Raw genomic sequence first — 51161 nt, 5'->3', positions numbered from 1 at the left:
ATCAATCATAAAAAATAAATATTCGAATCATGCAAAGGGTCGGAAAACAGAATTAGTACGTTTTTTTTGTAAATTTTTTTCTACTTTTTTTAAAAAATTTTAAAGCATTATAACAGTTTGTCTTACCTGTGTATTTATTACAATAAAATTACGGAATAATCTTACTGTAATAAAAAATCTTCGGGCATTGCCAAAATCTTGACCACTTATTTTATTGAAAATTAACATGATAAATGTTTTTTTACTAAGTATTGTGATAAGTTATAGGATTACAAAGATTTTATAGTTTCTTTGAAACCTCTAACTTCCAACCTCTAGCTTCTAACCTCTAGCTTCTAGCTTCTAACTTCTAACCTCTAACTTCTAGCATTTATTTAATCTTTGTCAAAGGTATAAACTTTGACAAAGATTATAGAGACAAATCAATGCTTAACTAAACGACATGTACGTGTCTATTGGCTAAAAGTTGCTTTATTGCATTAATCCTGAAGTAAAACCTCCAAAATACTGATGGCTGCAGCACTAATTTTGGTACCAGGACCAAAAACGGCAGCTGCACCAGAGTCGAACAAAAACTGATAATCTTGAGCAGGAATAACCCCACCCACGATGACCATAATATCTTCTCGGCCATATTTTTGAAGTTCTGCAATTACTTGAGGTACAAGGGTTTTGTGTCCAGCGGCCAACGACGAAACACCAAGTATGTGCACATCGTTTTCTACGGCTTGTTTGGCAGCTTCGGCAGGCGTTTGAAACAGAGGCCCCATATCTACATCAAATCCAACATCGGCATAACCCGTTGCTACCACTTTTGCCCCTCTGTCGTGTCCGTCTTGTCCCATTTTGGCAATCATAATCCTTGGTCTGCGGCCTTCTTTTTCGGCAAATTGATTGGCCAATTCTTTGGCTTTTTCAAAACTTTTATCGTCTTTTATTTCTTTACTATACACACCACTAAATGATTTAATTTGTGCTTTATGTCTTCCAAAAACCACTTCCAAAGCATCGCTGATTTCGCCAAGTGTAGCTCTTTCTCGGGCAGCATCTACGGCCAATACCAATAAATTTCCCGATCCAGTTTGTGCCGTTTGGGTTAGTTTTGCTAATGCAGCTGCTACCTTTTCTGGGTTTCTTGTGGCTTTGATGTGCTCTAATTGTTCCATTTGTTGTTTTCTAACCAATTGATTATCAACATCCAAAATTTGCAACGGATCTTCTTGTTCCAATCGGTATTGGTTTACCCCAACAATCACATCTTGGTTACTATCAATACGGGCTTGTTTGCGAGCCGCAGCCTCTTCAATACGAAGTTTTGGAATGCCAGATTCTACGGCTTTGGTCATCCCGCCAAGGGCTTCAACCTCTTCAATCAATTGCCAAGCACTTTGAGCAATGTCGTTGGTTAAATTTTCTATATAATAACTACCTGCCCACGGATCGACGGTTTTGCAAATTTTGGTTTCTTCTTGCAAATAAATCTGTGTGTTTCTAGCAATTCTGGCAGAAAAATCGGTAGGCAAAGCAATGGCCTCGTCAAGAGCATTGGTATGCAACGATTGTGTGCCACCAAAGGCTGCTGCAGCGGCTTCAATACAAGTTCGGGCCACGTTATTAAAGGGGTCTTGCTCGGTCAAACTCCACCCCGATGTTTGACAATGGGTTCTCAAGGCCAATGATTTTTCATCTTTGGGTTCAAATTGTTTAACCAGTTTGGCCCATATCATTCTACCGGCTCTCATCTTGGCAATTTCCATAAAATGGTTCATTCCAATGGCCCAAAAGAAAGATAATCGAGGAGCAAATTCGTCAATTTTCATGCCAGTTGCCAGCCCTGTTCGGATGTATTCCAATCCATCGGCTAGGGTATAGGCGAGTTCAATATCGGCGGTAGCTCCTGCCTCTTGCATGTGGTAGCCCGATATAGAAATAGAATTGAATTTGGGCATGTATTTGCTGGTATATTCAAATATATCGGCAATGATTTTCATAGAAGGCGTTGGTGGGTATATGTAAGTATTTCTTACCATAAATTCTTTCAAAATGTCATTTTGAATCGTACCCGAAAGTTGTACTGGCTTAACACCTTGTTCCTCTGCCGCTACAATATAAAAGGCCATAATGGGCAAAACGGCACCATTCATAGTCATAGAAACGGACATTTCGTGGAGCGGAATTTGATCAAAAAGCACTTTCATATCTTCCACAGAATCAATGGCTACACCTGCTTTTCCTACATCGCCCACCACTCTTTCGTGGTCAGAATCGTAGCCTCTGTGTGTGGCCAAATCAAATGCTACAGAAAGTCCTTTTTGTCCAGCAGCCAAGTTGCGTCTGTAAAACGCATTACTTTCAGTAGCCGTAGAAAAACCTGCATATTGACGAATAGTCCATGGACGACGGACATACATAGAGGCATAAGGGCCTCGCAAATGGGGTGCAAAACCCGCAGCAAAATCCAAATGCTCCAAGCCTTCTATGGACGAGGCATCATATTGAGGTTGAATCAAAATGTCTTCGGCTGTTCTAAAAGCCGTTGTTGGTTGGGTATTTATTTCAGGTGTAACAGCCTGATCTAAACTTATATTTTGTATATTTTTTCTCATTTTTTTAAAAGGTAAAATCAAATGTATTCCGTTTATTCTAATGCCAATCGGTCTTGTTCTAATTTTTCAGACAATCTTTTTTCAATAATTGGGGCAATCAACGTTTTGCGAGGATTATTTTTTACAAATGGATACAACTCCAAATCGTGTTTCATTTGGTCTTTTGGATTTGGATATTTGTTGGTACCCAATAAAATTTCTTTTCCAGAGTCAAATAAAGCTTGCTCCTTATCGGCACTTTCTTGGATTTTTCTTTTGATAGTTCCATCGTTCAATTGTTTCAAAAAACCACCATTTGCTTCAATGTCTTTAAATAATGCCAAGGATTTTTCAGCCAATTGTTGGGTGATATTTTCTATATAATAGCTGCCATCTGCAGGATTGTTTACTTTGTCAAAATAACTTTCATTTTTCATAATCAACAACTGATTTCTGGAAATTCTATCGCCAAATTCGTTGTTTTTGTGGTACAAAGCATCGTAGGGCAAGTTGATAACGGTATTGGCCCCACCCAAAATGGCACTCATACATTCAGTTGTAGTTCGCAACATATTGACGTTATAGTCATAAATGGTTTTGTTGCGATGGCTTGGTGTGGCCACAATATGGCATGTGATGTTCGAGTGGTATTCTTTTGCTAATAAGTTGAATAACAGTCGTAAAGCTCTCAATTTGGCTATTTCAAAAAAGTAATTGGTACCAACAGCCACATGCAATACTATGGTGTTTTTATAGGTTTCTACAACATTCAAATACTCGTTGGCATGGGCCAGCGTATAGGCAATTTGTTGCACCATATTGGCACCCGCATTTTGATACAATCCTGCATGAACCCCCAAAAGTATTACTTTTTGCGTTTGGCTCACAAGCTTGTTGAGCGTTTCAAAATTGTCTTGCTCAGCGGTTTCAAACCAATTGCCTTCTTTGGCCAATTGCCCAATTGGATCGATATTACAATAAATCGTTAGGTTGTTTTGTACCGCTATACGGTCTATTTGCAATACGAAATCGATTGAGAGAAAAGATAAATCAAAGAAAACGGGAACGTGTGCTACCGAAAGACTTATAAGCAGTTTTTCGATGTCTGTTTGGTCGTTTTCAATTACAAAATGCAAACTTTCTGCGCCTCTATTAAGGCTGTCTGCTGCTTTTTGAATGCTCTTCAAAACGTCTTGAACAAAAATAGCTTGACCTATTTTAAATTCGGTAACGGTGGTTCCAATAGGATAAGGTTTTTCAAACTCGTCTTGATGGTAAAATGGTTTTACCTTAATATCTTCGGGCGAATTCCAAACTAAAGTGTCGTTATAATCGGCACCCTTTAGTTCATACTGCAATTGATTTTTCCACTGCTTGCTGGAAACAGCCTCAAAATCAGAGAATAATTGTTGTGGCATTGTACTTGATTTTTATTTTTGTTTAATTTATTTTCGAAACTAGCGTATCATCTTTAAATTCGACGATATAGACATCTTCACTGTCTTTTTTCATAAAATATTTCTCACGAGCATATTTTTCAATTTGTCCTTCATTTTTCAACAATTTGATGCTGTGTTTGTCTTTGGCAATTTCTTGCTGGTAATACCATTTGTTTTCGTTTAATTCATCAATTTGATTGTCTAAAAACCGATGGTCAAAAAACGAATAGTTATCTAAAAACATCATCCAAATAAAAAAACCTATTGAAATGACAATATATTTATTTTTCCAAAAAGGTAATTTTTCTTTATTTGCGTCTTTTTTTTTCATATTTTTTTTATAAATGTTAATTTTAAATTCAATTGTTTGTTAATAAAAAAATTAGCATTAAAATTATTGAATTTTCTGATTGATTACGGCTCTAACTACATCAATAGCTACATTGTTGTGTTTGTCGTTTGGAATAATGATGTCTGCAAAAGCTTTTGTGGGTTCAATAAATTGTTGGTGCATCGGTTTTAGCGTTGTTTGATAACGGTTCAACACCTCTTCCATGTCTCTACCTCTTTCGGCTATATCTCGTTTCAAACGACGAATCAATCGCTCGTCTGAATCGGCATGAACAAAAACTTTAATATCAAATAATTCTCTTAATTCTGGATTGGCCAAAATCAAAATACCTTCTACAATCAACACTTTTCGAGGGTGGGTAGTTATGGTGTCTTCGGTTCTGTTATGGGTAACAAAAGAATATACAGGTTGATGTATAATCTTACCTGATTTTAAGTCTTTTAAGTGTTGTACTAATAAATCAAAATCGATGGCCCGAGGATGATCAAAATTGATCAAAGCCCGCTCGTCAAACGACAAATGGCTGTTGTCTTTATAATAGGAATCCTGCGAAATAATATCTACCTCGGTTTGAGGCAACTTTTTCATAATTTGATGCACTACGGTTGTTTTTCCCGATCCTGTACCACCTGCAATTCCAATAATTAACATAATTTGTATGAATTTAATTTTGTTTACAAAAATAAGACATTTTATGTTAGCATATATTTGATTTTTTGAAATTGTGAAATAAAAAATATAGGCAATTTTTTTTAACGAAAACGTTGTAATTGATTTTGTTTTTTATATAAAATATAAATTTTCTGATTACAAATACACGAAACCTACTCAACAGCATTTAATTTAAAATAGGCATAAAACACTGAAATACGATAGGGTACAGAAAAAAAATGCGTTGCAAAATCAAATATAGCACAACAATAACGACATAATTATTTAAAAATTAGGAAAAATGAACAACCGTTTGAGATAGCAAATAGGATTAAATGAAGTTTCATAGCTGTTTGCAAGTCAAAAAAATTTAAGTTTGTCGAAAACTTTTTATAATTTTGCACAGCTTTTTAAAAACGGTAACAAAAATGCTTTTGATTGACAATGAAAGATTTTGTAACTGGTTTTTTATTGCCTCAAAATAATTTTATATGAAACAGCTGGCCATCATCATCCCTTATTACAACAAAAAATATTTTGGCGAAACGTTGCAATCGCTTGCTAATCAAACAGATAAACGTTTTGTGGTGTATATTGGAAATGACAACAGCCCAAACGACCCTTTGGATGTATTACAACAATATGAAGGGCAATTTGACATGGTGTATCAAAAATTTGAAACCAATCTTGGGGGTACTTCCTTAACACAACAATGGGATAGGTGTATAGCCTTGAGTCAAAACGAGCCTTGGCTCATGATTTTGGGCGACGATGATGTGTTGGGACACAATGTAGTAGCGGCTTTTTATGCACATGTAAACGAAATTGTATCGCAAAAATTACATGTGATTAGATTTGCAAGTGTTTTATTTAATGAAAAAGACCAATCAGAAAGCAAACCCTATACACATCAAAAGCAAGACAATACCCGAGCATTGTATTTTAAAAAAATCAAGCACCAATCTCGGTCGTCGTTGAGCGAACATATTTTTAGCAACAAAGCCTATCAACAATTTGGATTCAAAAACTACCCATTGGCTTGGCATTCAGATGATATGGCTTGGCTCGAATTTAGCAATTTTGCCGATTTATATGGCATCAACGAAGCTATGGTTCGGGTACGCATGTCGCACGACAATATAAGCGGGCAACGCAGCAATTTGCATCAAAAAGAACTGGCAAGTTTTGAATTTTATCAAGATTTAACTGAAAAATATTGGTCTAAATTTAATGAAAACGAAAAAAAAATGTTATTACAGCAATTTGAGTTTAAAACAATGGCTGTACATCAAAAAAAAATTAATACATTTGTTAAAATTTCCAAATTATACCTGTCAAAAGGCTATTTTGAACAATTAATACGATTTTTAATACGATTTATAATTAAATATTAAATAAAAGGTATAATTATATTTGCTCCAAACACAATAAATTTAATATACTATCAATGAAAAAACTGATTAAACGCATCATCGATTGTTTTCCACACGTCAAAAATCTCAAAGCCCGAAGCGGAAATACCTACTTTCCAAACGGACATTTTTATTCGCCCGTAATAGATATTGAAGCCATAAAAAAACGAGAACACGAAATTTGGAAACACGAAAAAACGGAAGGAATAAAAGGCATCAGCCTGAACACCGAATCTCAAAAAGCCTTACTTGGTGCATTTGAAAATTACTATGCTGATTTACCATTTGCTGCCGAAAAACAAGAAGGACTTCGATATTATTATCAAAATATCTATTATGGTTATACAGATGCCATTATGCTATATAGCATGATGAGGCATTTTCAGCCCAAACGCATTATCGAAATAGGTTCAGGTTTTTCGTCTGCCGTTATGCTCGATACCAACGACTTGCATTTTGACGGCTCGTTAAACATCACGTTTATAGACCCTTATGCAGATAGATTGTTTTCGTTGATGACGGCAAAAGACAAACAAAACATCAAAGTAATAGAGCAAGATGCCCAGCAAATTCCATTAGAAACTTTTGAAGTTTTAGAGGCTGGCGATATTTTGTTTATAGATAGTACCCATATTTCAAAAACAGGAAGCGATGTCAATTATATTTTATTTGAAATACTACCCGTATTGCAAAAAGGGGTGCTGATTCATTTTCATGATGTATTTTATCCGTTTGAATATCCAAAAAAATGGGTTTTTGATGGCTTCAATTGGAATGAAGATTATATTTTGAAAGCTTTTTTGATGTACAATTCTGAATTTGAAATAAAAATATTTCCTGATTATTTACATAAATTACATCCAAATTGTTTTATAAATATGCCGTTGTGTTATCAAAATACAGGAGGCAATATTTGGATACAAAAAATATAAATTTATTATAAATGAATCCACCTTTAGTATCCGTTATCGTTCCAGTATATAACGTAGAAAAATACTTAGCCCGATGTTTAGACAGCATTATCCATCAAACGTATTCTCATGTAGAAATTATTTTGATAAATGATGGGTCGCCAGACAGCAGTGGTACCATTTGCGATGCTTATGCCAAAAAAGATAGTCGCATACAAGTTTTTCATCAAGAAAACAAAGGACAAAGTGCGGCCAGAAATCTAGGGGTTAGTAAGGCAAATGGAACTTATATTTCATTTATAGACAGTGATGATTGGATAGAATTGGAATTAATAGCCGAAAGTATGGCGCTTATGCTAAAGAATGATTTGAAAATTGTAGAATTTAGATTGAAATTTTCAACAGAAGTGCAGTTTTTTTCAAATACTTTTCAAATTCAAACGGCAAACCAAGCGTTAGTACGGATTATGAACGAAGAAACCTATGGAGTACCCATAAGAATTTATCACAAAAGTTTGGTAAAACCACTTCAATTTATAGATGGTAAAATATTTGAAGATATTTTATATACATTTCAAATTGTAAGCGCTGTAGATGCAATTGGTTTGTACGATAAAAATTTGTATCATTATTTTAATGAAAATATAAGTACAATTAGAAGTAGTTTTACATTAAAAAAACTCAACCATGTTGAAATATTTTTAGAAACCAAACAATTTGCAATTAACAAAGGATTGAATACCCTTTTAATAGAAAAAATAAAAAAAGAAATTGTTCAAAAATCCATGAATTGTTATTTGGCCCTAACAGGATTACCTCATTTGGATCCTGATAAAAAAAACAGGATAAAATTAAAAAATTGGATTAAAGATAATTATTCATCAAATGCAAAATTTAATGTTTATACCCGATTATTGCGGTATTTGCCCATGAATATTTTTGATACTATATTTAAAATAAGAAATAAATTAATAAAATAAACAACACCAATGAAAAAATTATTTGTATTCAGTTCTTGGGATAGCTCTTTTTTTAGGGAGCAAGCCCGATTAGTAACACAAGAATTTGAAGTAGAAATGTTGGTTTTTATGCCAAAAAGTATCAGAGAATTTTTTAAATATAAAAACCTAATACAATTTCAGCACCGCATTTCGGAAGAAGGGATGTCTGTAACTTCGGTAAGTTATTTGAGTTTTTGGTTTTTGCCCTATTTCATTCAGGAAATGATAGAAAATTATTATTTTAAAAAATTAAATGCAAGACTTCATGTGGATAAAAATGCCATAATACACGTCAATACGATATATGAAGCGGGTTTTTGGGCCAATCAGTTTCACAAAAAAACGGGAGTTCCATACATTATTCACGAACAACAAAAATTTATCCTTTCGTATAGAACCAAACGCAGCATGAATTTGATTCACGAAGTGATAAGAAATGCACACAAAATGTTGGTTTCTAGCCACGATCAGGCCAGACAATTGCTCACACACGGATACCAATTTGAGTTTGAAATATTAGGAAATTATGTAGATGAAAGACTTTTTTTTCCAATTGATAAACCAGAGTCAGACGTGTTTAAAATTATTACCATTGGAGCATTTACCTATTTTAAGGACCAAAAAACAATTTTCAAAACACTCAAAGTTTTAGATGGCATTGCATTTGACAAAAAAATAGAGTTTCATTATTTTGGCATCAATGGGTGGGGAGTCAATCATACCGAAACAGTAAAAAAATTGGTACAAGAGTTTGATTATCAAAATGTTGAGGTGTTTTTGTATCCAGAAAATCATTCCAGAGCTTCCATTGCACAAAAATTTCAGGAGGCAGATATGTTTATTTTATCCTCGCTCATGGAGGGCATGTGTGTATCTTTAATGGAAGCACTTGGCAGCGGATTGCCTGTTTGTACAACGCAATGTGGTGGCGTAGATGAACTCATAGACGAAGAAAATGGTAAGGTTTTTCAAATTAGAGATTTCCAATCGATGGCAGCGTTTATCGAAAAAATTATAAAAAAAGACATCGTTTACGACCGAAAACGAATTGCCGAAAAATTGATTGATGGTTTTGGCAACGTGGCATATAAAGCCAAATTGTTGCACTATTATTTAGACATGATCAAATAAGTTATGGGACACCTTTGATGTTAAAAACGATTTGCTTTATAGGTACATTTCATCACTACAACAAACAAAATTCTGTATATTTGCAAAAAAATAATATAAAAAATAATATAAAAATAAATGATTAACGTAACCAAGACATTCTTTCCGCCCCTAGAAGAATATAAGGAACATTTAGCTCGTGTTTGGCAAAACCAGTGGCTAACCAATAGAGGTGCGTTATTGCTGGAACTGGAATCCAAAATCAAGCAAAGATTAGGTGTTTCAAACATTATTATAATGAATAATGGCACCATACCCATTCAAATAGCACTTAAAATATTAGGTAATCAAGGCGAAATAATTACAACCCCTTTTAGTTATGTTGCTACAACATCGGCCATTGTTTGGGAACAATGTAAGCCTGTATTTGTAGATATTCATCCAGAGTATTTAACCATAGACGAAACTAAAATCGAAGCAGCCATTACCCCAAAAACCACAGCTATTTTGGCTACACACGTTTTTGGAAATCCTTGTCATATCGAAGCGATACAAGCCATTGCTCAAAAACACAACCTCAAAGTAATTTATGATGCAGCACATTGTTTTGAAGTAACCTATCATGGACAATCTATTTTTGAGTATGGCGATGTAAGTACATGTAGTTTTCATGCCACAAAATTGTTTCATACTGGCGAAGGCGGAGCTGTTTTTTGTGCCAATGAAGTGTTACAACATCAAATGTTTTACAGTCATAACTTTGGTCATAACGGGCCTTTAGATTTTCATGGATTGGGTATCAATGGCAAAATTTCTGAATTGCAAGCGGCTATGGGATTGTCAGTTTTACCCTATATGGACGAAATATTGCGGGGTAGAAAAAAAGTAGTAACCATTTATTTGGAAAACCTGAATTTTGAAGTATTACAAACCATCAAAATCAGAGCCAACACCAACTGGAATTACAGTTATTTCCCTGTAATTTTCCAAACAGAAAGTCAATTGTTACACGTACAAAAGGCTTTAAACGACCAAAATATTTTTCCTAGACGTTATTTTTATCCATCTTTAAATACAATAGATTATGTAAAAGGTGGTCAAATGCCTGTTTCAGAGTCTGTTGCTGCTCGGATATTGTGCTTGCCATTATATAAAGAACTTTCTGAAGAGGATTCTTATTTAATTTGTAAAATTATAAATGATAATTTGTAGTTTGCTGTCTAAAAAAGTGAGGTGTTTTCAATACAACATTTATTAAAAAATGTCTTTCAAATAAATAAAAATAAATCAATTTCAATTATAAAAAAAACTTTGATATGAAATTAGGCATCATGCAGCCCTATTTTTTTCCGTATATTGGATATTTTCAATTGATCAATTCAGTTGATATTTTTGTAATATATGACGATGTCAATTATATAAAACAAGGTTGGGTAAACCGCAATAATTTGTTAATCAATAAACAAAAGCATTTGTTTACTTTGCCGCTGGACAATCCAAGTTCTTTTTCAAAAATAAATGAAATCGATGTCAATCCAAAATTTTTTGACAAATGGCGCTCAAAATTCTTGCAATCGATAGAACAATCATATAAAAAAGCCCCGTATTTTGAACCTGTTTTTGCTATAATAAAAGACACCCTTTTTTCTGGCAAAACAAAAATAGCAGAATTATCTACTGTTTCTATAACATTGATTGCGAAATATTTAGAAATGGATACCCAAATTCGACCCTCATCAACGATGTATCAAAACAACAATCTAAAAGCACAGGATAGGGTGATTGATATTTGCAAAAGAGAAAATGCCTCTAGGTATTCGAATCCAATTGGAGGTAAAGATTTGTATTCCAAAACCAAGTTTAACGAACATGGAATAGATTTGAAAATTATTACTTCAAATCCAATTACTTACAAACAATTTGGAAATGAATTTGTTCCAGGTTTGTCTATTATTGATGTTTTGATGTTTAATTCTGTCGAGGATACTAAAAAGCTTTTGAAAGAATTTGAACTACACGAAAAAGTAGATGTGTTAGAAACCATTGATGTGGATTTGCAAGCCAAAAACCAGCACATTTTGATAGCAGGTGCAAAAGGATTGGCAAAAGAGGTGCTGGAAGTTGTTTATAAGCAAAATCCTGAATGCAACATCACTTTTTTTGATAATATCAGTAATGATTTACCTAGGAAATTGTTTGGTAGGTTTTCTATATTAAGAGATGTGAAAGAAGTGGAACATTATTTTAAAACGGTTGATAAGAAATTTACAATTGGAATAGGAAATCCATTGTTAAGGAAATCCATTCATGATATGTTTGTTGAAATAGGTGGCGAATATGTTTCGACTATAAGTAATGCTTCTGAAATTGGTAGTTTTGATGTAGAAATTGGCAAAGGAACCAATGTATTGTCCCATGCGATTTTTTCAAATAGTGTTCGGCTTGGTATAGGGTGCTTAGTATATTATCGTACTACTATAACCCATGATTGTATAGTGGGCGATTTTGTAGAAATGTCGCCAGGAGTAACCCTTTTAGGGCGTTGCAAAGTGGGTTCTTATAGCCAAATAGGGTCTAATGCCACTATATTGCCAAAAGTAAAAATAGGCAGAAATGTTATTGTTGGTGCGGGAGCTGTAGTAACAAAAGATGTGCCAGATAATTCGATGGTAGTGGGGGTTCCTGCAAAAATTATCCGAAAATTAGAACCATTAGTGGATGAAATAAAATCAAAAAAAAAAGTTATAATTTATAAATAAATTTACAATGTCATACTGGGAAGATTTTTGGAAAGATTATAGAAAAAAAGACATAAAAAATGAGGATGATTTGTTTTATCAAGTAGGTAAAACATTTCAAAAAATGCCCATTTCGGCTCATGCATTTGATAAAATAATTAACGATATTATCGTATCTTTGCAACTTGAAAAAGAGGATGTATTGATGGAAATTTGTTGTGGCAATGGCTTAATAACCAAAAAATTATCAGAAAAATGTAAAAATATATATGCATTTGATTTTACAGAACATTTAATTGCAACTGCCCAAGAATTTAAATCGGCAGACAATATTGTTTATAAAACGGGTAATGCTAAAGAAAATTTTTTCAATTTGTTTGATTTCAAAAACAAACCTAACAAATTTTTATTAAATGATTCGTTGGCCTATTTTGAGCCCTTTGAATTACATGCCATGATCGATTGCATTCAAAAACAAAATAGTGATTTTGTGTTTTATGTTACCAACATCCCTTCGGACGAACGTAAATATCATTTTTATAACACGCCAGAAAGGGTACAATTTTATGAAGAAAAACAAAGACAAGGCGATATTTCAAATAACGGAATGGGAAGATGGTGGACAGAACAAGAGTTAATAACAATAGCAAATGATTTGAATATTTCGTATAAAATACAAATACCAGATACAGAAATAACTAATTTTAGAATTAATATTTTATTTTATTCTGATAAATAAATAGCCCAAATGAAATTAAGCGTCAGCATGATAACCTACGGTCAAGAAGCTTTTATAGCCCAAGCTATAAATAGTGTTTTGATGCAAAAATGTAATTTTGACTTTGAACTCATTATTTCCAATGATTGTTCTCCAGATAATACCGATGCAATAATTAATGAAATTATTGCAACACACCCTCAAGGACATAAAATACAATACCACCAACATCAAAATAATATAGGTGCCATACCCAATTTTATATTTTCTATAGAAGCCGCAAAAGGACAATATGTAGCCATTTGCGAAGGCGATGATTACTGGACTGATCCATTAAAATTACAAAAACAAGTCGATTTTTTAGATCAAAATCCAGATTATGCTTTGTGTTTTCATCAAGGAACATCTTATTATCAAAATTCCAAAAAAACCGAAGATTTTATATCTAACAAAAATGTTTTAAACGACAAGGTTACACCTATAGAAATTATCAAAACAGGTGGTAATCTTTGTCCAACAGATGCTATAGTTTACCGCAATTATTTTGAAAAATTTCCCAAATTTTTTTACGAAACCCAATCAGGAGATCGGGCATTAGCGCTTTTATTGATGCTTAAAGGAAAATTCAAATTCATCAACGAAAACATGTCGGTTTACAGAATACACGATGGTGGAATTTCACGAAATTTAAGTACCGAAAAGCTGATTGGATTTAAAGAATCTAATATTCAATTGTTAGAAAATTTTGATGTTTACTCCAATTTTAAATTCCATACTATTATTCAAGATGAAATTTCAAGTCAGGTTCGAAATATCATAATATACAATTCCTCCTATTTATGGAACCCCCAATATCTTAAAAAAATAAAAATCAAACATTTGATTTTGGCAATAGGACGATTGTTTATCAATATTTTCAAATCATAATTCAGAGGGTTACAAAAGGATTTTAACAACTTCAAAAGCTACAACAATGATGAAATTTGCCCAAAATTACACTGATGTTCTGACAAGAAAACCTAAAAATTTTAGAGATATTGCTCGAGATATTGCGTTGGATTCTTTATATCTTTTAGAAAACCTCAAAGGATACGAACATAATTTGAATAAGCCAAGGGTACAAATGTTGTATTTTCATCATATTTTTAATGATGAAGAAAAAAAATTTGATAATATTTTGAAAAAATTATCCAAAAACCATACTTTTATTTCTTATTCCGAAGCCGTAAATAGAATTTTAACAAACAATATCGACAAGCCTTATATAGCTTTTAGTTCAGACGATGGGTTGAAAAACAATTTGAAAGCTGCCGAAATTTTGAATGAATACGATGCGTCCTGTTGTTTTTTTATTAATACCGATTTGATTGAAGAGTCTAATTTTGATATCCTCAAACACTATTGTCATACTCGAATAGATTTTCCACCAGCCGAAATGCTAACTTGGAAAGAAGTAGCAATATTACAAAATCAAGGGCACGAAATTGGATCGCACACCCTAAATCATATAAATATTGCTCAAACAGCTGCAGCTCAAATTCAAGAAGACATGCACAAAACATTTGAAATTTTAAAAAATAAATGTGGTAATGTCAAACATTTTGCTTATCCTTATGGGCGGTTCTTTCATTTTTCGGAAATAGGCCGACAAGCTGTTTTTGAGGCAGGGTTTCAATCTTGTGCTACTGCCGAAAGAGGGTGTCACATCAATGGGCAAACACCAATAGAAAAAAATAATTTGGCTATCAGGCGAGATCAATTGATTGCACATTGGAAATGGGAGCATATTTATTATTTTTTAATAAACAATAGTAAAAAAGCGGGTTTATTGGATCCTTATTTTCCATATTCTGTTCAAAGTTAATGTAACAGGTACAGGCAGAGCTAAATATATTTTTAATTTGAAAAGTATAAAAAAATGAAAATCATTATATTAACAAGTAGTACTACAGGTGTGGCAGCACATCATCTTCCGTATTTGCTAGAACATCAAGAAATTGATGTGGCTATGGTTGTTGTTAGTAAAGGGATTTTACAAAAAAAACAATCTTTTTTTAAAAATAAATTAAAAAAGATTTTCAAAATAGGTATTTTGGGTAGCATTAATGGATTACGTATGCGAAAATGGTATAGCTCAAATACTCAAAAATACCATAAAATCATACCATTAGATGTGTTTTGTAAAGCTAAAAACATCCCGTTTTTTGAAGTAGAGGTAACCAATTCTGAACAAACCATGCAATTGTTTCGCAATTCTGGAGCTGATTTAGGCATTAGCTTAGGTAATGGATTTATTAGCAAAAGGGTTTTTTCGATACCTCGATTTGGCATGATCAATATCCATCATGAAATACTGCCCGATTATCAAAATGCTCAAAGTGTGATTTGGCAAATTTATAATCGTTCCAAAAATTCTGGTTTTACGATTCATCAAATCGATTCCAAAATAGATACAGGGGCCATTATTTATCAAGAAAAAGTACCTATAATATTCAAGTCAAGTCTAAAAGATACAGTAACCAATACATTGTGCGAAATCGAAAATAAATCGGCCTTAGGATTGTTGAAAGTACTGAAAAATTTTGACTATTATTTCAATAACAAAACCCCACAAGGTGCTGGAAATCATTATACAACACCATCTATTAGGCAATATTTTGTTATTTATAAAAATTATTTACAATTGAAAAAATCAGAATGAAGAAAAAAATATTTTTAATCTTACTCTCAATAGTCCTTTTATTCACGGATATTAACAAAATTGCCATCCCATATTTAGGATTGGTTATGGTATATATGTATTATAAGTTTTACAACAAACAATATAATGAAATCGTATTGGCTCTGACTTTTTTTGGATATTCTTTTTTTATATTGTTGAATAAAGTTACAGGGTTACCAAATATCGGATTAATTTTTGCCATGTTGTTAGCTGTTTTTTTAATCAGATTGATGACGGGGTGGGAACCAGCCAAGAAATTAAAATTAGCTATTTTTCCTTATAATTTGATGTTGTATGCCTTTTTCGGACTGATATTATTTGCCATGACCAAAACCGAATTAGGTGATTATCAGGTGTTTAAAATACAATTATGTATAACTTGGGCCGCTATTTTATTTGCTTCCTTACATTGTTATGACGACCACATCAACCATTTTAATTTTGAAGAATTTTTAATTATTTCTTTTTATCTTTTTGTACCACAATTTACTTTGGCCGCAGATGATGGTGGCGTCAGTTTATCACCAATACAAACATGGCGAACCTATTCTGTATTAGATGATGGTATTCGAGGGCATGAATATGATATTATTACAGCAACACGAATTGCAGGAATTGGGATGTTGGCTTTTTTATGTCATTTGTTAGATTTTTCTGTAAAAAAAATATATTTATTTTTCTTAATGTCCTTTTTTGTTATTGTAATGATTATTTGTCAAACCCGACAATCTTTGGCTGCAATCATTATTCCGATATTGATTTTGTTGTATTTTAATTTTTTCAAACAGCAAAAATCCAATTTCAATACCTTTATAGGAATAGTGTTGGTATTGGCTTCCGTTACTTATTATTTGAATTATTTGAATGCCAATAATGTAGAATCCAGATTGGTTGAAAACGCTGATGGAGATAGCGAAGAAGGTACGGGACGTGAAGAAATTTATGCCGCAGCAAAAGCCTATATTGCAGAAAACCCTACTAATATTGGTTTTGGAAACTATGTAAGTGTAGTTGGCGGGGCAGATTATCCACATAACATATTTCTGGAAATCATGCTTGAAGAAGGGTATGTGGCGGTTTTAGTTTTGATTTGTATAGTTGGTTTTATTTTTATAGAAGTATTTAAGCTTATTATATCCCCGCAAAGCCCAGGAAAACTAGAACTATTTGCCATTTTGGCCACACTATATTTTCTTGGTCTAGCACAATTTAGTGTTGATATTGCTCGAAATCAAACATTCTTTTATACTTTTGCTTTATTTTTATCATTGAAAAACAAGAGATTAAAAGAATTAGCCTTAAACTAAAAAGCTCCAATTTTTTAAATTTAAATTAATATCATAATGAAACCTACGATTTATGTATATGGATTATGCGATGTGTTCTACGATGCTTATTACATCAAAGGATTGACCGATTATTTTGGTAATATTAAAATTATTTTCAATGTAGATAAATTTCCTGATTTTAATCAAGAAGTTTTTGCTGCCATCATTTTAGATCATGGAAAAGAGACAAAGTTTATTATTGATTCAAGAGATCAAAATGATATTTTGGATCAAGAACTCCAATGGTGTGATGTATATGGAAAAGTGAATTACAATGTTGAAGCATTACCTAAAGTAAACACACACAAAATTCTTCCTATTGGCCCAAGTTTTGGTATAAAAATATGGAATATACCCCAAACTATATTTTATGCTGTAATGAATTTTGTTAAATTTTACCCCAAAATTACTAAAAAAAGAAAGTTTTTAGCTAATTATAAGGCTCAAACAACCCGATTCAAACTAGAAGATTACACTAATGATTTTGAAGTAAAACCAAAATATATTTATTTTACTGGTTCTACTTGGAAATTTGATTATGAAACCAATGCCAATAGAGCAAAGTTTGTAGAAGTTTGCAAATCTTTACCCGAAATTGAATTTGAAGGCGGTTTAGCACCTCGAAACGATAATTTTGACACGGGATTTAAACATTTGGAAATAAAAAAAAGAGTGCCACTTGAGGTGTATATGCAAAAAATCAAACAAACTACCCTTACATTTAATACACCAGCTGTACTAAAATGTCATGGTTGGAAATTAGGTGAGTTTTTAGCTCTAGGCGAAGTCATCCTCTCAACGCCACATGTCAATGTGTTGCCTGCTCCTTTGATTGATCATGTACATATTTTATATGTTCATGACGAAAATGACATGAAAAACACCATTTTGAAAATCATCAACGATGAGCATTTACGAAAAAAAATTCAGGCCAATGCCAAAGCTTATTTTGATGAATATTTAGCCCCACATCAAGTAATTAAACGAATGTATGCTTTAAATAATAAATAATCGATTGTGGAAAAAAGTATTAAAACTCCCGTTTTCTGCCCCATGATAACCCAAAAAGATATTGGTGGCGGTATCAAATCTACTATTGCTTTGATGAATGGATTGGCACATCAAAATCATGTTGTTACGGTGTTAGTACCCCAAAATTGTGAGTATTTATCAAAATTTGATCCTTCAATTCAGGTGCTTTATTTTAACGAAGACCCTCATATTTCATTGGCAAAACCCTTAAAGTACCTTCGATTGTGTAGGTTTACCAAAAAAACATTTAAAACCTTACCTTATAACACTTTGTATCTTTGTTCTGATAGACCAGCTTTGATGTTGGCGTTATTTTTACAAAATACAGACTATATTATGTATATTTCAAGAGGTTGGTTTTATACCAATTGGTCTGCTCGTTTTTTACGATTTTTCTTGTTTTCAAAAGTTTCAAAATTTGTAGGTATATCAGACAAGCAAGCCAATCTCATGAAACAATACAACCAACAAAAAGAAAGGGTTTTTTTGATTCAAAATGGCATCCAAATTCCTAATCACCAATTTAATACTTTCGACAAAGCCGAAATCAATCTGACAACGATTGGTGGAATTTGTAACCGCAAAAATCAAATGCAATGTTTAGAGTTGATGATTTTGCTCATAAAAGCACAATTTAAAGTCAAGTTGCATATTTTTGGCACTACTTTTACTCCTATAGACGAAGCCTATTTACAAACGTTACAACATTTTATAGCTCAAAATCAATTGCAGGAATATGTGTTTTTTAAGGGGCATGAAACCAATTTTGATGTTATTTATAGTAATTCAGATATAGTTATATCGGCAGCTACCGAAGAAGGTTTTGGTAGAACTATCATAGAATCAATGAGTTATGGTGTGCCTGTAGTTGCAAACGCATTAGCTGGTGGCCCCTCAACCATTATTACCCATGAAGTTAATGGTTTGCTTTTTGACAGTTCCACTTCTGATTTGTTTGATAAAGTTACTTGGTTAATTCAAAAGGGTTCATTAAGAAAAACAATGATTCAAAATGCTTTAACGCATGTACAAAACCATTATACAGAAGACATTATGGCTCAAAATTATTCTAATTTAATTGAAAATGGAACACGCTAAAATCAAAATTTTATACCTTTACGCCGAAGTTATGAGTTATAATGTTTCGGTTTTTAGAGAGTATGTTCAAAACAACAACGCCGAAGTTCATGTTGTTCAATGGGATAAACAAAAAAAAACTCCTTATAAAGCACCTGAAATGCAAGGTGTTACTTATTATAATAAATCAAATTTTACTGAAAAATCTTTATTTGATTTGGCACAAAATTTAAAGCCCCATATTGTTGTTACTTCAGGTTGGATGGATAAAATGTATGTTAGAACTTGCATAAAAATCAGAAAATTAAACATTCCTGTGGTAGCAGTGTCTGATACTCAATACTATAACTCTTTGAGACAAAATTTGGGACGCATTTATTTTAAATTTTTTTATAAAAAAGCTTTCTCTCATTTATGGGTAGCGGGTGCTTATCAATATGAATATGCAAAAAAATTAGGTTATCAAAACAATCAAATTATATTCAATTTTTTGTCTGGCGATTTGTCTATTTTTAATCCCATTTTTAAAAATACCATAAACGATAAAACCAAAAAATACCCGCACCAGTTTTTTTATGCTGGCCGATTTGCTTCGGAAAAAGGCTTGGATACCTTGCTACAAGCATGGCAAAATATAACCCATAAAAAGGATTGGACTTTGTGCTTAGTTGGTAATGGCCCCTTACAAAACCAGTTGAATATGATTCCAAATGTCAAGGTATTAGACTTTGTTCAAACCCACGAGTTTCAAGATTTGGTTGCCAATTCGGGTTGCTTTGTGTTGCCCTCCAAAATGGAACCTTGGGCATTAGTGCTTCATGAGTTTACTGCTGCAGGATTGCCTATAATTTGTTCAGACGCTTGTGGTGCAGCTCCTACTTTTGTTGTATCGGGTTACAATGGATATGTGTTTGAGGCTGGAAATGCTTTGGATTTGCAACATAAAATGCAAAAAATAATAGCGGCTTCTGATGATACTTTATTAGAAATGTCAAAAATTTCACATAAATTAGGTCAACGCATCGACCCAGAAACCATTGCCAAAAACTCTTTATCTATTTTAATTCAATAACATCATGATTTTAGGTATAGACGCTTCAAACATTAGGGCTGGTGGTGGTTTAACACATTTGAAAGCCATTCTTGAAAACGGAAATCCTATCAATCAAGGGTTTACGAAGGTAATTGTTTGGTCCAATAATCAAACTTTACAACAACTTCCAACTGTTGATTGGTTGGAAAAACAATCGCATCCACACTTGAATAAATCATCAATTTGGTGTTTTTTCTTTCAAATATTTTATTTAAAAACCATTGCTGCACAAAATAAATGTAGCGTTATTTTTGCTCCAGGTGGCACTTTTGTTAGTACTTTTTCGCCTTTCGTAACCATGTCTCAAAACATGTTACCGTTTGAATATCAGGAATCTAAACATTATAATTTTGCCATGCGAGTGCGTTTGTTTATTTTGTTTTTTACCCAATCTTTTAGCTTCAAACGGGCAAGTGGTATGATTTTCTTAACTCAATATGCTCAAAATTTTATCTCTCAAAAAATTAAAATTCAATCAAATAAAACCATAAAAATACCTCATGGTGTAAGTGCTCAATTTCAATTGGCTCCACGTATTCAAAGACCTGCTTCCGATTTCAATTCGCATCATTTGTTTGAATTTTTATACGTTTCTTATGTAACGATCTACAAACATCATTGGAATATTGCACAAGCTGTTTGCGAGTTGCACCAAGAGGGATACCCCATCAAAGTAACACTAATTGGTAGCACACTGGATAGTTTTGAAAAAGTACAAAACGTATTGAATAATTTTTCAAATGCTTCAGAATGTGTAACTTACATTCCAGGATTGCCCCATCAGCAACTTATTCAACATTACCATCAGGCCAATGCTTTTGTATTTGGTTCCAGTTGCGAAAACATGCCCATTATTTTGATAGAAGCCATGAGTGCTGGTTTGCCCATTATTTCGTCTAATGCTGGGCCAATGCCAGAAGTATTGGGCGATGCTGGCTTGTATTTTAATCCAAGACAAGTATCAGAAATCAAAGAAGCGATGGTACAAATATTTGAAAATCAAAATCTTAGAATACAATTGAGTCAAAAATCATTTGCCAAAACATTAGATTATACTTGGCAAAATTGTGCCAACAATACATTTCAATTTTTGTATCAAGTGGCTCAAAAAAATGAAACAAAAAAACAGTAAAAAATAAAAATTAATTCAATATTGATATGCTAATGGCCGTTTCAGATCAATCACTTTGGACCAATATTTTACGTTTCAAAATGGATAACCCACCTGGAAAATATGATTTTTCTATTCGATTAGCTGCGGAAAACCATTGGACTGCTCATTTTACCGAACAGGCTATTTTAGAATATAAAAAATTCATGTATTTGGCCGCTACGTCAAACGAAATGGTTTCACCATCGCCCATTGTAGATTTGGTTTGGCACCAACATTTAATTTTTACCAATTCATACACAGCTTTGTGTTCTATTTTAGGAAAAAACATACAGCATTTACCTTCAACCCATAACGATTTAGAATTTGAAAAATTCAAAGTAGCTAAAGAACACACACAAATTGTCTACGAACAAAATTTTGGCATACAACCCAAAGCCATTTGGCATTACGGAAGCATGTTCGACAGTTTAGCACTCAACAAAGCAGCTACCCATCTTCGATCACTTATAATCATTGGTTTTGTGGTGTTTACAGTCTTAATTTACGCTGCTTATGTACTTCTAAAACCACTTTATACCCAGTGCAACAACCCTTATTTCCTTCTTGTTTTAGTACTATTGAGTTTTTTTTGTTTATGGTTTTTGGAAATCTACAACGAAAAAAAAGGTAAAGCACTGTTACAAAATATTGATACATCTAGCTTTATATTTAATTTAAGCCCAGCCGAATTGATTTATTTAAAATACCAAAACATCCAAGAGGTCATTCAATCCACGGTTGGCGAAATGATTCATGAGCAAATGATTGTAATCAAAGACAAACTAGTTTTTGAAAATAACGATAGTATTAAAGTAAAAAATAAAACACAGCGGCAAGTTCGACAAGAATTAAAAGATTTAAAATCAGCCTATTACCCGCTTTTTCTTAAAAAACTTACCTCCTTAAACATATTTATAAACACGGCTACAACAATCGACGCACTGAATAAATATATACTAAAATCCAAAAAATTTCATCAAACATTCAAAGTCAATTTTATAGTTTTAATGCTATTATTCCTGTTTGGTTTCATACGATTGTGTATGGGTATTAATTTAGACAAACCCATTTTATGGATATTAATTTATAATATTGTACTCATAGTCGTAATTTATTTATATTTAAAAAGATTAACTTTATTTTTTACAAAAAAAGTACTACCAGAATATTATAGACAAGATATTTTATCCAGTCAAAATTTAAAAAACAACTGGGGTTATATGTATTTTATTTCAGGATTAGTAGCAATGCCCGTAGCATTTGGTTCAATTGTCAAGTACAATCAGAACATCGCTCAAAACCAAAATAGCTCATCATGTGGTAGCAGTTGTGGCTCATCGTGCGGCAGTAGTTGCGGTTCGTCCTGTGGCAGCAGTTGTGGTGGTTGTGGCGGCGGCGATTAATTGGGTAGTTCAAGTTTGTTTAATTGTTTGTGTATTAAATAGTTACTTCTGCATTTTGTTTAAATTTTTTTCATATTATTTGTATGTAACAATTTATTATAATAACTTACTAATTGTATTTCAATTTATGGATTAGTTTTTATATTGTATAAAATTTTTTATTTTATAAAAACCTAAAAGTTGCTTTTACTAATTGAATCTAGCGTATAATATTTCTCAAATTGCATAAATTATATATCACAATTATGGAAAATACAATTATCATAAACGAGGAGCTAATGGCTTCAAAATCAAGAAGGTTTTTAGCATTTGCTATAGACTATTTATTCATTCAATCACTTTATTTTTCCTACGTTTATTTTATTGAAAATACAACTTTTTGGGATTATTTAGATAAAGATTTCGATATTTTCGACGTTTTAACGGGTTGTGTCATTGTATTAGTATATGCTGCTGTTGTTTACCCCATTTTTTCTGGAAATTTAGGGCATCGTATTATGGGAATAAAAGTAGTAAACTTTGATGGAAAATCTAATTTTAACAAGTTCTATGAAGGCGCTTTTCGAGAGTTTATTAAAGATATTTGTATTGTGCTCATTTTTCCAAATTTATGGATTTTATTCGACAAAAATAATCAAAATAGCTATGACAAACTTTTCAAGACAATTGTAATAAAAAGAATTTAATGGCTATCCATTTTTTTCTTTTGGAGCCATTTCCAGCTTTACGTTTCAAGCAAAACAGCAGCAAAGGGTTTTTTGTAAACCACAAAAGGAGCTTCCGCTGGTCGCTCTTTTGTGGCAACAAAAAAATCCCTTTGCTGCCGTTTTGCTTTCCACTTCAATCTGGGCTATTACACCTCGTTTTCAATTGGTCAAACGAATGGAGGTTTATTTATTATGATCTATTACATATTGCAACACTTTAGTCATCAAATGCACCCTATCTTTGCCCATAACATTGTGTTTGTGCATGGGGTAAGCAAAAAAATCAACTTGTTTTTGGGCTTCAATACATTTTTTTAGCAATCCAAAATTATGTTGCATCACTACAACATCATCACTCGTGCCATGAATCAGCAACAGTTTGCCTTTCAAATTGTTTACGGCATTCAAAGTGTTCGATTGGTCATATCCTGTTGGGTTTTCAGTTGGTGTGTCCATATACCGCTCGCCATACATGGCTTCGTACCATTTCCAGTCGGTAACTGGGCCACCCGCAACTCCCACATTAAACACCCCCGATTTTTTAAGCATGAGCGAGGTAGTCATAAAACCCCCAAAACTCCAACCATGAACCGCCAATCGACGAGCATCTACATAAGGCAACGATTTTAAATATGTAACTCCTTGCATTTGATCGGCAATTTCGTTGTTGCCCAACTGGCGATGGATCACACTTTCAAATGCCAATCCTCTGTTGTCAGACCCTCTATTGTCAATAGTAAAAACCAAATATCCTTGCTCTGCCATCCAATACATCCACAAACTGGCACCATCTAAATAAGAGTTGGTAATCATTTGAGCATGTGGCCCTCCATAAACATATACCAAAACAGGATATTTTTTTTCAGGATCAAAAAAACTTGGCTTGATCAATCGGGTGTACAAATCGGTGGTGCCATCGGCCGCCTTGATGGTTTTTATTTCGGCCGAACCCATAACATAATCGGCATATTTATTGGGACTTACTAACAGCGTAGTTGCTTGGTTCTTACTGTCATATAACACAGATTTTGAAGGGGTATTGTGGTTTGAATACTCATCAAATATCCAATGCCCATCATCTGCTATTGCTACTTGATGCTGGCCTTCATCTTTCGTAATTAACTTTTGATGGCCTTTCAAATCAACACTATACAAAAGCATATTGGTAGGGTTTGGCCCCGTAGCATAAAAATAAATCATATCGCCTTTTGCATTGTTTCCAACGATAGACTTGGCAACAAAAGCATTCTGTGTAAGTTGCTTGATCAATTGCCCATTGATACTGTAATAATACAAATTCTGATAACCATCTTGCTCGCTCATCCATACAAAATGTTCCGCATCTTGATTGATAAAATAAGCCTCATGTTCGGGTTCTACCCATGTGTTTCGGGTTTCTTGAACAATAGTTCTTACAAAACGGCCTGTTGCAGCTTCATACAAATTCAAGTTCATATTGTTTTGTTCTCGATTCAGTTCGGCTATCAAAATCCATTTATCGTCTGGACTCCATGACACATTGGTCAAATAATCGTCGGCTTTGCCTCGAGGTGCTATAAATACGGTTTTTTGAGTAGCAAAATGATATATACCTACTTTAGGTTTTTCAGAGGCTTGTCCTGCCATTGGATATTTGATAGACTTTAATTGACCTGGCGTTTCATTAATATCCAACAAAGGATAATCGGCTACTTGAGATTCATCTTTTTGATAAAATGCCAAATACTGCGATTTTGGAGACCAAAAAATACCCCCCGAAATCCCAAATTCATTACGGGCTATGCTTTGTCCAGATACAATTGCAGGATTATTTTCGGATGTAATGCTAATTTTTTCATTTGCCTGATTCATGACATATACATTGTTGTTTTCCGTAAAAGCCAACATACTTTTACCAATATTCCATGTAGCATTTTCGGCTTTTTCGCTCAATTCTAATCGTTTTTTACCCGTTTGATTTTGTAGCGAATATTCGTAATATTGATTGTTATCGGCTATTAAAACCGTTTGAGCATCTACCCATTGCAGGTTGTTGAGCATTTTCAAACTTGTACCCAATGCCGCATTAATTGTAGTAACATTTGTCCATTCTGTAGCCGTTTTGTTTCCAGCTATTGCCCAGTGCATTTTACTGTAATTGTCTGTAAAATACACATACTTGTTGCTGCCTGGCACCCATTGAAATCCAGCTAATTTTTCGGCTCTAAAGGCTCTGTTTTGCTGCATTACAGCTTCGTCCAAACTTATTGTTTTTTTTTGAGCCAATAACATAATTGGCGTCAAAAAAATGATACAAAAAAATTGTTTTAAATTCATACTTCTCTTTTTTTGAGTTTACGAACAAATATAAACATTTTTGAATAAACAGGATGATATTTTTTTTAAACTTTATACCTATAATATATTAAGTAGGTATAAATTATAAATAACAATCAATGTCGTTGAGTTTAACATTAATTCGTATCAATCATCTTTTTGAAAGTTTTAAACTTTGCCAAAGCGAAGTGCAATAATTATTATATCACGGTGAACTAAACGACAATGAAATGACGATATAAAATACAAATTAAATATAAAATGTACTTTATATCTTATTTAAAAATGAAATGTTTTGTTGAAAAATAGAGTGTTAATAATTTTTATTAAAACCTATTTTTATAATAGCTGCCTTAGTTCATAGTAATTCAATTGAAAGTTTTGAGTATAAGAGTAGCACGAGTACATATTAATTATTTCTTAAAATGGTTTACTAATTTAAAATAAAGTACGATATTGCAACAAAATTGTATTGTAAAACACATTCATCCTAATATTTTAAATTATCCCATGATGCGTCAAAACCTAGAAGCCTTTGAAAAATACTTGTTATTGGAAAAAAAATATTCACTACATACGGTAAAAGCCTATATAGATGATATCAAAACATTTCAAAACTTTGTATTGACGACATTTGAAGAGGCAACATTAGAGCAAATCAATTACAATCAAATCCGAACTTGGATTGTAACTTTGGTCGATAAAGGGCTTTCAAGTAGGTCTGTAAACCGAAAAATGAGCTCTTTGAAGGCGTTTTATAGATTTTTAATGAAAATTGGGCAGATTTTAGAAGACCCATTTATAAAACACAGGGCTTTAAAAACACCAAAAAAAATACAAATACCTTTTTCAGAACAGGAAATGACAAAAGTATTAAGTGAAAACATTTACACTATTGATTTTGAAGGAGTTAGAAATCAATTAATTATAGATTTGTTGTACACAACTGGAATGAGAAGGTCGGAATTAATAAGTTTAGAATTACAAAATGTTAATTTGCATCAAGAAATATTAAAAGTAAAAGGAAAAAGAAATAAAGAAAGGCTCATACCAATATTGCCAATAATTAAAAAAGAAATAGAAAAATATTTAGCGGAAAGGTCTAATTTAGAGGTAATTAAGGATAAAGACTATTTTTTTTTATTAAAAAATGGAAATAAATTGAATGAAACATTTGTATATCGATTAATAAATGATTACTTTAGTCTTGTCTCTGCGAAGGTAAAAAAGAGTCCGCACATGATACGGCATACATTTGCAACACATTTACTCAACAATGGGGCAACACTCAATTCGGTCAAAGAATTATTAGGACATTCAAGTTTGGCTTCAACACAAGTTTATACACATAATAGTGTAGCAACTCTAAAAAAAGTATATGCAAAAGCCCATCCACGAAGTTTGAAATAATTCAATAAAAAAAGTTTAACAATAAATAATTTAATTATGAAAGTAAATGTTCATGCGGTTAATTTTACGGTTGATAGTAAACTAGTAAGTTTTATTCAGGAAAAAATGAATAAATTAGAGAAGTATTATGATAAAGTTACTACATCTGATGTTTTTTTGAAAGTAGAAAAAACGAGCGAAAAAGAGAATAAAGTAGTTGATATTAAGGTTTTGGTACCAGGTGATGAGTTTTTGGTAAAAAAACAATGTAAAACCTTTGAAGAAGCCGTAGATTTAGCGACAGAATCATTGGAACGATTATTAATCAAAAGGAAAGAAAAAGTTAAATAGTTTTTTTAATCAAAAAAAAGTCAAAAAAAGTTTTGTTTAAAAGACAAAAAGCTATACATTTGCAGTCCGTTAGAAATAGCGGACTTTTTTGTATGTAAATGCCGGTGTAGCTCAGTTGGCTAGAGCAGCTGATTTGTAATCAGCAGGTCGTGGGTTCGAGTCCCTCCATCGGCTCATAAATTTATTGAAAGGTTAGGGGAGATACTCAAGCGGCCAACGAGGGCAGACTGTAAATCTGCTGTGAAAACTTCGCAGGTTCGAATCCTGCTCTCCCCACAAAAAAGGTTAAAAGTTTCAATTTTTAAGTTGTTTATAAACAAGAAATTAAAATAAGAAACAAAAAAACTGTACCGCCGGTGTAGCTCAGGGGTAGAGTGCTTCCTTGGTAAGGAAGAGGTCACGGGTTCAATTCCCGTCATTGGCTCAAGAAAGAAAATTTGAACACTAATAAATAACTAAGATTAAAAATTAAGTAAAATGGCAAAGGAAAATTTTAACCGTAGCAAGCCCCACTTAAACATAGGAACAATTGGGCACGTAGATCACGGAAAAACTACATTAACAGCAGCAATTACAAAAGTATTGTCTGATGCAGGTTATTGTCAAGCAAAATCGTTCGATCAAATTGATAACGCTCCAGAAGAAAAAGAAAGAGGTATTACGATCAACACTTCACACGTTGAGTACGAAACAGCAAACCGTCACTACGCACACGTGGACTGTCCAGGTCACGCGGATTACGTAAAAAACATGGTAACTGGTGCTGCTCAAATGGATGGTGCTATTTTGGTGGTAGCTGCAACAGACGGACCAATGCCACAAACACGTGAGCACATCTTGTTGGGTCGTCAGGTAGGTATTCCAAGAATCGTTGTTTTCATGAACAAAGTGGATATGGTTGATGATGCAGAGTTGTTAGAACTTGTTGAAATGGAAATCAGAGACTTATTGTCTTTCTACGAATATGATGGAGATAATGGACCAGTTGTTCAAGGATCTGCATTAGGAGGATTGAATAATGATCCAGCTTGGGTACCAAAAATTATTGAATTGATGGAAGCTGTTGATGCTTGGATTGAAGAGCCAGAAAGAGATGTTGCAAAACCTTTCTTGATGCCTGTTGAAGACGTATTCTCTATTACTGGTCGTGGAACTGTAGCAACAGGTCGTATCGAAACTGGTGTAGCTAATACTGGAGATCCAGTAGAAATTATTGGTATGGGAGCAGAAAAATTGACTTCTACAATTACAGGAGTTGAAATGTTCCGTAAAATCCTTGATAGAGGTGAAGCAGGAGATAACGTAGGTATTCTTTTGAGAGGTATTCAAAAAGAAGACATCAAAAGAGGTATGGTAATCTGTAAACCAGGTTCTGTAAAACCACACGATCACTTCAAAGCGGAGGTGTATATCTTGAAAAAAGAAGAAGGTGGTCGTCATACACCATTCCACAACAACTACCGTCCACAATTCTATGTACGTACAACAGACGTAACAGGTATCATTACTTTACCTGCAGGTGTAGAGATGGTAATGCCAGGAGATAACTTAACTATCGAAGTTAAATTATTAAGCGAAATTGCATTAAATGTTGGTTTACGTTTTGCAATCCGTGAAGGTGGTAGAACTGTAGGTGCTGGTCAAGTAACAGAAATCCTATAATTAAAATAAATAAACAACCAGTAGCTTTAAAAACTACTGGTTTATTCTACGGGCGTAGTTCAAGGGTAGAATAGCGGTCTCCAAAACCGTTGATGGGGGTTCGAATCCCTCCGCCCGTGCAAATCAAAAGTATTATGGCAAAAGTTGTAAATTATATATCTGAAGCGTTTGAAGAACTTAAAACAAACGTTACCTGGCCATCTTGGTCAGAAGTACAACGACTAACAATTATAGTTGCTGTTTTTTCAGTTACTTTCTCATTAGCTACATGGGGAGTTGATGAAGTATTTGCAAAAACAATAGGTATGTTCTTTAATTGGTTAAAAGCTTAATTTTGTGATGACAGATAATAATGTAAGAAAATGGTATGTAGTTAGAGCTGTTAGCGGACAAGAAAATAAAGTTAAAGCTTATATAGATACCGAAGTAACTCGTCTTGGTATTCAAGATTACGTATCGCAAGTATTGGTACCCTCTGAAAAAGTAGTATCTGTAAAAGATGGTAAAAAAACCACAAAAGAAAAAGTTTATTTCCCTGGATACATTATGATCGAAGCCAATTTAACAGGCGAAATTCCTCATATCATCAAATCTATTACAAGTGTTATTGGGTTTTTAGGTGAAACTAAAAACGGCGATCCTGTACCTTTAAGGTTGTCTGAAGTAAATAGAATGTTAGGCAAAGTGGACGAACTGTCTGTTAGTACAGAGTCTCAACACATTCCATTTACATTTGGTGAAACAGTAAAAGTAATTGATGGACCATTTAATGGTTTTAATGGAACCGTGGAACACATCAATGATGAAAAGCGTAAATTAGAAGTAATGGTAAAAATATTCGGAAGAAAAACACCATTGGAATTGAGTTTTACGCAAGTAGAAAAAGTATAATATTTGTTACACATAATGTCTTCAATAATCGCTTCCATTGATTATTGTTTTTAAATTTTAAAAAAATGGCTAAAGAAATTAGTAAAGTAGTTAAACTACAAGTTAAGGGAGGTGCTGCGAATCCGTCGCCACCGGTTGGACCTGCTTTAGGAGCTGCTGGGGTAAACATCATGGAGTTTTGTAAGCAATTTAATGCTAGAACTCAAGATAAACCTGGCAAAGTATGCCCAGTACAAATTACTGTGTATAAAGACAAATCATTTGATTTTGTTGTAAAAACTCCTCCTGCAGCCGTTCAATTAATGGAAGCTGCAAAGCTTAAATCTGGTTCTGGAGAACCAAATAGAAGAAAAGTAGCTAGTGTTACTTGGGAACAAATTAGAGCAATCGCTGAAGATAAAATGCCAGACTTAAACGCTTTTACAATAGAAAAAGCAATGAGTATGGTTGCTGGAACGGCTAGATCTATGGGTATAACTGTATCAGGAGATGCTCCTTTTTAATTAAAAGAAAGACATGGCAAAATTGACAAAAAAGCAAAAAGAGGCTGCTTCAAAAATTGAAAAGAACAAATTATACACTTTGAAAGATGCAGCAGCATTAATAAAAGTGGTTGCTTCAGCAAAATTTGATGAGTCTGTTGATATCGCAGTACGTTTGGGTGTAGATCCAAGAAAAGCGAATCAAATGGTTAGAGGTGTAGTAGCATTACCACATGGTACTGGAAAAGATGTAAGGGTTTTAGCTCTTGTAACTCCAGATAAAGAAGCTGAAGCAAAAGCTGCTGGGGCGGATTTTGTAGGTTTAGATGACTATTTACAAAAAATAAAAGATGGTTGGACAGATGTTGATGTTATTATCACTATGCCAGCTGTAATGGGTAAATTAGGTCCTTTGGGTCGTATTTTAGGACCAAGAGGTTTGATGCCAAACCCAAAAACAGGTACAGTAACCATGGAAATTGGTAAAGCTGTTCAAGAAGTGAAAGCGGGTAAAATCGACTTTAAAGTTGATAAAACGGGTATCGTACATGCTGGTATTGGAAGAATTTCTTTTGATGCAGACAAAATTGTAGATAACGCTCACGAAATTATTCAAACATTAATCAAACTTAAACCAACTGCCGCTAAAGGAACTTATATCAAAAGTATCCATTTAACTAGCACCATGAGTCCAGCAATTGCTTTGGATCCAAAAGCAGTATAATTTGTAGTTAAAAACTTTTAGTATGACTAGAGAAGAAAAATCAATCGCGATTGAAAATTTAACTGCACAGTTAGCCGGTTCAAATATTGTGTATCTAGCAGATATTTCTGGACTAAATGCAGAAACTACTTCTAATTTAAGAAGAGCTTGTTATAAAGCAGGTATTAAACTTGAAGTTGTTAAAAACACTTTGCTTGCAAAAGCAATGGAGGCTTCTGAAAATGATTACGGACAATTACCTGAAACATTATCTGGTAATACTTCAATTTTTCTTGCAGAGGTAGCTAATGCACCTGCAAAAATTATTAAAGATTTTCGTAAAAAATCTGAAAAGCCTATTTTAAAAGGGGCTTATATCAATTCTGAGGTTTATATTGGAGACAATTTGTTAGACACATTAGCTTCGCTTAAATCTAAAGAAGAGGTTATTGGAGAAATCATCGGATTGCTTCAATCGCCAGCACAAAGAGTTATTTCGGCTCTTCAAAACCAATTCAAAGACGAAGAGGTTGCTTAATTCAACTGTATTTAGTTGGAATTAAGTGCAATAAATTTTGCGCACAATAATAAATTATATTTTACAAATCATTTTAAAACGATAGAAAAAATGGCAGATTTGAAACAATTCGCAGAACAATTAGTTAATCTTACTGTAAAAGAAGTTAACGAATTAGCAACAATATTAAAAGACGATTACGGAATTGAGCCTGCTGCAGCAGCAGTAGTGGTAGCTGCTGGTGGAGATGCAGTTGCTGAAGAAGCTCAAACTGAATTTACTGTAGTATTAAAAGAAGCTGGTGCTTCTAAATTAGCTGTTGTTAAATTGGTAAAAGAACTTACTGGTTTAGGATTGAAAGAAGCTAAAGATGTTGTAGATAGCGCACCAAGCAACGTAAAAGAAGGTGTTTCTAAAGAAGAAGCTGAAGGGCTTAAGAAAGCTTTAGAAGAAGCTGGAGCTTCTGTAGAGCTTAAATAAGCTTTTCTTTAATTGAAGAACTAGGTTTAGGCCTTGGGTATAGACACTCAATGGCCTAAACCATTTTTCGTATAATAAATTTATACGTTTTATTTTTACTTTTTTTTAATCAAAATTTTGTCCATTGATGATAACAAATCAGACTGAAAGATTGAATTTTGCCTCTACCAAAAATATTCCTGACTATCCAGATTTTCTTGATGTTCAGGTTAAGTCGTTTAAAGATTTTTTTCAATTAGAAACTAAATCAGACGAAAGAGGCAACGAAGGCCTTTATAATACCTTCATGGAAAATTTTCCAATAACAGATACTAGAAATAACTTTGTATTGGAATTCCTTGATTATTTTGTAGATCCACCTCGTTATACCATTCAAGAATGTATTGAAAGAGGGCTTACTTATAGTGTGCCTTTGAAAGCTAGATTGAAATTATATTGTACGGATCCTGAACATGAGGATTTTGAAACTATTGTTCAAGATGTATATCTGGGAACTATTCCTTATATGACACCTAGCGGTACTTTTGTTATTAATGGTGCTGAACGTGTGGTGGTTTCTCAATTACATAGATCGCCAGGGGTGTTCTTTGGACAATCTTTCCATGCTAATGGAACCAAACTATATTCTGCCAGAGTGATTCCTTTTAAAGGTTCTTGGATAGAATTTTCTACCGATATCAATAGTGTAATGTATGCTTATATTGATAGAAAGAAAAAATTACCTGTTACTACGCTTTTTAGAGCGATTGGTTTTGAAAGAGATAAAGATATTCTCGAAATTTTTGACCTTGCTGAAGAAATCAAAGTTTCTAAAACAAGTTTAAAGAAATACATTGGAAGAAAATTAGCGGCTCGTGTTTTGAACACTTGGCACGAAGATTTTGTTGATGAAGATACTGGTGAAGTTGTTTCTATCGAGCGTAATGAAATTATTTTGGATAGAGATACCATTATCGATAAAGATAATGTAGAGGAAATCATCGATTCTAATGTTAAATCTATTTTGTTACATAAAGAAGATAATAATTTAGTAGATTATTCTATCATTCATAATACGTTACAAAAAGATCCTACAAATTCAGAAAAAGAGGCTGTAGAGCACATTTACCGTCAGTTGCGTAATGCAGAACCACCTGATGAAGAAACGGCTCGTGGCATTATAGATAAATTATTCTTTTCGGAACAACGGTACAATTTAGGTGAAGTTGGTCGTTATAGAATAAACAAAAAATTAGGTCTTGATACTCCTATGGAAAAGCAAGTGCTTACAAAGGAGGATATCATTACTATTGTAAAATATTTGATTGAATTGATCAACTCTAAAGCAGAGATTGATGATATAGATCACTTATCAAACCGACGTGTGAGAACGGTTGGTGAACAATTGTCTCAACAGTTTGGGGTAGGTTTAGCTAGAATGGCTAGAACGATTAGAGAAAGAATGAACGTTAGAGATAACGAGGTATTTACACCTATCGACTTGATTAATGCTAAAACATTATCATCTGTAATTAACTCTTTCTTTGGAACTAACCAGTTGTCTCAATTTATGGATCAAACGAATCCGTTAGCCGAAATTACGCACAAAAGAAGGTTATCTGCTCTTGGGCCTGGTGGACTTTCTAGAGAAAGAGCTGGTTTTGAGGTTCGTGACGTTCATTATACCCATTATGGTCGTTTATGTCCTATAGAAACTCCTGAAGGGCCAAATATTGGTTTGATTTCTTCTTTGGGTGTTTATGCAAAAGTAAACGGTATGGGTTTCATTGAAACACCATATAGAAAAGTAACTCATGGTGTAGTAGATTTAGAGGCCACACCTGTGTATTTGAGTGCTGAAGAGGAGGAAGGAATGCTTATTGCTCAAGCAAATATTGCTATGGACGATAACGGAACCATTACAGCCGATAATGTTATTGCACGTCAAGAGGGAGATTTTCCTGTTATTGAGCCATCTGCGGTACATTATACGGATGTAGCTCCAAATCAAATTGCGTCGATTTCTGCATCTTTAATTCCTTTCTTGGAACATGATGATGCGAACCGTGCCTTGATGGGATCTAACATGATGCGTCAAGCTGTTCCTTTGTTGCGACCAGAAGCGCCAATTGTGGGTACTGGATTAGAGCGTCAAGTGGCTTCAGATTCTAGAGTTTTAATTAATGCAGAAGGTCATGGAACAGTAGAGTATGTTGATGCCAATATTATTACTATAAAATACGATCGTACGGACGAAGAGCGAATGGTTAGCTTTGATGCAGACGAGAAAACGTATAACTTAATTAAATTTAGAAAAACAAATCAAGGTACAAGTATTAACTTGAAACCTATTGTTAGAAAAGGCGATAGGGTTATTCCTGGGCAAGTACTATCTGAAGGATATGCTACTCAAAATGGCGAGTTAGCTTTAGGTAGAAACCTTAAAGTAGCCTTTATGCCTTGGAAAGGGTACAACTTTGAGGATGCGATTGTAATTTCTGAAAAGGTAGTTCGTGATGATATTTTTACTTCTATACATGTGGATGATTATTCATTAGAGGTTAGAGATACTAAATTAGGTAATGAAGAATTAACTAATGATATTCCAAACGTTTCTGAAGAAGCTACTAAAGATTTGGACGAAAATGGAATGATTAGAATTGGAGCTGAAGTAAAACCTGGCGACATTCTAATCGGAAAAATTACTCCAAAAGGAGAGTCAGACCCTACGCCAGAAGAGAAATTGCTTCGTGCCATTTTTGGTGATAAAGCAGGAGACGTAAAAGATGCTTCGTTAAAAGCCTCACCATCGTTGCACGGTGTAGTTTTGGATAAAAAATTATTTGCAAAAGCTGTAAAAGACAAACGCAAACGGTCTCAAGACAAAGATGCTTTGGGTGCTTTAGAAATGGAGTTTGAAACTAAATTTGTGGAATTGAAAGACAAATTAATTGAAAAACTTTTCAACATAGTCAATGGAAGAACTTCGCAAGGGGTAATGAATGATTTGGGTGAAGAAGTATTGCCAAAAGGAAAAAAATATACTCAAAAAATGCTGTATGCAGTGGAAGATTTTGCTCATTTAAGTAAAGGACAATGGGTTGCAGATGAGGCTACAAACAAAATGGTTAATGATTTGATTCATAACTATAAAATAAAATTAAACGACTTACAAGGTGCTTTAAGAAGAGAAAAATTTACAATTACTGTTGGAGATGAATTACCAGCTGGAATTTTGAAATTGGCCAAAGTTTATATTGCTAAAAAACGTAAGTTGAAAGTGGGGGATAAAATGGCTGGACGTCACGGAAACAAAGGTATTGTAGCTAGAATTGTTCGACATGAAGATATGCCTTTCTTAGAAGACGGAACTCCTGTTGATATTGTTTTGAATCCACTTGGGGTACCTTCTCGTATGAACATTGGTCAAATTTATGAAACCGTTTTGGGTTGGGCTGGTATGAATTTGGGAAGAAAATTTGCTACACCAATTTTTGATGGAGCTTCATTGGATCAAATTAATGCTTTGACAGACGAAGCTGGAATACCACGTTTTGGGCATACTTATTTGTATGACGGTGGTACTGGTGAACGATTTAATCAACGTGCTACAGTTGGAGTGATTTATATGTTGAAACTCGGACACATGGTTGATGATAAAATGCACGCCAGATCTATTGGGCCATATTCTTTAATCACACAGCAACCATTGGGTGGTAAAGCACAGTTTGGTGGTCAGCGTTTTGGAGAGATGGAGGTTTGGGCACTTGAGGCTTACGGTGCTTCGAGTACTTTAAGAGAAATCTTAACTGTAAAATCTGATGACGTTATTGGTAGAGCCAAAACTTATGAAGCGATAGTGAAAGGAGAAACCATGCCAGAACCTGGTTTGCCTGAATCCTTCAACGTATTGATGCACGAATTAAAAGGTCTCGGTTTAGATATTAGATTAGAAGAATAGTTTTTTGTTTTCAAGTTTCAGGTTTCAAATCGTAGCCTGAAACTTGAAACTTAAAACAAATTATGAATAAGTTTTTAAGGATTTTTACCCGTAAACCGTTCCGATTTTTTATAAAAAACTATAGTTTTTATAACTAGCACTTCAAAAAAACCTTTTGAAGTTTAGAGAAGTAACTCGAGGTATATTAATGTTATCAGTTGTGAGGGTTGGTGGCCATCAATACAATTGGGTTTTTGATTATAAGCCAACTAACTTTTAGCATGAATAAAAATCAATTTTTTAATTGCAAATAAATCAATAGTAAAAACTATGATGAATAATAGAAATAATAAAGACAAAAATCAAGTAAAAAGGTTTAATAAGATTTCGATAGGTTTAGCTTCTCCAGAGTCTATTTTGGCCGAATCAAGAGGCGAGGTTTTAAAGCCTGAAACCATCAATTACAGAACTCATAAACCAGAGCGTGATGGACTTTTTTGCGAAAGAATATTTGGACCTGTAAAAGATTTTGAATGTGCTTGCGGAAAATATAAAAGAATTAGATATAAAGGGATCATTTGCGACCGATGTGGAGTAGAAGTTACCGAGAAAAAAGTGCGAAGAGATAGGGTAGGGCACATCAATTTAGTGGTGCCTATTGCTCATATTTGGTATTTCCGATCTTTGCCAAATAAAATAGGTTATATCCTTGGATTGCCATCTAAGAAATTAGATATGATTATTTACTACGAAAGATATGTAGTAATCCAAGCTGGAATTGCTAAAAATCCAGAAGGAGAATCTGTTCAACGTTTGGATTTTTTAACAGAAGAAGAGTATTTGAATATTTTAGATACCTTACCTGCTGATAATCAGTATTTAGACGATTTTGATCCTAATAAATTCATCGCCAAAATGGGTGCAGAATGTATTATGGATTTATTGGCTCGTATAGACCTTGACGAATTATCGTATAGTTTAAGACATAGTGCCAATAACGAAACGTCTAAACAACGTAAAACAGAGGCTTTGAAAAGATTACAAGTAGTGGAATCTTTCCGTGAATCTAACTTGAACCGTGAAAATCGTCCTGAATGGATGATTATGAGAGTTGTTCCAGTTATTCCGCCAGAATTACGTCCGCTTGTACCTTTAGATGGTGGTCGTTTTGCTACTTCAGATTTGAATGATTTATACCGTCGTGTGATTATACGTAACAACCGTTTGAAAAGACTGATGGAGATTAAAGCTCCTGAAGTTATCTTGAGAAACGAAAAACGTATGTTGCAAGAATCTGTAGATTCCCTTTTCGATAATACTCGTAAAGCGTCTGCAGTAAAAACGGAGTCCAACAGACCATTAAAATCATTATCGGATTCCTTAAAAGGAAAACAAGGGCGTTTCCGTCAAAACTTACTTGGAAAACGTGTGGATTATTCTGCTCGTTCGGTAATTGTTGTGGGACCTGAGTTAAAATTATTTGAATGTGGTATCCCAAAAGATATGGCATCTGAATTATACAAACCTTTTGTAATTCGTAAATTGATTGAAAGAGGTATTGTAAAAACCGTAAAATCGGCCAAAAAAATAATTGACAAAAAAGAGCCTGTAGTTTGGGACATTCTTGAAAATGTAATCAAAGGACACCCCGTATTACTGAATCGTGCTCCTACTTTGCACCGTTTAGGTATTCAAGCGTTTCAACCCAAATTAATCGAAGGAAAAGCCATCCAGCTACACCCTTTAGTGTGTACGGCTTTCAACGCAGATTTTGATGGTGACCAAATGGCGGTTCATTTACCATTAGGACCAGAGGCAATATTGGAGGCTCAATTGTTATTATTAGCTTCACACAATATATTGAATCCAGCTAATGGAGCTCCAATTACTGTACCTTCTCAAGACATGGTATTGGGTCTGTATTATATGACCAAAGAACGTTTATCTACTCCAGATCATATCATTTTAGGACAAGATTTAACTTTTTATTCTGCCGAAGAAGTCAATATTGCTTTAAACGAAGGCAAATTGGAATTGAATGCTCGAATCAAAATTAGAGCCAAAGATTTTAATGAAAACGGAGAGTTGGTTTACAAAATCATTCAAACTACTGCGGGTCGTGTATTATTTAATGAAGTAGTGCCACAAGCAGCAGGATATATAAATGATGTATTAACCAAAAAGAATTTAAGAGATATTATCGGACACATTTTAAGTGTTACGGATGTTCCTACAACGGCTGCTTTCTTGGATAACATGAAAGATATGGGATACAAATTTGCTTTCAAAGGAGGTTTGTCTTTCTCTCTTGGGGATATTAGAATTCCTGAGCAAAAAACAAAATTAATTGCAGATGCTAGAGAGCAAGTGGAAGGTATTTCTGCAAATTATAATATGGGTTTAATTACCAACAACGAACGTTACAATCAAGTTATTGACATTTGGACATCTGCCAATGCTCAATTGACAGAATTGGCCATGAAAAACATTAGAGAGGATCAACAAGGATTTAACTCGGTGTACATGATGCTTGATTCTGGAGCGAGGGGTTCCAAAGAACAAATTCGACAATTGACAGGTATGCGTGGTTTGATGGCAAAACCAAAAAAATCAACAGCTGGAGGTGGAGAAATTATCGAAAACCCGATTCTTTCTAACTTTAAAGAAGGGCTTTCTATCTTGGAATATTTCATTTCTACACACGGTGCTCGTAAAGGTCTTGCCGATACGGCACTTAAAACTGCCGATGCAGGTTACTTGACAAGAAGATTACATGATGTATCTCAAGACGTCATTGTTAATTTGGTAGATTGTGGCACTTTGAGAGGGATAGAAGTTTCAGCTTTGAAGAAAAACGAAGAAATTGTTGAATCTTTAGGAGAAAGAATCCTTGGACGTGTGGCATTGCAAGATGTTATCAATCCATTAACGTCTGAAATTTTAGTACATGCGGGTGAACAAATTACCGAATCTATTGTAAAAGCTATTGATGCTTCGCCAATTGAAAAAGTGGAAGTGCGTTCGCCATTAACTTGTGAAGCCACAAAAGGTATTTGTGCTAAATGCTATGGTCGAAACTTGGCTACGGGCAAAATGACACAAAGAGGAGAAGCTGTTGGTGTAATTGCCGCACAATCTATTGGTGAACCTGGTACACAGTTAACACTCCGTACTTTCCACGTAGGTGGGGTTGCTGGAGGTATTTCTGAAGAGTCAAGTATTGTGGCTAAATTCCCTGGTCGATTGGAAATTGAAGATTTGAAAACCGTAAAAGGCGAGGATTTAGAAGGTAATGAAGTAGATATTGTGGTATCTCGTTCAACAGAATTGAAATTAATAGACGAAAGAACGGGTATTTTATTGAGTACTCATAACATTCCTTACGGATCGAGTATCAATGTTATTGATGGTCAGATTGTGTCAAAAGGAGAGTTGATTTGTAAATGGGATCCATATAATGGGGTAATTATTTCTGAATTTACAGGAAAAATTGCTTACGAAGATTTAGAACAAGGACAAACTTTCCAAGTTGAAATAGATGAGCAAACTGGTTTCCAAGAAAAAGTAATTTCTGAGGCTAGAAATAAAAAATTAATCCCAACTTTATTGGTTTATGGAAAAGATGGCGAATTAATACGTTCGTACAACTTGCCTGTTGGAGCCCACTTGATGGTAGAAGATGGAGAAAAAATCAAATCGGGCAAGATTTTAGTAAAAATCCCTCGTCGTTCTTCAAAATCAGGCGATATTACAGGAGGTTTACCAAGAATTACCGAGTTGTTAGAAGCTCGTAATCCTTCAAACCCTGCCGTAGTTTCTGAAATTGATGGAGTGGTTACATTTGGTAAAATCAAACGTGGTAATCGTGAAATTATTATAGAGTCTAAATTCGGCGATGTCCGTAAATATTTGGTTAAATTGTCTAGTCAAATATTAGTTCAAGAAAATGACTTCGTTCGTGCAGGGGTTCCTTTGTCCGACGGCGCTATTACTCCAGAAGATATTTTAAGAATTCAAGGGCCAGCTGCTGTTCAACAGTATTTGGTAAACGAAATTCAAGAAGTGTACCGTTTGCAAGGGGTAAAAATCAACGACAAACACTTTGAAGTTGTGATACGTCAAATGATGCGAAAAGTAAGAGTACAAGATCCAGGCGATACTTTGTTCCTTGAAGATCAATTGATTCATACTAAAGATTTTATATACGAAAATGACAAGTTGTATGGTATGAAAGTGGTGGAAGACGCTGGACATTCTTCTCAATTAAAACCAGGACAGATTATTACTTCTCGACAATTGAGAGATGAAAACTCACTCTTGAAACGTAATGATCAAAACCTCGTGGTGGCTCGTGATGTGATTACGGCTACTGCAACACCTGTTTTGCAAGGTATTACAAGAGCCTCTCTTCAAACCAAGTCATTTATTTCTGCTGCATCTTTCCAAGAAACGACTAAAGTTTTGAATGAAGCTGCTGTGGCTGGAAAAGTAGATTTACTTGAAGGTTTGAAAGAAAACGTGATTGTTGGACACAGAATCCCTGCTGGTACTGGTATGAGAGAATATGATAATATTATTGTAGGTTCTAGGGATGATTACAATGATATGATGATAAAAAAAGATGAATTTAGTTTTATAAGATAAATCAATGAACGAAAATCAAGAAGGTCAAATTAACATAGAACTCGACGAAAAAATTGCCGAAGGAGTTTATTCAAATTTAGCAATTATCAATCATTCATCGTCTGAATTTGTTGTGGATTTTGTTTGTATTATGCCTGGTGCACCTAAAGCAAAGGTAAAATCAAGAGTAGTATTAACACCACAACATGCTAAACGCCTCATCAAAGCATTAGCAGAAAACGTACACCGATATGAAGCCCTACATGGCGAAATTAAAGATGCCGATGTAGCTGTACCAATGAATTTTGGAACTAAAGGTCAGGCTTAAATTTTCAAAAAAACCCTCAATTTTGAGGGTTTTTTTATTTTAATAAATTCAAATCAATATATTTGGTATTAGTATAACTTATTCAGAAAAATGCGACATAGATTTTGGAAATAATGCAAATCATGATATATAGCAAAAAAAATCCTTTTAATAAATGCTAAAAGGATTTTATGTTTTTATAAACGAAATTTACTTGATTATTGTTTGTTTTCTATCAGGCCCAACAGAAACTACTTTTATTGGAACTTCTAAATAGTTTTCGATAAATGCTATATAGGATTTTAATTCTGATGGCAATTCGTTGTAAGTTGTCATACTTGTCAAATCGGCTTTCCAACCACTCAAATGGGTGTAAATAGGTGTAACATTTTCAGGCTCAATATTATATGGCAAATGACTGATTTCCTGACCTTTATAACTATAAGACGTGGCTACTTTTAAGGTTTCAAAACCCGAAAGCACATCGCCTTTCATCATCATCAGTTGTGTAACACCATTAACTTGAATGGCATATTTTAGAGCCACCAAGTCAAGCCATCCACATCGGCGTTTGCGACCCGTAACAGAGCCAAATTCATTTCCAATTTTTGCCATAATATCTCCCGCTTCTTCAAAATCTTCGGTAGGAAAAGGGCCACTACCCACTCGAGTAGTATAGGCTTTAAAAATACCAAAAACTTCTTTGATTTTATTAGGAGCAATACCCAATCCCGTACAAGCACCAGCAGCCGTTGTATTTGAAGAGGTAACATACGGATAAGTTCCAAAATCAACATCTAATAATGAACCTTGAGCACCTTCGCAAAGGATGGATTTGCCTTCTTTTTGAGCTTTGGCCAAATACTCTTCACTATCAATAAATGTCAATTTTCTGAGTTGTTCGATGGCTTCAAAAAATTCTTTTTCCATTTCGGGCAAATTGTACTGAATATCCACATCATAAAATTGGATCATTTCTTCGTGCTTGTCGGCCAAATTACGGTAGCGGGTTTCAAAGTCGGCTAATTCAATATCGCCTACTCGAATACCATTTCTGCCTGTTTTGTCCATATATGTAGGGCCAATGCCTTTGAGTGTAGAGCCAATTTTTGCCTTTCCTTTTGATGCCTCAGAAGCGGCGTCCAGCAAGCGGTGTGTGGGCAAAATGAGGTGGGCTTTTCTAGAAATAATCAATTTCTTTTGGATGTTCAACTGGAATTTTTCAAGACCTTCTATTTCTTTTTGAAAAACAACGGGATCTATTACCACACCATTGCCAATAATGTTAATGGCGTTTTCATGAAAAATTCCAGATGGAATAGTTCTTAAAACATGTTTGATGCCATCAAATTCAAGCGTGTGACCAGCATTTGGTCCACCTTGAAATCGGGCAATAATATCGTATTTTGACGTGAGTACATCGACAATTTTACCTTTGCCTTCATCGCCCCATTGTAGTCCTAATAATAAATCTATCGTCATGTTGTTGTAATGTGTTGTTTATTTTGTAATTATTTTCTTTTTGTTCCGTAAAAATACAAAGAATGGGTTTGAATTTCAATGCCAAAAATCTCTTCAATAGTTTGCTTGATGTTTTGAATACGAGGGTCGCAAAATTCAAAGACTTCTCCCGTATCTGTCATGATAACATGGTCGTGCTGTTTGTCGAAATAGGATTTTTCATAATGTGCTTGGTTGTGTCCAAACTGGTGTTTTCGAACCAATCCACAATCGAGTAATAACTCAATAGTATTGTATAAGGTTGCCCTACTAACTCTATAATTTTTATTTTTCATTTTGATATATAAATTTTCTACATCAAAATGTTCATTATTGTCGTAAATTTCCTGAAGTATAGCATATCGTTCAGGAGTTTTTCGATGTCCTTTGGTTTCAAGATATTTTGTAAATACATTTTTTACAATTTCTTGATTGTTGCTGTTATCTGCGGATATTTGTGTCATAATTTCGCAAAGATAAATTTATTTTTTTTACTAAAAAAACTTAACTTCTTTTTTTTAAATTTTAAGAGTCAAATTCAAAATAAAACAGCAAATAGCATTGCCCTATTTTGGTCGTTCCCCAAGGGTCGGGCAATCCGTTTCAAACAACGTTCATTGAGCTCCAAAAAAAATATGATATTGTGAAAATCCCTAACGCAAAATAAAATAGAATTTAACCTAATGTAAGAAACATTTTTTACAATTCAAATTAAAAAAACAGCTCCCAAAACAGGTTATTTTTTCAAAAAATGCAGATTCTAAATTACTAAACAATTACCTAAAAAAAATGATTATTTGCTGAAATTTTAAAAAAAGAGTGTATTTTTTTTGTTAGTATTAAAAAAAGTGTTAATTTTATGAACTATTTTTTTACTAATAAATACATTCATTTATGAAGAACAATTACGATTCGGTTGTATCCCGTATAGACACGGGGCCAACACATGTTTCAAATCAAAAAAACCCACCGCCACCATCAGTGCAACGAACTTGGCTTTCGTTTGTAATGTTGTTTGTGGCGTTTTTTACTTTTGTTTTTGTACAAGGTCAAAGTATAGGTAATTATGCTTTTGAGACAGCTACAACAGGAACTTTGCAGGAACTTTCATCTGGTAGCACGAGTTATCTTGCAGGAAATCAGGATGATGCATCTGGAACTGTTCAAGAAATTGGTTTTAATTTCATTTTTATGGGAGTATCATACACTCATTTCAGTGCCAATTCAAATGGGCAAATGCAGCTGCATACTTCTTCGACAGCAACTGCTATTGGAACAAATGTTTCTACAGCTGCAGGGTCAGCTATTTTAGCTCCTTTTACAGGAGATAATGAGGTTAACAATGGACTACGATTTAAAGTTATAGGTACTGCACCAAATCGTACTTTTATTCTAGAATGGAATCAGTTTTATGTAAGTTATTATAATTTATCTAATGCTGGAAACATGCAGGTTTGGTTAGAAGAAACAACGGGAAAAATTACTTATATTTACGGTGATATTTATAATTCTAGCACAACTACTTCGCCTAGATCAATTTCAATAGCATCAAGTAACACAGCAACAACAGTCGGTTCTGTTACAATTGGAGCTACAGCTACTTTTACAGCAGGTACAACTTTAGTTTCAAACACAATTGCAGCAGGAGCAAATCCTGTTGGAGCAACACCAATTGCAAATATAGGATCAACGGCAGATGGTAGTAGAAGATATTTTTCTTTTACTCCAATAAGTACTGTTTTAGGTGATGTAAATACAATTACTTTTAGTGGTATAACAGCAAATTTAACAACAGTAAATTGGGTTGATAATGCAACTAATGAATTTGGATTTATGGTAACACGTGCAACGGATGCAGGTTTTACCCAAAATGTTAGTAGTGTATTTGTTACTTCAACTACTTCTGCGGGTTCAGGAACTTCCTATTTATCAAATCAAACAGGTCTGTCTGCAGGTACAAACTATTTTTATAAAGTTGTTGCACTTGTTGTAGCAGGTCAATCAACGGGAATTACTGGTAGTCAAACTACTCTAAATGGTGCCACTTATTATTGGGTAGGTACATCAACTTTAGCTGCACCAGCACCGTTTGCAACTTTAGCCAATTGGAACACGAGTGCAGATGGTAGCGGCTCTACACCAACAAGTTTAACAAATTCAGATACTTATATAGTTGATGGTGATGGTTCAACAACAACTGGTGGTAATGTCTTTATTAGTGTTGCAGCAGCAACAACAGTTGGACAATTAAAAGTTATCAATAATACTACTTTATCTTTTGAATCGACCACAACAGCAACAAGAACCATAACAATTTCGGGTGGACCTAGTGATGATTTCGTAGTAGAAAATGGAAGTTCATTTAGTTTACTAAATGCTACAAAAGCTGCCGCTATTGCTTTTTCAGGATCTGGAAATACAGGTTTAATTGCAGGTACCATTAACTTTGCGGGAAGTACATCAAACGTAATTACTACAACAGGCGGCACTGGAACAGCAGTCAATGTAGCTTCTACTGGAGTAGTTAACTTAGGTGTAGCTGGTAATACATTAGTTGGTTCAGTAGCAACTCTAAGTTTTGCTACGGGTTCAAACTGTAACTCAACTGGAGCTACAACTGGAGCACCACCTGTGCCTCTTGCAACTTGGGACACAACTGCTACTTTAACAATTAGCGGTTTAACAACTTCAACAACTGCACCAACAAATAATAACCAATCATTTGGTAATGTTGTTTTTAATTGTCCATTGCTAACAACTACTTTAAATTTCTTTGGAGCAAATACTTCAACTATTAAAGGAAATTTAACCATAACAGCAGCTGGATCAACTGGTAGTACAGGTATATTTAGAGCAACTTCAACGGGAACCCTAACTGTAAATGGTAACATATTAATATCTCAAGGAAGATTCCAAGCTACTACTACTACTGGTACAGTAATTGCAAATGGAAATACTACTATTGAAGCAAATGGGATATTAGACTTATCAACTACAGGTGCTGGAGGTTTATCTCAAAGAGGTACTACTTTAACTAATAACGGTGTATTAACAGGAACTTCTGGTACATTAAACTTTGTAAACCTAACAGGTAGTGCAGCTCAAACATTGGCGGGTTCAGGAACAGTATTAACAAATATTGCTACTTTGAATATGCAAAATACGGCTGGATTGACAATTACACATACCAATCCTATTATTGTAGCAAGAGTAAATTTGTTTCAAGGAACAATTACGAATAGTAATAAGATAACTTTTGGAATAGGAGCAGCAGTTAATTGTACGACACAAATTGGTTCTGCAGGATTAACTACAGCAGGAGGAAGTTTTGATGCCGCACCAACATTCAATTTAGGTACGGGTACTTATTCTTTGATATATGCACAAGAATCTATTGCAAGAACTTCTGGATATGAAATACCTGCAACTAGAACAGCAAATAGTGTAACAGTAAGTAACACAAATGGAGTAACATTAGCGGGTGGTAATTTAACAGCGCTAACAGCACTTACATTAACTAATGGTATCGTTACAACGGGTACAAATATCTTACAATTAGGTGATGCTACAACAGTAGGTACATTAACAGGGGGTAGTGATACCGCTTATGTGAATGGAGCCTTAACAAGATCTATTGCAAATGCGAATACAAATGCAACTTTTATTCCTTTTCCAATTGGAAAATCAGGAGTTTATACACCAATAGCTTTAGCACCATCTACAACTTCAATAGCTTTATTTAAAGCGGAGTCATTTAGTAGTAATACAGGAACGGAAGACCCATCTATTATTGGATTAAGTACGACAAGACGATTTGAAGCATTACCAGTTTTAGGAACCTTTACAGATATTAAAGTTCGATTATCTGATTCAGGTATTGTTTCTACCAATATTCCTGTACAATCACCTTCAGCTACTGGAGCCTATTCATCTGCTTTTGGTAGTACAGCTGCATTTGTTGCTGGCCCACCAATTACCTTGACATCAAATTTTTCAGCAACAAGTGCCAACTACACAGGATATTTATCTTATGCAAACTCAAACACTTGTAGCGGAACACCCGCTCCAGGAAACACAATTCCTTCTACAAATGCAATTTGTTTAGGTCAGTCTGTAAATTTAAGTTTGCAAGCAATTCCTGCTGGTACGGGTATAACATACCAATGGAAATCATCAACTGATGGAACAACTTATACAGCAATTACGGGAGCAACCAATGCTACATTAACAGTATCACCAACATTACCTTTGTATTATAAATGTGAAGTAACATGCTCAACAGGGCCAGCAACAGGCTCTTCTACAGCAGTACAAATTACATTTGCAAATAGCATTACTGCTACTACACCAGCTACACGATGTGGTATAGGAACAGTAAGTTTAGCAGCAACAGCAAATTCAGGTGCTACTGTGAAATGGTATGCTGCTGAAACTGGTGGTGTTGCACTAGGGTCAGGTGCTACTTTTACTACACCAAACATTGCTGCAACTACTACTTATTATGCTGGTGCAGAATCAAGTACGCCAGTAAGTGCAACAATCGGAAATGGTACTACTTTGACAGGTGCAACAGCTCAACCTTCAGCTTTTGTTAACAGATGGCCATCATATCGAATTCAAACGTTATACACAGCTGCTGAATTAAATGCTGCTGGTTTGGGTGCAGGAAATATTACCTCAATGGCTTATTTTACTACTACATTAGGAGATGGTGCAACTAATTCTAACTTTACTGTTAAAATTGGTACTTCTACTCAAACTTCAATGACTACAACATGGGTTCCAACAACTAGTTTTGCAACTGTTTATGGTCCTGTAACCCATACACATACTGCTTCTGGAGAACAACCTATAAACTTTACTACACCTTTTAACTGGGATGGCGTTTCTAATATAGTTATAGAAGTTATGTATAACGGAGCAGATATTACTAATAATGGTATTACTTATTTTACAGCTACAACAGGCAATATGGTAGTACATTCTGATTTTAACGGCAGTTCAGCAACAACTGGTACTGTTACTACAACTCGTTTAAATTTAAAGCTAAATGGACAAGCAACATGTTCTTCTGGTAGAATGCCAGCTGTTGCAACTGTAACTACACCACCAACATTAACTTTAAATACAAATAGCACAACTATTTGTTCTGGTAGTACTTCATCGGCTATAACTATTAGTACAGGAGCATCAGATTATGATACTTACAATTGGACTCCTGCAACTGGTGTAACTGGCAATAGTACTACGGGCTGGACATTTAACCCAACAATTTCAACAGTTTATACTTTAAATGCTTCACAATCAACAGGTACAACACCATGTAATAATATAGTTACTTTTCCAGTTACTGTAAATGCGGTACCTGCTGATATTACAATAACTCCAGCTTCTGCTTCAATATGTGTAGATGCTATTCAAAAATTAGAAGCAACTCCTATAGATACCAGTGTAACGAGAACAGTTGGAACTGCAACTACATTATCAGTAAATGCTTCTCTTCCTACTGCTTTTTGTAATAGATACGATCATTATTGGGGGCAAATGGTATTTACTGCGGCAGAGTTGAACGCTTTAGGTATTAATGCAGGTAATATAACAGCTCTAAAGTTTAATATAACTACACAAGGAAGTGCCACTAATGTTACGGATTTTAAATTAAGAATAGGTACAACTACCAATACCACTTTGAGTGCATTTGTAACAACAGGTTTGACAACTGTTTTCAGTACGGCTACTTATAATCATGTAGTTGGCGAAAATACAATTACATTTCAAACCCCTTATACTTGGGATGGTACTTCAAATATAGTAGTCGATATTAGACAAACTGGTATAGATTCATCAAACAATGCTACTACTTATTATACCGCTACAACGGGTAATACAGTATTATATGCTGTTACTTCAACGCCAGTTGCGTCTAGTGATGCTTATGCGGAGTCTAATCCTACTCCAATTACAAGTGTTAATAGATTAAATACTACTTTTGTTGCTACAAATGCGCTACCATCAACTATTACATGGTCGCCAGCTACAAATTTATATACCGATGCTACTGCAACAACGCCTTATACAACTGGAACTGTCGCCTCTTCTGTGTATGTAAAATCTACATCGGCGGTTACAACGACATATACTGCAACTGCAACAGCTAACAATTCATGTACTAAAACCAAAACAGTAGAGGTAGTCGTTAAACCAAATACGACATTGACATTAACTTCTGCAACAGGAACAGATGCTCAAACCGTTTGTATAAATACGGCTTTTTCGGATATTACTTATAATATTACAACAGCTACTGGAGCATCTGTAACAGGATTGCCAGATGGTGTAACAGGAACTTATACAAGTGGTGTGTTCACTATATCTGGAACACCAACAGCATCTGGAACATTCAATTATACCATTACTCCATCAGGAGGTTGTGGAACGGCTACTGCTACAGGATCTATTGTTGTAAAACCAATTTCAACGCTAACATTGACATCAGCTACGGGTACAGAGGCGCAAACACTTTGTATTAATTCAGCAATTACTGATATTCAATACACGGTTGGTAATGCGACTGGAGCTAGCATAACAGGATTGCCAACAGGAGTAACAGGAACTTATTCAAATGGAGTATTTACTATTTCGGGTACGCCAACGGAATCAGGAACGTTTGATTACACATTAACACCATCAAATGGATGTGGAACTGTTGCTGCATTAGGCTCAATAGTCGTTAAACCAAATACTACATTGACATTGACTTCTGCAACAGGTACCAATGCACAAAATTTCTGTTTGAATTTAACACTTATAGATATTACTTACGATATTACTACGGCAACAGGAGCCACTGTTACGGGATTGCCTGACGGTGTAACAGGATCGTATGCTAATGGTGTGTTTACAATATCTGGTTTCCCAACGGCTTCAGGCACATTCAACTATACTATTACACCTACAGGAGGTTGTGGAACAGCTACGGCTACAGGTTCAATTGTTGTAAAACCAATTTCAACGCTAACATTGACATCTGCTACGGGTACAGAGGCGCAAACACTTTGTATTAATTCAGCAATTACTGATATTCAATACACGGTTGGTAATGCAACTGGAGCTAGCATAACAGGATTGCCAACAGGAGTAACAGGAACTTATTCAAATGGAGTATTTACTATTTCGGGTACACCAACGGAATCAGGAACGTTTGATTACACATTAACACCATCAAATGGATGTGGAACTGTTGCTGCATTAGGCTCAATAGTCGTTAAACCAAATACTACATTGACATTGACTTCTGCAACAGGTACCAATGCTCAAAATATTTGTTTGACAAATGCAATTGTCGATATTAAATATAATGTCGTAAGTGCTAGTGGGGCAACAGTTACAGGTTTACCAGCGGGTGTAAATGCAACTTTTGCTAACAACGTGGTAACTATTTCTGGAACACCAACAGCTACAGGCACATTCAACTACACAATTACTCCTTCAGGAGCCTGTGGAACGGCCACAGCCACGGGATCTATTGTGATTAATAATTGTCAGGTAGAATGGGCAAATTTACAAGCACCAGGAACAGCAAGTATCAATGTTGGACAATCTGTTACTGTAACAGGTCAAGTATATAAAACGGGAGTTACTCCAGGCACAGGACAAGGTGCAAACATCAGCGCTTGGATTGGATATTCAACAACTAATACCGATCCTTCTACTTGGACAAACTGGGTAGCAGCTACATACAATAGTGCTTATACAGGTTTTAGTAACGACGAATATAAAGCTACTATTGGTGCATCTTTACCAGCGGGTACTTATTATATTGCCAGCAGATTCCAATCAGTAACTGCTCCTTATGTTTACGGAGGATATAGTACAACAGGTGGTGGATTTTGGGATGGCAGCACTTTTGTAAATGGTGTATTAACCATAAGCTGCAACGTAGCCACACCAACAGGTAGCACCACACAAACATTTGTAGAAGGACACACTGTTGCAGACATCATGGTTACAACGCTTTCTGGTGCAACAGTAAATTGGTATGCCTCTGCAGCCGATGCAGCAGCAGGGACAAATGCCATACCTACAACTACAGTTTTGGCAAATAACACTACGTATTATGTAACACAAACAGTAGGCTCATGTACTAGTACGGCTCTTGCTGTTACAATTACTGTTACTTTGAAAAATGATTCTTTTGATAGTAAAGCATTTACTTATTATCCAAACCCAACATTTGATGTATTGCATTTGAATTATTCAAATGCCATTACAAAAGTAAAAGTAACAAACATGATTGGTCAAGAAGTCATTTCGATTTATCCAAATGCTACAACAGCGCAACTGGATTTATCGGGTTATGCAGCAGGAACTTATTTTGTAGAAGTAACCGCCGACACCGTATCTAAAACGGTTAAAGTGATTAAAAAATAACCTAATATGCTGTATTGAAATGAATTAAACTTCTAAACTACCCTTTTATTATAAGAGGGTAGTGGTGAGGTTTGTAATAATTGTATAAAAAAAGGCTGTCCTAAATGTATAGGGCAGCCTTTTTTTTATTTTATACCAAGTATATTTATAAAATAGTCC

Annotated in this window: 37 protein-coding genes and 4 tRNA genes; 34 read left to right on the top strand and 7 right to left on the bottom strand. The window is 34.3% G+C overall.

The window, feature by feature from the left end; all coding sequences use genetic code 11:
• Window positions 1-479: 479 nt before the first annotated feature.
• The 4 genes from scpA to udk all read right to left on the bottom strand — a co-directional run bounded on the left by scpA (window position 480) and on the right by udk (window position 5027).
• On the bottom strand, window positions 480-2606 hold the full coding sequence (gene scpA, locus B0A58_RS04810) for a methylmalonyl-CoA mutase (RefSeq protein ID WP_089080085.1): 2127 nt from the start codon (window positions 2604-2606) through the stop codon (window positions 480-482).
• Between the two features lie 32 nt (window positions 2607-2638).
• On the bottom strand, window positions 2639-4003 hold the full coding sequence (locus B0A58_RS04805) for a methylmalonyl-CoA mutase subunit beta (RefSeq protein ID WP_089080084.1): 1365 nt from the start codon (window positions 4001-4003) through the stop codon (window positions 2639-2641).
• A 22-nt stretch (window positions 4004-4025) separates the two neighbouring features.
• Window positions 4026-4355 (bottom strand): FtsB family cell division protein, encoded by a 330-nt coding sequence (locus B0A58_RS04800; RefSeq protein ID WP_089080083.1) that lies wholly within the window; start codon window positions 4353-4355, stop codon window positions 4026-4028.
• A gap of 63 nt (window positions 4356-4418) precedes the next feature.
• Entirely contained in the window at window positions 4419-5027 is a 609-nt protein-coding gene (gene udk / locus B0A58_RS04795; RefSeq protein ID WP_014083346.1) for a uridine kinase, read from the bottom strand.
• Between the two features lie 491 nt (window positions 5028-5518).
• Here udk and B0A58_RS04790 point away from each other — a divergent pair, with 491 nt between their 5' ends.
• The 17 genes from B0A58_RS04790 to B0A58_RS04705 all read left to right on the top strand — a co-directional run bounded on the left by B0A58_RS04790 (window position 5519) and on the right by B0A58_RS04705 (window position 23411).
• Window positions 5519-6421: a glycosyltransferase family 2 protein gene (locus tag B0A58_RS04790; RefSeq protein WP_089080082.1), complete on the top strand. Its 903-nt coding sequence runs from the start codon at window positions 5519-5521 to the stop codon at window positions 6419-6421.
• A 53-nt stretch (window positions 6422-6474) separates the two neighbouring features.
• A complete protein-coding gene (locus B0A58_RS04785) occupies window positions 6475-7371 on the top strand; it encodes a class I SAM-dependent methyltransferase (protein ID WP_089080081.1) in 897 nt (298 codons plus the stop codon).
• Window positions 7372-7382: 11 nt separating this feature from the next.
• Window positions 7383-8330, top strand: a complete 948-nt coding sequence (locus B0A58_RS04780) for a glycosyltransferase family 2 protein (protein ID WP_089080080.1) — start codon at window positions 7383-7385, stop codon at window positions 8328-8330.
• Window positions 8331-8339: 9 nt separating this feature from the next.
• Window positions 8340-9482, top strand: a complete 1143-nt coding sequence (locus B0A58_RS04775) for a glycosyltransferase family 4 protein (protein ID WP_089080079.1) — start codon at window positions 8340-8342, stop codon at window positions 9480-9482.
• A gap of 117 nt (window positions 9483-9599) precedes the next feature.
• Complete coding sequence (locus tag B0A58_RS04770; RefSeq protein WP_089080078.1) at window positions 9600-10673, top strand: DegT/DnrJ/EryC1/StrS family aminotransferase; 1074 nt, start codon at window positions 9600-9602, stop codon at window positions 10671-10673.
• 104 nt (window positions 10674-10777) lie between these two features.
• Window positions 10778-12220, top strand: a complete 1443-nt coding sequence (locus B0A58_RS16625) for a WbqC family protein (protein ID WP_207758834.1) — start codon at window positions 10778-10780, stop codon at window positions 12218-12220.
• A 7-nt stretch (window positions 12221-12227) separates the two neighbouring features.
• A complete protein-coding gene (locus B0A58_RS04755) occupies window positions 12228-12938 on the top strand; it encodes an rRNA adenine N-6-methyltransferase family protein (protein WP_089080077.1) in 711 nt (236 codons plus the stop codon).
• A gap of 9 nt (window positions 12939-12947) precedes the next feature.
• Window positions 12948-13844, top strand: coding sequence for a glycosyltransferase family 2 protein (locus B0A58_RS04750; protein WP_089080076.1), 897 nt, complete (start codon window positions 12948-12950; stop codon window positions 13842-13844).
• Between the two features lie 46 nt (window positions 13845-13890).
• Window positions 13891-14781: a polysaccharide deacetylase family protein gene (locus B0A58_RS04745; RefSeq protein ID WP_089080075.1), complete on the top strand. Its 891-nt coding sequence runs from the start codon at window positions 13891-13893 to the stop codon at window positions 14779-14781.
• A gap of 54 nt (window positions 14782-14835) precedes the next feature.
• On the top strand, window positions 14836-15618 hold the full coding sequence (locus B0A58_RS04740; protein ID WP_089080074.1) for a formyltransferase family protein: 783 nt from the start codon (window positions 14836-14838) through the stop codon (window positions 15616-15618).
• Window positions 15615-16946, top strand: a complete 1332-nt coding sequence (locus B0A58_RS04735) for an O-antigen ligase family protein (RefSeq protein ID WP_089080073.1) — start codon at window positions 15615-15617, stop codon at window positions 16944-16946. The genes B0A58_RS04740 and B0A58_RS04735 overlap by 4 nt, the downstream gene beginning before the upstream one ends.
• 36 nt (window positions 16947-16982) lie before the next feature.
• Complete coding sequence (locus B0A58_RS04730) at window positions 16983-17978, top strand: glycosyltransferase (RefSeq protein ID WP_089080072.1); 996 nt, start codon at window positions 16983-16985, stop codon at window positions 17976-17978.
• 6 nt (window positions 17979-17984) lie between these two features.
• Window positions 17985-19097 (top strand): glycosyltransferase family 4 protein, encoded by a 1113-nt coding sequence (locus B0A58_RS04725; protein ID WP_133063070.1) that lies wholly within the window; start codon window positions 17985-17987, stop codon window positions 19095-19097.
• Window positions 19084-20148 carry a glycosyltransferase gene (locus tag B0A58_RS04720; protein WP_089080070.1) on the top strand — a complete coding sequence of 355 codons (1065 nt, stop codon included), beginning with the start codon at window positions 19084-19086 and terminating at the stop codon, window positions 20146-20148. Before B0A58_RS04725 ends, B0A58_RS04720 begins: the two co-directional genes overlap by 14 nt.
• A 4-nt stretch (window positions 20149-20152) precedes the next feature.
• A complete protein-coding gene (locus B0A58_RS04715) occupies window positions 20153-21301 on the top strand; it encodes a glycosyltransferase family 4 protein (RefSeq protein ID WP_089080069.1) in 1149 nt (382 codons plus the stop codon).
• Between the two features lie 80 nt (window positions 21302-21381).
• Window positions 21382-22725, top strand: a complete 1344-nt coding sequence (locus B0A58_RS04710; protein WP_089080068.1) for a hypothetical protein — start codon at window positions 21382-21384, stop codon at window positions 22723-22725.
• Between the two features lie 245 nt (window positions 22726-22970).
• The gene (locus B0A58_RS04705) at window positions 22971-23411 is read left to right on the top strand and encodes an RDD family protein (protein ID WP_089080067.1); all 441 of its coding nucleotides are present in this window, start codon (window positions 22971-22973) and stop codon (window positions 23409-23411) included.
• A 204-nt stretch (window positions 23412-23615) separates the two neighbouring features.
• Here B0A58_RS04705 and B0A58_RS04700 read toward each other — a convergent pair whose 3' ends face one another.
• On the bottom strand, window positions 23616-25748 hold the full coding sequence (locus tag B0A58_RS04700; RefSeq protein ID WP_089080066.1) for a S9 family peptidase: 2133 nt from the start codon (window positions 25746-25748) through the stop codon (window positions 23616-23618).
• A 513-nt stretch (window positions 25749-26261) separates the two neighbouring features.
• Here B0A58_RS04700 and B0A58_RS04695 point away from each other — a divergent pair.
• From B0A58_RS04695 to B0A58_RS04620, 16 genes are all read left to right on the top strand, one after another.
• Complete coding sequence (locus tag B0A58_RS04695) at window positions 26262-27158, top strand: tyrosine-type recombinase/integrase (RefSeq protein WP_089080130.1); 897 nt, start codon at window positions 26262-26264, stop codon at window positions 27156-27158.
• A gap of 36 nt (window positions 27159-27194) precedes the next feature.
• Window positions 27195-27488, top strand: coding sequence for a ribosome hibernation-promoting factor, HPF/YfiA family (gene hpf / locus B0A58_RS04690; RefSeq protein ID WP_014083366.1), 294 nt, complete (start codon window positions 27195-27197; stop codon window positions 27486-27488).
• A gap of 100 nt (window positions 27489-27588) precedes the next feature.
• Window positions 27589-27662, top strand: a tRNA-Thr gene (locus B0A58_RS04685).
• Between the two features lie 21 nt (window positions 27663-27683).
• Window positions 27684-27764: transfer RNA gene (locus B0A58_RS04680), tRNA-Tyr, on the top strand.
• A gap of 76 nt (window positions 27765-27840) precedes the next feature.
• Window positions 27841-27912, top strand: a tRNA-Thr gene (locus B0A58_RS04675).
• A gap of 53 nt (window positions 27913-27965) precedes the next feature.
• Window positions 27966-29150: an elongation factor Tu gene (gene tuf, locus B0A58_RS04670; RefSeq protein WP_014083367.1), complete on the top strand. Its 1185-nt coding sequence runs from the start codon at window positions 27966-27968 to the stop codon at window positions 29148-29150.
• Between the two features lie 48 nt (window positions 29151-29198).
• A tRNA-Trp gene (locus B0A58_RS04665) sits at window positions 29199-29269 on the top strand.
• Between the two features lie 15 nt (window positions 29270-29284).
• The gene (gene secE / locus B0A58_RS04660) at window positions 29285-29482 is read left to right on the top strand and encodes a preprotein translocase subunit SecE (protein ID WP_014083368.1); all 198 of its coding nucleotides are present in this window, start codon (window positions 29285-29287) and stop codon (window positions 29480-29482) included.
• A gap of 7 nt (window positions 29483-29489) precedes the next feature.
• Window positions 29490-30041 (top strand): transcription termination/antitermination protein NusG, encoded by a 552-nt coding sequence (gene nusG / locus B0A58_RS04655; RefSeq protein WP_014083369.1) that lies wholly within the window; start codon window positions 29490-29492, stop codon window positions 30039-30041.
• A 65-nt stretch (window positions 30042-30106) separates the two neighbouring features.
• Window positions 30107-30544 carry a 50S ribosomal protein L11 gene (gene rplK / locus B0A58_RS04650; protein ID WP_014083370.1) on the top strand — a complete coding sequence of 146 codons (438 nt, stop codon included), beginning with the start codon at window positions 30107-30109 and terminating at the stop codon, window positions 30542-30544.
• Window positions 30545-30557: 13 nt separating this feature from the next.
• The gene (rplA, locus tag B0A58_RS04645; RefSeq protein ID WP_014083371.1) at window positions 30558-31247 is read left to right on the top strand and encodes a 50S ribosomal protein L1; all 690 of its coding nucleotides are present in this window, start codon (window positions 30558-30560) and stop codon (window positions 31245-31247) included.
• Window positions 31248-31269: 22 nt separating this feature from the next.
• Window positions 31270-31764, top strand: coding sequence for a 50S ribosomal protein L10 (gene rplJ, locus B0A58_RS04640; protein WP_014083372.1), 495 nt, complete (start codon window positions 31270-31272; stop codon window positions 31762-31764).
• A 90-nt stretch (window positions 31765-31854) separates the two neighbouring features.
• Window positions 31855-32223 carry a 50S ribosomal protein L7/L12 gene (gene rplL / locus B0A58_RS04635; protein WP_014083373.1) on the top strand — a complete coding sequence of 123 codons (369 nt, stop codon included), beginning with the start codon at window positions 31855-31857 and terminating at the stop codon, window positions 32221-32223.
• 127 nt (window positions 32224-32350) lie between these two features.
• Window positions 32351-36163, top strand: coding sequence for a DNA-directed RNA polymerase subunit beta (rpoB, locus tag B0A58_RS04630; RefSeq protein ID WP_089080065.1), 3813 nt, complete (start codon window positions 32351-32353; stop codon window positions 36161-36163).
• 309 nt (window positions 36164-36472) lie between these two features.
• Window positions 36473-40786 carry a DNA-directed RNA polymerase subunit beta' gene (gene rpoC, locus B0A58_RS04625; RefSeq protein WP_089080064.1) on the top strand — a complete coding sequence of 1438 codons (4314 nt, stop codon included), beginning with the start codon at window positions 36473-36475 and terminating at the stop codon, window positions 40784-40786.
• Between the two features lie 4 nt (window positions 40787-40790).
• Window positions 40791-41093 carry a DUF3467 domain-containing protein gene (locus B0A58_RS04620; RefSeq protein ID WP_014083376.1) on the top strand — a complete coding sequence of 101 codons (303 nt, stop codon included), beginning with the start codon at window positions 40791-40793 and terminating at the stop codon, window positions 41091-41093.
• 189 nt (window positions 41094-41282) lie between these two features.
• On the opposite strand, the gene B0A58_RS04615 is transcribed toward B0A58_RS04620, so the two are convergent.
• The gene (locus B0A58_RS04615) at window positions 41283-42554 is read right to left on the bottom strand and encodes an adenylosuccinate synthase (RefSeq protein ID WP_089080063.1); all 1272 of its coding nucleotides are present in this window, start codon (window positions 42552-42554) and stop codon (window positions 41283-41285) included.
• Between the two features lie 29 nt (window positions 42555-42583).
• Window positions 42584-43036: a Fur family transcriptional regulator gene (locus tag B0A58_RS04610; protein ID WP_014083378.1), complete on the bottom strand. Its 453-nt coding sequence runs from the start codon at window positions 43034-43036 to the stop codon at window positions 42584-42586.
• A 430-nt stretch (window positions 43037-43466) separates the two neighbouring features.
• Here B0A58_RS04610 and B0A58_RS04605 point away from each other — a divergent pair, with 430 nt between their 5' ends.
• The gene (locus B0A58_RS04605) at window positions 43467-51002 is read left to right on the top strand and encodes an Ig-like domain-containing protein (protein WP_089080062.1); all 7536 of its coding nucleotides are present in this window, start codon (window positions 43467-43469) and stop codon (window positions 51000-51002) included.
• The last annotated feature ends 159 nt before the right edge of the window (window positions 51003-51161 follow it).

This window comes from Flavobacterium branchiophilum NBRC 15030 = ATCC 35035 (assembly GCF_002217205.1).
Lineage (GTDB): Bacteria > Bacteroidota > Bacteroidia > Flavobacteriales > Flavobacteriaceae > Flavobacterium > Flavobacterium branchiophilum.
The sequence above is the reverse complement of the archived record's forward strand: the minus strand, read 5'-3'. Positions and strand labels throughout refer to the sequence as shown.

Coding starts and splice junctions, on each gene's coding strand:
- scpA (WP_089080085.1), bottom strand. CDS start 2,606: ATGAGAAAAAATATACAAAATATAAGTTTAGATCAGGCTGTTACACCT.
- B0A58_RS04805 (WP_089080084.1), bottom strand. CDS start 4,003: ATGCCACAACAATTATTCTCTGATTTTGAGGCTGTTTCCAGCAAGCAG.
- B0A58_RS04800 (WP_089080083.1), bottom strand. CDS start 4,355: ATGAAAAAAAAAGACGCAAATAAAGAAAAATTACCTTTTTGGAAAAAT.
- udk (WP_014083346.1), bottom strand. CDS start 5,027: ATGTTAATTATTGGAATTGCAGGTGGTACAGGATCGGGAAAAACAACC.
- B0A58_RS04790 (WP_089080082.1), top strand. CDS start 5,519: ATGAAACAGCTGGCCATCATCATCCCTTATTACAACAAAAAATATTTT.
- B0A58_RS04785 (WP_089080081.1), top strand. CDS start 6,475: ATGAAAAAACTGATTAAACGCATCATCGATTGTTTTCCACACGTCAAA.
- B0A58_RS04780 (WP_089080080.1), top strand. CDS start 7,383: ATGAATCCACCTTTAGTATCCGTTATCGTTCCAGTATATAACGTAGAA.
- B0A58_RS04775 (WP_089080079.1), top strand. CDS start 8,340: ATGAAAAAATTATTTGTATTCAGTTCTTGGGATAGCTCTTTTTTTAGG.
- B0A58_RS04770 (WP_089080078.1), top strand. CDS start 9,600: ATGATTAACGTAACCAAGACATTCTTTCCGCCCCTAGAAGAATATAAG.
- B0A58_RS16625 (WP_207758834.1), top strand. CDS start 10,778: ATGAAATTAGGCATCATGCAGCCCTATTTTTTTCCGTATATTGGATAT.
- B0A58_RS04755 (WP_089080077.1), top strand. CDS start 12,228: ATGTCATACTGGGAAGATTTTTGGAAAGATTATAGAAAAAAAGACATA.
- B0A58_RS04750 (WP_089080076.1), top strand. CDS start 12,948: ATGAAATTAAGCGTCAGCATGATAACCTACGGTCAAGAAGCTTTTATA.
- B0A58_RS04745 (WP_089080075.1), top strand. CDS start 13,891: ATGATGAAATTTGCCCAAAATTACACTGATGTTCTGACAAGAAAACCT.
- B0A58_RS04740 (WP_089080074.1), top strand. CDS start 14,836: ATGAAAATCATTATATTAACAAGTAGTACTACAGGTGTGGCAGCACAT.
- B0A58_RS04735 (WP_089080073.1), top strand. CDS start 15,615: ATGAAGAAAAAAATATTTTTAATCTTACTCTCAATAGTCCTTTTATTC.
- B0A58_RS04730 (WP_089080072.1), top strand. CDS start 16,983: ATGAAACCTACGATTTATGTATATGGATTATGCGATGTGTTCTACGAT.
- B0A58_RS04720 (WP_089080070.1), top strand. CDS start 19,084: ATGGAACACGCTAAAATCAAAATTTTATACCTTTACGCCGAAGTTATG.
- B0A58_RS04715 (WP_089080069.1), top strand. CDS start 20,153: ATGATTTTAGGTATAGACGCTTCAAACATTAGGGCTGGTGGTGGTTTA.
- B0A58_RS04710 (WP_089080068.1), top strand. CDS start 21,382: ATGGATAACCCACCTGGAAAATATGATTTTTCTATTCGATTAGCTGCG.
- B0A58_RS04705 (WP_089080067.1), top strand. CDS start 22,971: ATGGAAAATACAATTATCATAAACGAGGAGCTAATGGCTTCAAAATCA.
- B0A58_RS04700 (WP_089080066.1), bottom strand. CDS start 25,748: ATGAATTTAAAACAATTTTTTTGTATCATTTTTTTGACGCCAATTATG.
- B0A58_RS04695 (WP_089080130.1), top strand. CDS start 26,262: ATGCGTCAAAACCTAGAAGCCTTTGAAAAATACTTGTTATTGGAAAAA.
- hpf (WP_014083366.1), top strand. CDS start 27,195: ATGAAAGTAAATGTTCATGCGGTTAATTTTACGGTTGATAGTAAACTA.
- tuf (WP_014083367.1), top strand. CDS start 27,966: ATGGCAAAGGAAAATTTTAACCGTAGCAAGCCCCACTTAAACATAGGA.
- secE (WP_014083368.1), top strand. CDS start 29,285: ATGGCAAAAGTTGTAAATTATATATCTGAAGCGTTTGAAGAACTTAAA.
- nusG (WP_014083369.1), top strand. CDS start 29,490: ATGACAGATAATAATGTAAGAAAATGGTATGTAGTTAGAGCTGTTAGC.
- rplK (WP_014083370.1), top strand. CDS start 30,107: ATGGCTAAAGAAATTAGTAAAGTAGTTAAACTACAAGTTAAGGGAGGT.
- rplA (WP_014083371.1), top strand. CDS start 30,558: ATGGCAAAATTGACAAAAAAGCAAAAAGAGGCTGCTTCAAAAATTGAA.
- rplJ (WP_014083372.1), top strand. CDS start 31,270: ATGACTAGAGAAGAAAAATCAATCGCGATTGAAAATTTAACTGCACAG.
- rplL (WP_014083373.1), top strand. CDS start 31,855: ATGGCAGATTTGAAACAATTCGCAGAACAATTAGTTAATCTTACTGTA.
- rpoB (WP_089080065.1), top strand. CDS start 32,351: ATGATAACAAATCAGACTGAAAGATTGAATTTTGCCTCTACCAAAAAT.
- rpoC (WP_089080064.1), top strand. CDS start 36,473: ATGATGAATAATAGAAATAATAAAGACAAAAATCAAGTAAAAAGGTTT.
- B0A58_RS04620 (WP_014083376.1), top strand. CDS start 40,791: ATGAACGAAAATCAAGAAGGTCAAATTAACATAGAACTCGACGAAAAA.
- B0A58_RS04615 (WP_089080063.1), bottom strand. CDS start 42,554: ATGACGATAGATTTATTATTAGGACTACAATGGGGCGATGAAGGCAAA.
- B0A58_RS04610 (WP_014083378.1), bottom strand. CDS start 43,036: ATGACACAAATATCCGCAGATAACAGCAACAATCAAGAAATTGTAAAA.
- B0A58_RS04605 (WP_089080062.1), top strand. CDS start 43,467: ATGAAGAACAATTACGATTCGGTTGTATCCCGTATAGACACGGGGCCA.